This window comes from Actinomadura rifamycini DSM 43936, from assembly GCF_000425065.1.
GTDB classification, from domain to species: Bacteria; Actinomycetota; Actinomycetes; order Streptosporangiales; family Streptosporangiaceae; genus Spirillospora; species Spirillospora rifamycini.
Genome location: NZ_AULB01000044.1, coordinates 1 through 42,718, shown reverse-complemented (window position 1 = coordinate 42,718; position 42,718 = coordinate 1). Strand labels below are relative to the sequence as shown.

35 protein-coding genes and 1 pseudogene are annotated in these 42,718 nt (G+C 73.4%); 12 read left to right on the top strand and 24 right to left on the bottom strand.

The annotated features are described in order from the left end of the window. Window positions 1-217: transposase (locus H505_RS52830; RefSeq protein ID WP_064743746.1), on the bottom strand; the 217-nt coding region annotated here is incomplete at its 3' end. Between the two features lie 467 nt (window positions 218-684). Here H505_RS52830 and H505_RS52825 point away from each other — a divergent pair. Continuing rightward, a complete protein-coding gene (locus tag H505_RS52825; RefSeq protein ID WP_157433208.1) occupies window positions 685-1,254 on the top strand; it encodes a hypothetical protein in 570 nt (189 codons plus the stop codon). Window positions 1,255-1,757: 503 nt separating this feature from the next. Here H505_RS52825 and H505_RS50795 read toward each other — a convergent pair. Together H505_RS50795 and H505_RS0131660 are read right to left on the bottom strand one after the other, a co-directional pair. Further along, window positions 1,758-1,931, bottom strand: coding sequence for a hypothetical protein (locus H505_RS50795; RefSeq protein WP_165966667.1), 174 nt, complete (start codon window positions 1,929-1,931; stop codon window positions 1,758-1,760). Between the two features lie 733 nt (window positions 1,932-2,664). Next, entirely contained in the window at window positions 2,665-3,822 is a 1,158-nt protein-coding gene (locus tag H505_RS0131660; protein WP_026405173.1) for a steroid 3-ketoacyl-CoA thiolase, read from the bottom strand. A 592-nt stretch (window positions 3,823-4,414) separates the two neighbouring features. Between H505_RS0131660 and H505_RS0131655 the strand changes: the two genes are divergently transcribed. After that, entirely contained in the window at window positions 4,415-6,232 is a 1,818-nt protein-coding gene (locus H505_RS0131655) for a phosphoenolpyruvate carboxykinase (GTP) (protein WP_026405172.1), read from the top strand. A 341-nt stretch (window positions 6,233-6,573) separates the two neighbouring features. Here H505_RS0131655 and H505_RS0131650 read toward each other — a convergent pair whose 3' ends face one another. The 6 genes from H505_RS0131650 to H505_RS0131625 form a co-directional block, all read right to left on the bottom strand. Beyond that, complete coding sequence (locus H505_RS0131650; protein WP_026405171.1) at window positions 6,574-7,851, bottom strand: ABC transporter substrate-binding protein; 1,278 nt, start codon at window positions 7,849-7,851, stop codon at window positions 6,574-6,576. A 4-nt stretch (window positions 7,852-7,855) separates the two neighbouring features. Beyond that, window positions 7,856-8,890: a branched-chain amino acid ABC transporter permease gene (locus H505_RS0131645; RefSeq protein WP_026405170.1), complete on the bottom strand. Its 1,035-nt coding sequence runs from the start codon at window positions 8,888-8,890 to the stop codon at window positions 7,856-7,858. Next, window positions 8,887-9,768 carry a branched-chain amino acid ABC transporter permease gene (locus tag H505_RS0131640; protein WP_026405169.1) on the bottom strand — a complete coding sequence of 294 codons (882 nt, stop codon included), beginning with the start codon at window positions 9,766-9,768 and terminating at the stop codon, window positions 8,887-8,889. The genes H505_RS0131645 and H505_RS0131640 overlap by 4 nt, the downstream gene beginning before the upstream one ends. A 2-nt stretch (window positions 9,769-9,770) precedes the next feature. Beyond that, window positions 9,771-10,511, bottom strand: coding sequence for an ABC transporter ATP-binding protein (locus tag H505_RS0131635; protein ID WP_233617341.1), 741 nt, complete (start codon window positions 10,509-10,511; stop codon window positions 9,771-9,773). Continuing rightward, window positions 10,508-11,266, bottom strand: coding sequence for an ABC transporter ATP-binding protein (locus H505_RS0131630; protein ID WP_026405167.1), 759 nt, complete (start codon window positions 11,264-11,266; stop codon window positions 10,508-10,510). Before H505_RS0131630 ends, H505_RS0131635 begins: the two co-directional genes overlap by 4 nt. A 166-nt stretch (window positions 11,267-11,432) precedes the next feature. Beyond that, window positions 11,433-11,639 carry a tautomerase family protein gene (locus H505_RS0131625; protein ID WP_026405166.1) on the bottom strand — a complete coding sequence of 69 codons (207 nt, stop codon included), beginning with the start codon at window positions 11,637-11,639 and terminating at the stop codon, window positions 11,433-11,435. Window positions 11,640-11,902: 263 nt separating this feature from the next. Between H505_RS0131625 and H505_RS0131620 the strand changes: the two genes are divergently transcribed. Continuing rightward, on the top strand, window positions 11,903-12,607 hold the full coding sequence (locus H505_RS0131620; protein WP_026405165.1) for a TetR/AcrR family transcriptional regulator: 705 nt from the start codon (window positions 11,903-11,905) through the stop codon (window positions 12,605-12,607). A 22-nt stretch (window positions 12,608-12,629) separates the two neighbouring features. Here the strand turns inward: H505_RS0131620 and H505_RS49445 are convergent, their stop codons facing one another. Continuing rightward, window positions 12,630-13,058, bottom strand: coding sequence for an ATP-binding protein (locus H505_RS49445; RefSeq protein WP_125611152.1), 429 nt, complete (start codon window positions 13,056-13,058; stop codon window positions 12,630-12,632). After that, window positions 13,055-13,318, bottom strand: coding sequence for a hypothetical protein (locus H505_RS50285; RefSeq protein ID WP_051301394.1), 264 nt, complete (start codon window positions 13,316-13,318; stop codon window positions 13,055-13,057). The genes H505_RS49445 and H505_RS50285 overlap by 4 nt, the downstream gene beginning before the upstream one ends. A gap of 124 nt (window positions 13,319-13,442) precedes the next feature. On the opposite strand from H505_RS50285, the gene H505_RS45580 reads away from it, so the two are divergent. Continuing rightward, entirely contained in the window at window positions 13,443-14,018 is a 576-nt protein-coding gene (locus H505_RS45580) for a DUF5753 domain-containing protein (protein WP_051301393.1), read from the top strand. A 19-nt stretch (window positions 14,019-14,037) separates the two neighbouring features. Further along, window positions 14,038-14,244, top strand: coding sequence for a DUF397 domain-containing protein (locus H505_RS0131600; protein ID WP_026405163.1), 207 nt, complete (start codon window positions 14,038-14,040; stop codon window positions 14,242-14,244). 33 nt (window positions 14,245-14,277) lie between these two features. Here the strand turns inward: H505_RS0131600 and H505_RS0131595 are convergent, their stop codons facing one another. Beyond that, window positions 14,278-15,429, bottom strand: coding sequence for a methyltransferase domain-containing protein (locus H505_RS0131595; protein WP_026405162.1), 1,152 nt, complete (start codon window positions 15,427-15,429; stop codon window positions 14,278-14,280). Window positions 15,430-15,852: 423 nt separating this feature from the next. On the opposite strand from H505_RS0131595, the gene H505_RS45575 reads away from it, so the two are divergent. Beyond that, entirely contained in the window at window positions 15,853-17,205 is a 1,353-nt protein-coding gene (locus H505_RS45575) for a PucR family transcriptional regulator (RefSeq protein WP_026405161.1), read from the top strand. Further along, window positions 17,192-18,676: a long-chain-fatty-acid--CoA ligase gene (locus tag H505_RS0131580; RefSeq protein ID WP_026405160.1), complete on the top strand. Its 1,485-nt coding sequence runs from the start codon at window positions 17,192-17,194 to the stop codon at window positions 18,674-18,676. The genes H505_RS45575 and H505_RS0131580 overlap by 14 nt, the downstream gene beginning before the upstream one ends. Here the strand turns inward: H505_RS0131580 and H505_RS45570 are convergent. From H505_RS45570 to H505_RS52820, 4 genes and pseudogenes are all read right to left on the bottom strand, one after another. Then, the gene (locus H505_RS45570) at window positions 18,645-19,721 is read right to left on the bottom strand and encodes an AI-2E family transporter (protein WP_034520823.1); all 1,077 of its coding nucleotides are present in this window, start codon (window positions 19,719-19,721) and stop codon (window positions 18,645-18,647) included. The genes H505_RS0131580 and H505_RS45570 overlap by 32 nt on opposite strands. A 61-nt stretch (window positions 19,722-19,782) precedes the next feature. After that, window positions 19,783-20,553, bottom strand: a complete 771-nt coding sequence (locus H505_RS0131570) for an SDR family NAD(P)-dependent oxidoreductase (protein ID WP_026405159.1) — start codon at window positions 20,551-20,553, stop codon at window positions 19,783-19,785. A gap of 42 nt (window positions 20,554-20,595) precedes the next feature. Next, window positions 20,596-22,014 (bottom strand): FAD-binding oxidoreductase, encoded by a 1,419-nt coding sequence (locus tag H505_RS0131565; RefSeq protein WP_245592676.1) that lies wholly within the window; start codon window positions 22,012-22,014, stop codon window positions 20,596-20,598. A gap of 454 nt (window positions 22,015-22,468) precedes the next feature. After that, window positions 22,469-22,888: pseudogene (locus H505_RS52820) on the bottom strand (GAF domain-containing protein); the annotation flags it as partial. A 128-nt stretch (window positions 22,889-23,016) separates the two neighbouring features. Here H505_RS52820 and H505_RS0131555 point away from each other — a divergent pair. The 3 genes from H505_RS0131555 (at window position 23,017) to H505_RS52545 (ending at window position 27,545) form a co-directional block, all read left to right on the top strand. Then, window positions 23,017-23,733, top strand: coding sequence for a response regulator transcription factor (locus H505_RS0131555; RefSeq protein ID WP_026405156.1), 717 nt, complete (start codon window positions 23,017-23,019; stop codon window positions 23,731-23,733). Between the two features lie 78 nt (window positions 23,734-23,811). Further along, on the top strand, window positions 23,812-25,110 hold the full coding sequence (locus H505_RS45565) for a bifunctional glycosyltransferase family 2/GtrA family protein (protein ID WP_051301392.1): 1,299 nt from the start codon (window positions 23,812-23,814) through the stop codon (window positions 25,108-25,110). Then, a complete protein-coding gene (locus tag H505_RS52545; RefSeq protein ID WP_034520815.1) occupies window positions 25,107-27,545 on the top strand; it encodes a glycosyltransferase family 39 protein in 2,439 nt (812 codons plus the stop codon). Before H505_RS45565 ends, H505_RS52545 begins: the two co-directional genes overlap by 4 nt. Before the next feature lie 371 nt (window positions 27,546-27,916). On the opposite strand, the gene H505_RS0131535 is transcribed toward H505_RS52545, so the two are convergent. The 4 genes from H505_RS0131535 to H505_RS0131520 form a co-directional block, all read right to left on the bottom strand. Further along, window positions 27,917-28,720 (bottom strand): alpha/beta fold hydrolase, encoded by an 804-nt coding sequence (locus H505_RS0131535; RefSeq protein ID WP_026405154.1) that lies wholly within the window; start codon window positions 28,718-28,720, stop codon window positions 27,917-27,919. 79 nt (window positions 28,721-28,799) lie between these two features. Beyond that, entirely contained in the window at window positions 28,800-29,999 is a 1,200-nt protein-coding gene (locus tag H505_RS0131530; protein ID WP_026405153.1) for an ABC transporter permease, read from the bottom strand. Next, on the bottom strand, window positions 29,996-30,760 hold the full coding sequence (locus tag H505_RS0131525; RefSeq protein WP_084551042.1) for an ABC transporter ATP-binding protein: 765 nt from the start codon (window positions 30,758-30,760) through the stop codon (window positions 29,996-29,998). Before H505_RS0131525 ends, H505_RS0131530 begins: the two co-directional genes overlap by 4 nt. Next, complete coding sequence (locus H505_RS0131520) at window positions 30,757-31,890, bottom strand: RND family efflux transporter (protein ID WP_125611127.1); 1,134 nt, start codon at window positions 31,888-31,890, stop codon at window positions 30,757-30,759. The genes H505_RS0131525 and H505_RS0131520 overlap by 4 nt, the downstream gene beginning before the upstream one ends. Before the next feature lie 423 nt (window positions 31,891-32,313). On the opposite strand from H505_RS0131520, the gene H505_RS0131515 reads away from it, so the two are divergent. Beyond that, entirely contained in the window at window positions 32,314-32,967 is a 654-nt protein-coding gene (locus tag H505_RS0131515) for a response regulator transcription factor (RefSeq protein WP_026405150.1), read from the top strand. A gap of 9 nt (window positions 32,968-32,976) precedes the next feature. Next, window positions 32,977-34,260, top strand: coding sequence for a sensor histidine kinase (locus H505_RS45555; protein ID WP_034520810.1), 1,284 nt, complete (start codon window positions 32,977-32,979; stop codon window positions 34,258-34,260). Between the two features lie 47 nt (window positions 34,261-34,307). Here the strand turns inward: H505_RS45555 and H505_RS48250 are convergent, their stop codons facing one another. From H505_RS48250 to H505_RS45545, 4 genes are all read right to left on the bottom strand, one after another. Beyond that, on the bottom strand, window positions 34,308-34,904 hold the full coding sequence (locus H505_RS48250) for a hypothetical protein (RefSeq protein WP_051301390.1): 597 nt from the start codon (window positions 34,902-34,904) through the stop codon (window positions 34,308-34,310). A gap of 151 nt (window positions 34,905-35,055) precedes the next feature. After that, complete coding sequence (locus H505_RS0131500) at window positions 35,056-37,353, bottom strand: peroxidase family protein (protein ID WP_034520808.1); 2,298 nt, start codon at window positions 37,351-37,353, stop codon at window positions 35,056-35,058. 22 nt (window positions 37,354-37,375) lie between these two features. Next, the gene (locus tag H505_RS0131495) at window positions 37,376-38,488 is read right to left on the bottom strand and encodes a methyltransferase (protein WP_051301389.1); all 1,113 of its coding nucleotides are present in this window, start codon (window positions 38,486-38,488) and stop codon (window positions 37,376-37,378) included. Between the two features lie 14 nt (window positions 38,489-38,502). Next, a partial coding sequence (locus H505_RS45545; RefSeq protein WP_157433207.1) for a non-ribosomal peptide synthetase occupies window positions 38,503-42,718 on the bottom strand: 4,216 nt, incomplete at its 5' end.

Genomic DNA, 42,718 nt, shown 5'->3' with positions numbered 1-42,718 from the left:
CCGCGGCTTTTTTCAGGAACTCGTTCTCTTCGCGGAGTTTGCGGTTCTCGCGTTCGAGTTCGCGTTCCCGGAGGCTCTTCGGGGCGCCGGCCGGTGTGGTGGACGCGTCGTCGCCGTGGCGTCTGCGGTAGTCCTTGACCCAGTTGCCCAGGGTGGTGTCGTGGATGCCGCCCTCACGGGCCACATGGGCGATGGGGCGCGGGCCGTCCAGGACCATGCGGACGATCTCGTCCTTGTGCTCCTGGGTGAAATGCCGCCTCTGTCGTGCCAACGACCTTCCCTTCCGGTTCTCCCCAACTCTAGTTGGGGCCCTGTCCGGAAGATCCGTGGCACCTCACCCCGGATCTCGGTGACCCCGTCGACGCAGACCATCGCGGTTGCGGTGGTCATCGCGGGACCGCGGACGGTGCGAGCCAGCCCCGACACGCGGGCGTAGCTGCCCTGGAACAGGTCACACGCGCGCCCCAGGGGAACACTGAACCGCTGGGTGGGGCCGGCCTGACGCTCGACCGACATCAGGTAGGGGATCATGCCCAGGCGCAGTTGCCGGCGCCACATCGCCGTCCAGTCCTGCGCCGAGTCATTGACCGAAGCCAGCAGCGGCGCCCTGGTGCGCAGCACCGCCCCGGTGTCTGCGATCCGGCGGACGGCGTGGCGAACCGGCTCGGGCTCCAACTCCCGCGGATGACAGAACCGGGCCATGACGGCGAGATTCTTGCCCACGGTGGCCACGGTCTCGAACAACCGCAGGGTGTCGTCGGCGTCCGCGTCCGGCTGGGTGATCCACCGGTAGGGCCACCTGGCCAGTGCCGCGGTTTCGAGCTGGATGGTCTCGATCTGCTCAAGCGCCAGCAGCGGCCGCAGCCAGCGGCCGAGCACCGCAGCGCCCGCCGCCATCGGCTCCCCGCCGCTGAGCACGACGCTGGTGACGCGCGGGTGCTCCAGCACGTAGGCGGTGAGTTCACCCAACCCGCGGCCGGTGGCGGCCCACCGCGGCCGCCCGTCGGGCTGCGCCGGGCCCGCCTGATCGGTGCCGTAGGTGCCGGTGCCGGTCGCGTACTGGTGATCGGGCAGCGACAGGACGACCTCGTCGGCCACCGGTGCGCGGTCCGGCACCGGTGCCGGAACCTGCTCCCGGTCGCCGCGCATGGCCCGCTCGGCTGGTTCTGGCGCCAGTGCCCGCCGGGCTGCCGCGGCGACCTTCTCCACCTGCTCAGCGGGCGCCTGGCGGGCCAGGAGATCACACAGTTGTGATACCCGTTCGGCCGGGAGCATGTCCGGCTGGGGGAACGTGAGCCGATAGATGGGATCCTCGGCCCCCTTCTCCCACTCGATCAACTGCTCCACCACATAGCTGGTGATCGCGAACGGCACGACCGCCGCCACCGCACGGGCCGCGAGCCGCTGATCAGCCGACAACCTGGCGCGAGCAGCCAACTCCTCCAGATCATCGGCCGTGTAGAGGCGGAACTGGCGGCTGCCACCGCGGGGCGGGACCGGGCTGCGGCCCAGGTTGTCGGCCATGTCACTCCTCGTCCTTTCCGACAGATCATCACTCGCCGGACACCGCGGCAGCCCACCGGCTCCCGTGGCGGGTCGAGGCCGTGGGCGAGTACTCACCAGGCACACCGCCGTCCTGGTATTGCCCGGCCTCGGGCGCCGCTAGGAGTTCCCCGACAAGACCCGCGAGAGCGCCGACGCCAAGCCGGACGAAACCGCCCGCCCCACCGCACGCACCCAGCTCACACCCACCCAGCTCACACCCACCACAGCGCCGCCAACGCGATGACATGGGTGACCACCACCACGCCGATCCCGAAGAAGAACAAGAACCTCGCCGGCGCATGCGGGAAGTACTTGCCGGGTTTCATCGGGCCGAGTTCGCGCTGACGCGCGGCGATCCGTTCCTCGATGGGCGGGCGGTTGAACATGATGAGCTGCCTCCCAGAGTCGCTCCTGGCGACATGCGACGGTGATGTTCGGGCACAGGAGCCCGAGTGGTGGACCCGGCACGGGACGACCAGAGCCGCAAGGCGGGGACCGGGCGAGCTTCGCCCGCACGGTCGAGGCAGGACCACACGGGTCCTTGCCGACGTCGAACATGGGATGAGATCTCGACCCCGAGCACCGCCCGAGCAGACATCCTGATGACCGGACCCGGACTGCACCGGGGTGAACACCCTCCCCGGGCGCCAGGAGGGGGGCCTGGGCACGTCGGGGAGGGCATCGCCTCTGCGGTCGGCGACCTGATGCGAAGGAGATGCGAGCGGGCATCGGCGCCCGCCGATGACGGAGCCGCGCAGGCGCGATGTCCACCGGGAAACCCACCTCCAGCCGCTAGCCGCATCAGCAATTGCTAATATTAGCAAGTTGCCAGTCTCTGTGCCTGGGAGGGTGAACATGCCTCGAACGCCCCACCGGCCTCCCGGCCCTGCCGGTGCAGCGCCACTGCTGTGCCTGGAGTGCCGCACCTTGGGCCCGGCCTCCGGCCTGCGCGAAGGGGCCGCCTGCCCGGCATGCGGCAGCACGCGCTTCCTGCGGCACGCGCGAACCAGCTCGGCCTTCACCGTGATCGACCTGGCCGCACACCGGCCGGGCAGCCCGAGCCCGGGACGGCCCCAGGGGCGCGGCTGACCACGACCGGCGCCAGGACATGGGCCCGGTTCAGAGGCGTTCGAGGATGGTGGCCGTCGACAGCGCACCGCCGCAGCACATCGTGACCAGCGCCCTCTGGGCGTCCCGGCGCTCCAACTCGTGCAGCGCCGTGGTGATCAACCGCGCGCCCGTCGCGCCGACCGGGTGGCCGATCGCGATCGCACCGCCGTTGGGGTTGACGGTGTCCATGTCAGGCTCATGCACCGACGCCCACGACAGCACCACGGCGGCGAACGCCTCGTTGATCTCGGTGATGTCGATGTCGTTCATCGTCAGCCCGGACCGCTGCAGGACGCGCTCGGTCGCCTGCACCGGGCCGTCCAGGTGGTAGTACGGCTCGCCGCCGACGAGCGCCTGCGTCCTGATCCGGGCGCGGGGGCGCAGGCCGAGGGCCTTGGCCTTCTCCTCCGACATCAGCAGCACGGCGGCGGCGCCGTCGGAGATCTGGGACGAGGTGCCCGCGGTGTGCAGCGCGTCCGGCATGACGGGCCTGAGGTTCGCGAGGCCGCCGGCGGTGGTCTCGCGCAGTCCCTGGTCCCGGGTGACCTCGCGGCTCTCGCCGGTCGGGCTGCCGCCGGCGTCCAGGACGGGCGCGGTGACCGGCGCGACCTCGCGGTCGAAGCGGCCGTCCGCCCACGCCTTGGCGGCGAGCTGCTGCGAGCGGGCGCCGAACGCGTCCAGGTCGGCGCGGGTGATGCCGCGCCGGGCGGCGATCCGCTCCGCGGCCTCGAACTGGTTCGGCATGTCGATCGACCAGTCGTCCGGGCGCGGGTTCGCGGGCATCACATTGGTGCCGAGCGGGGCGCGGCTCATCACCTCGACGCCGCAGCCGATCGCGACGTCCACCACGCCGGCCGCGATCTGGGACGCGGCGAGGTGGATGCCCTGCTGGGAGGATCCGCACTGCACGTCGAGCGTGGTGACGCCGGTCTGCCAGGGCAGCCCCGCGTACAGCCAGGAGTAGCGGCCGATGTGCCCGCCCTGCTCGCCGGCCTGCGTGACGCAGCCGGCGAAGACCTGCTCCACCTCGGCGGCGTCGATGCCGGACCGCTCGACCAGCGCGTTCAGCGCGTGCGCGAGGACGGCCATCGGCTTCATGCCCGCCAGCCATCCGTTGCGCTTACCGAGCGGCGTGCGCACCGCCTCCACGATCACCGGATTCACCATGACGCTCCCATCGCCGACCCGACATGTGCAACAAGTTCTATGTACATGTGCTCGACCATAAATGAAAACCAGAACCTGTTCTAAAGGGGGTGCTCGCCGCCATAGGACAGTGAGTGCTACGCGAACACAGACCGCAACATTCGCCGGCGAACAGCGAGGCCGGTCGCGGGACGCCACATCGAATCCGCGCCTTCCTCCGCCAGCAGCCACCATCGCACCCGCGCCAGGCGAAGTTCTTGGCCGCGCGAGGCGATCGCTTCCGCCCATCGCGGGCGCCGGAGATGACGCCGCTCAACGATGAGGCTCCGGGCGACTGCGGGTTCGGATCCGGTAGCGGCCATACCCGTCGCCCAGGGCAGGGCAGGGAGCGGGGTGGCCGCGACCGGGCCGCGCCAGATCGGCTCCTCTCCGCTGCATCGTGCGCGCCGCGCAGCCAGGGCAACCGCACCGCCTCAACAAGGTATCCGCATTGGCAATTGCTAAGATTAGCAAGTCCTTGGGTCTCAGCGTGCGTGAGGAGTGAGCCGCCAGCCGATCAGGTCGACCGCTTCGCCTGCGCTGAGCCCGCGGCCAGCCACGCCCGAGGAGAGCCATGTCTCATTTGATCCCTTCCCGCGACCACGCCCCCACCAGCAACTTCGAGCTCGTCAAGTGGGTCCGCGAGATCGCCGAGCTGACCCAGCCCGACCGGGTCGAGTGGTGCGACGGCTCGGACGCCGAATGGGAGCGGCTGACGGGCCTCTTGGTCGACCAGGGCACGCTCACGCGGCTCGACCCGGCCAAACGGCCGAACAGCTTCCACGCCGCGTCCGACCCCACCGACGTCGCCCGCGTCGAGGACCGCACGTTCATCTGTTCCGAGAAGGAGTCCGGCGCCGGCCCCACCAACAACTGGGTCGCGCCCGCCGAGATGCGCCGCACCCTCGCCGACCTGTTCGCCGGCTGCATGCGCGGCCGCGTCCTGTACGTCGTCCCCTTCTCCATGGGACCGATCGGCAGCGCGATCGCCCAGCTCGGTGTCCAGCTCACCGACTCGGGCTACGTCGCCGCCTCCATGCGCATCATGACCCGCATGGGCAACGCCGCCCTACGCGAAATCGAACGACAGCGCACCTTCGTCAAGGCCGTCCACTCGGTCGGCGCCCCCCTGGAGCCCGGCCAGGCGGACGTCACGTGGCCGTGCAACTCCACCAAGTACATCACCCACTTCCCCGAGACCCGCGAGATCTGGTCGTACGGGTCCGGCTACGGCGGCAACGCCCTGCTGGGCAAGAAGTGCTACGCGCTGCGGATCGCGTCCACGATGGCGCGCGACGAGGGCTGGATGGCCGAGCACATGCTCGTCCTGAAGCTGACCCCGCCCACCGGCGAGACCCGCTACGTCACCGCCGCCTTCCCGTCGGCGTGCGGCAAGACCAACCTGGCGATGCTGGAGCCGACCATCCCGGGCTGGAAGGTCGAGACCATCGGCGACGACATCGCCTGGATGCGGTTCGGCGACGACGGCCGCCTCTACGCGATCAACCCCGAGGCCGGGTTCTTCGGCGTCGCGCCCGGCACCGGCGCGGCCACCAACGCCAACGCGGTGAAGACCTTCTGGGGCAACAGCATCTTCACCAACGTCGCGCTCACCGACGACGGCGACGTGTGGTGGGAGGGCCTCACCGACGAGCCGCCCGCGCACCTCACCGACTGGAAGGGCAACGACTGGACGCCGGAGTCGCCGACCCCGGCCGCCCACCCGAACGCCCGCTTCACCACCCCGGCCGGGCAGTGCCCGATCATCGCGCCCGAGTGGGAGGACCCGAAGGGCGTGCCGATCTCGGCGATCCTGTTCGGCGGCCGGCGCGCGTCCGCGGTCCCGCTGGTCACCGAGTCGTTCGACTGGCAGCAGGGCGTGTTCCTGGGCGCCAACATCGCGTCCGAGAAGACCGCCGCCGCCGAGGGCGCCGTCGGCGAGCTGCGCCGCGACCCGTTCGCGATGCTGCCGTTCTGCGGCTACAACATGGGCGACTACTTCGGCCACTGGCTCGACATCGGCAAGGCCACCGACGCCGAGAAGCTCCCGCGGATCTACTACGTCAACTGGTTCCGCAAGAACGCCGACGGCAAGTTCATCTGGCCCGGCTTCGGCGAGAACAGCCGCGTGCTCAAGTGGATCGTCGAGCGGTTGAACGGCCAGGCCGACGCCGCCAAGTCCCCGATCGGGCACCTCCCGACCCGGGAGGCGCTCGACACCGGCGGCCTGGACATCGGCGACGCCGACCTCGGCACCCTGCTGTCGGTCGACACCGAGGTGTGGAAGCAGGAGGCCGCCCTCGTGCCGGAGTTCTTCGACAAGTTCGGCGACCACATGCCGAAGGCGCTGTGGGACGAATACCACAGCCTGCTGCGCCGCCTCGACCACTGAGCCTTGGCCAAGCATCGTCCAACGAGGGCCGCTGTTTCCCCGATGCGGGCGCACCTATGTCGTTCTGTGCCCTGGCGGCTGGAACGGTCCAGGTGTCACCGGTCACCGGAAGCAGCCCCAGCGTGGCAAGCAATGCAGCGAGTCCCCACTCAGCGGCTAAGGGTTGGCCGCCACGCGCATCCGCCTCCCTTTCACCAACTCAGCCGCCGGGCCAGCTATCAACATCAGGGGCCAACTATCGGCGTCAGTCACAGCCGCCATCTCCATTTCTCAGAGGACTGAGGCCGGCGCGGCGGCCCGGCCGCCGGCGGGGGCGGCCGGGCCTGCCCGGGGGGCCGGGGTCACGGGTGGACGGGGCCGAACGCCTTCCGGGTGTCGATGGCGTCGCCGAACAGGTGCCAGCGCTCGCCCTCGAAGCGCATCATCTGCATCGACTCGATCGGGAACCCGTCGCCCTCGCCGGTCTGCATCGTCACGCCGGGCAGCAGCATCGGGACTTGGACGTTCGCGAGGTCGCGCATCGAGTCGCGCAGCCCCTCGCGGGTCTTGCACTCGGCCGCGTCCATCGTCCGGTGGAAGCTGCTCGCCACGGCCCACCCGAACGCGTGGTACGGGACGGCCGGGTCCGCGTTCGGCACGTACTGCTTCATCTTCGCCCGGTAGAGCCGCATCTCCGGGTCGTTCGCCCACTGCGGGTCGTTCGGGTCCTTGTAGTACGTGGCGGACACGACGCCCTGGACGTTCTCGAACCCGACCGGTTCGAGGACGGTGACGGACGCGGCGACGTTGTTGACGATGTGCAGCGGGTTCCAGTCGGCGATCTTCGCGTCGGCGGCGAGGGCCTGCGAGCCGAACTTCGGCGTCGTCACGTTGAGGAAGACGTCCGCGCCGGACCCGGCGAGGTCGCGCATCTGCGGCTCGACGCTCGGGTCGGAGACCTCGTAGCTCTCCTCCTGGACGATCGTGATGCCGCTGCCCTCGACGGCCTTCTTGAAGCCCCCGACGAGGTCCTCGCCGAAGTCGTCGTTCTGGAACAGGACGGCGACCTTCGCGTTCGGCTTCTCCTGCTTGAGGAACTGCGCGTACACGCGGGCCTCGGAGACGTAGTTGGGCTGCCACCCGATCGTCCACGGGTGCTCGCCGTCGGTCCCCCACTTCGACGCGCCGGTCGCCACGAACACCTGCGGCACCTTGCGCTGGTTCGCGTAGTCCCAGGTCGCGGTGGTCGACGGGGTGCCGAGGGTCTGGAACAGCGCGAACACCTGCTCCTGCTCGACGAGCCGGCGCGCCTCCTCGACGGCCTTCGGCGGCTGGTAGCCGTCGTCGCGGACGACGAACTCCACGGTGCGCCCGTCGATGCCGCCCTTCTCGGCGTTGACGTAGTCGAAGTAGGCTTCGATGCCCTTCGGGATGGCGCCGTACGCGGACGCCGGGCCCGACAGCGGGTAGATGCCGCCGAGCTTGATCGTCTCGTCGGTGATGCCGGTCGTCTGCTGCCCTTCGCAGCGCCCCTCGGCGGTGCTCCCGCCGCCGTCGTCCCGGCCGCCGCAGGCCGCCGCGGACGCCAGCAGCAGCACGGCCGCCGACGCCGCGGCCGTCCGTCCCATCGTTCGGCGCATTGCGTCACCTCTTCCGGAGGATCTTGTCGGTCGTCCACGGCGCGACGCGTCCCGGCAGTCCGGCCAGGCCGGTCGGGGCGAGGTACATCACCGCGATGATCAGCAGGCCGAAGATGACCCCCGGCGCCGCCTCGTTGATGTCCTGGGAGAGGCTCGGCACGAACATCATGAACAGCCCGCCGAGCAGCGGTCCCGCGGTCGACCCGAGGCCGCCCACCACGATCGCGGCGAGCAGCGTGATCGACAGGTTGACGGTGAACGAGTCGGGCGACACGAACCCGATCGTCCACGTGTAGAGGCAGCCCGCCGCCCCCGCGAACAGCGCGCTCCACGCGAACGCGAGCCGCTTGTACGCCGCCGGCCGCACGCCCATCACCTCGGCGGCCGTCTCGTTGTCGCGGACGGAGTGCAGCGCGCGGCCCACGCGGGAGCGGAGCAGGAACCGCACGACCGCGAACGCCAGGACCGTCCCGGCGAGCGCGAGGAAGTAGAGCCACTGGTCGGGGGCGAGGCCGGTCCAGGACGGCGGCGCGGGCTTCTCCAGCGTCAGCCCCATCGACCCGCCGGTCACCGACCCGAACCGCTTGAGCAGCGGCACCAGGAAGATCGCGATGGCGAGGGTGACGAGCGCCAGGTACAGGCCGCGCAGCCGGGTGGCGGGCACGCCCAGCGCCAGCCCGATCGCGAACGTCAGCGCCGCCGCGAGCGGGAACGTCAGCGGGTACGGGACGTCCCAGTGGAACATCATCGCGGCCGTCCCGTAGGCGCCGACGGCGAAGAACGCGCCGTGCCCGAGGGAGATCTGCCCGGCGTGCCCCACCAGCAGGTTCAGCCCGATCAGCGCGACCGCGTACACCATCACCATCGTCAGCTGGAACACCCGGAACGGGACCAGCTCGAACGGCGCCCGCAGCGCCGCCAGCAGCAGGACGCCCGCCAGGATCGCGCGCCAGTGCCGGACGGCGAACGCCGCCGCCCGGTCGCGGGCCGTCGGGTCGACGCGGGCCCCGACCGTCTTCGTCCCCATCTCGCTCCTCACGCGCGCTCCACCGCCGGACGTCCGAACAGGCCCTGCGGGCGCAGCAGCAGGACGCCCAGGATGATCGCCAGCGGGACGCCGATCTTCAGGTCGGAGCCGATCGCGTCGATGTACGCGCCCGCGAGGGTCTCGGCCGCGCCGACGACCAGGCCGCCGACGACGGCGCCGAGCGGGCTGTCGAAACCCCCGAGGGTCGCGGCGGCGAACGCGTAGATGAGGACGCCGCCCATCATGTTCGGCTCCAGGAACAGCAGCGGCGCGACGAGCACGCCCGACACCGCGCCGACCATCGCGGCGAGGCCCCAGCCGACCGCGAGGGTCCACCCGACCCGGATCCCGACCAGCCGCGCCGACTCGGGGTTCGCGGCGACGGCGCGCATCCCGAGGCCGATCTTGGTGTGCCGGAACAGCAGGTACAGCAGGCCCATCACCCCGCCGACGACGGCGAGGATCCCGAGCGTCGCGTAGCCGACGCTGACCCCGCCCGCCCGCAGCGCGCCGTCCGGGAACGGGTTCGGGAAGTCTTTGATCAAGAAGGACCAGATCCAGCCGGCGGCGGCGTTGACGAAGATGAACAGGCCGACCGTGACGATCACGATCGTCAGCTCGGGGGCGCCCTCGACCGGCCGGATGATCACCCGCTCGATCAGCATCCCGCCCGCGAACGAGATCGCGAGCGTGAGGAGCAGCGCGAGCCAGAACGGGAGCCCCGCGTCGATGAACGTCCACGCGATGTACGTCGCGAACATCGCCAGCTCGCCCTGCGCGAAGTTCACGATCCCGGTGAAGCGGTAGATCAGGACGAGCGCGAGCGCGAGGCTCGCGTAGATCGCGCCGGCGCTCAGCCCGGCCACGCACTGCTGCAGGAAGTCGGCCACGGCTAGATCCGGTATCCGAGGTAGGACTGCGCGACCTGCTCGTCCGCCCTGATGTCCGCCGCCGACCCCGACAGCGCGATGCGCCCGCTCTCCAGCACGTGCGCCTGATCGGCGATGCCCAGCGCGAGATGCGCGTTCTGCTCCACGACGACCACGGTGGTCCGCTCCTCCTCGTTGATCGACCGCACGATGCCGAACAGCTCCCGGGTGACCAGCGGCGCGAGGCCGAGGGACGGCTCGTCCAGCAGCAGCAGGCGCGGCCGGGACATCAGCGCGCGGCCGATCGCGAGCATCTGCTGCTCGCCGCCGCTGAGGCTCCCGGCGGCCTGCCGGGTCCGCTCCCGCAGCACCGGGAAGTGGCCGTACACCCGGTCCAGGTCGGCCTGGACGGCGGCGCGGTCGCGGCGCGCGAACGCCCCGAGCCGCAGGTTCTCCTCGACCGTCAGCGGGACGAACGTGCCGCGCCCCTCCGGCACGTGCGCGACGCCGCGCCGCGCGACGGCGTCCGGCGAGCGCCCGCCCAGCGGCGCCCCGTCCAGACGCACGTCGCCACGGCCCTTGACCATCCCGCAGAGCGCGCGCAGCAGCGTCGTCTTGCCTGCACCGTTCGGCCCGAGGATCGCGCAGATCTCGCCCTCGCCCACCCGCAGGCTCACCCCGTGCAGCACCCGCACGTCCCCGTAGCCCGCGCGGAGGTCGTCCACGGTGAGGAAGGCGCTCATGTCCTCGCTCCGCTCGGTCATGCCGCGGCTCCGAGGTACGCCTCGATGACCGCCGGGTCGCGCTGGACGTCCTCGGGCGGGCCTTCGGCGATCTTCTTGCCGAAGTCGAGGCACACGACGCGGTCGCAGGTGCCCATGACGAAGCCCATGTGGTGCTCGACGACGATGACCGTCACGTCGAAGTCGTCCCGGATCGTCTGGAGCAGGCCCGCGAACTCCCCCACCTCGCCGTGGCTGAGGCCGTTGACGGGCTCGTCCAGCAGGAGCAGCCGCGGCCGGGCGGCCAGCGCCCGCGCCAGCTCGACCCGCTTGAGCGTGCCGAACGGCAGCCCCGCCGCCGGATGGTCGGCGACGTCCGCGAGGTCCAGCCGCTCGAGCAGCCCGGCCGCCTCGCCCCGCAGCCGCACCTCCTCCCGCCGGACGGACGGCAGCCGCAGGCTCGCCCCCGTGAACCCGGCGCGGCCGCGGTGGTGCGCGCCGACGAGGACGTTGTCCCGGACGGACATGCGCGGGAACAGGCCGAGGTTCTGGAACGTGCGGGCGATGCCGAGCCCCACGATCGCGTGCGGCGCGACCCCGAGCAGGTCGCGCCCCTCGTAGGAGATCGCCCCCTCGTCGGCGTCGTACCGTCTGGTCAGGCAGTTGAACAGGGTGGTCTTGCCGGCGCCGTTCGGCCCGATCAGCCCGACCATCGCACCGCGGTCGACGGCGAACCCGACGCCTCCCAGCGCGGTGATCCCGCCGAAGCGGACGGTGAGCCCGCGCACCTCCAGCATCCGGCCTCCCGAACCGCTTTCCGTACAGGGGCCGTCAGCGTAAAATCCGCGCTCACCTCGCACATTGGGCGCGGGAACCCAACCTGTGAGCGGGGAGTTGTCCGCGGAGAACAGCGGGCGTCCCGGGCCGGACGGTCCCCCGCCCGGCCCGGTTCCCGGCGGAGTGTCAGCTGCGGCCGAGCATCTCGGCGGTGAGGACGTCGCCGCCGAGGCCCCAGCCGCCATCGGGGACTTCCTCGACGAGAACCAGCGTGGTCGCCCGGGCCCGCTCGCCATAGACGTCGACGTAGGCCGCGGTGACGGCGTCGATGAGCTTCTTCTTGGACTCGGGCTTCAGGGTGTCGGCGGGAACCTTGAGGTTGGCGAACGGCATGATGATGACCCCTTCGTGTGGTGATTTGGTTGGAGGCGTCCGGGGGCGGGAGGCCCTCGGCCACGCAGGTACGGCGGTGCGGCGCGGTCGGCCCGTCGGCCGTTCGACCGCGCAGCCGCGCGCCGCCGGCGCCACCGCGATTGCCTGCTCACTCATGGCGCCCCTCCCCCTTATCAGCGATACGACTGATCAATATCGCCGTTACGTCAAGACGGTAGCACGGCTTCCTATCGTCGATAGCGTTAGGCGGTATCGTTGATCGCATGACGGAGACGGACCCGCTTCGCGCGGCGATGATCGAGGCCGCGGAGCGGCAGCTGGCGTCGTCCTCGGACCACGAGATCGCGACGCGCGCGGTCTGCGAGGCGGTCGGCGTGAGCCAGCCCGTGCTGTACCGGCTGTTCGGTGACAAGCGCGGACTGCTCGACGCCGTCGCCGACCATGGGTACGAGCGGTACACCGTCCTCAAGGCCGCCCAGGAGCGGACCGGCGATCCGGTCGCCGACCTGCACGCCGGCTGGGACGGCCACATGGCGTTCGCGCAGGCGAACCCGGCCCTCTACCAGCTGATGTTCACCCCGCGGCCGTGGTCGCGCTCGACGGCGCGAGACCGCGTGATGGATCTGCTGGTGGCGACGCTCACGCGGTGCGCGGCGGCGGGCGCGCTGAAGCTCGCGCCGCGAACCGCCGCGCGGCTCATCCTGTCGGCGAACGTCGGAACCGCCTTGGACCACATCGCCGATCCGGCCCTGTTCGAGGACCCCGCGCCGTCCCACCGCATGCGCGACGCCGTGTTCGCGCACGTCCTGACCACAGCGACCGCCCGGGACGACGCCGACACGCTCCCCACCACCGCGCTGCACCTGCACGCGCAGCTCGATCTCGCCGGGACCGACGCCCTGGAGCCGGCAGAGATCGCCCTCCTACTGCGATGGCTCGAGCGCATCACGCAGCGCGGCGAGCGATGACAGCAGTGTCACGCGCCGCACGTCACCGCCGCGCGATCTCGAACCACACCGTGACCGGACGTCCCGTTTCCCGGCCGACGTCGAAGCCCCAGCAGTCCGACAGGCAGGAGACCATCGCCAGCCCCCTGCCGCACTCGGCCCAAGCGTCCGCCGCCGCCACCTTCACGACCGGCAGCGACACCGCCCCGCCGTCGTCGGTGATCTCGACCCGCACCCGGTCGACGGCCGTCAGGACGGCCGCCCGCACACCGCCGCCCGGACGCCTGCTGTCGGTGTACCGCAGCGCGTTCGTCGCGATCTCGTCCACCAGCAGGTCAAGGTCGGCGAGATCCACCCGGTCGGCGCCGAGCCGGACGACCTCGCGGCGCACCCAGCGCCGCACCGCCCGCACGTCCACGCCCCCGCCGCCGCCCGTGATCCGCCCGGCCCCGTGACCGTCCCAGCCCCTCATCGGACGCCCCTCACCAGCGCGGACGCCGCACGCCACGTCCCGTCCGCGCCCGCACCGGCCGGGAAGCGGGCCGAAAGGCCCCATACGTAGGCCCAGCAGCCGCGGGCGTCCTGCACCACGACCACCTGGGCGAACCCGCGGTCGCCCGGCACCGACAGCACGACCTGCCCGTTGCGCTCCAACAGCAAGCGCGACGACCGCCCCAGCTGGACGAGCGCGAGCCCCAGGTCGGCCAGCAGGCCCGCACGCCGCACCGTCACGTTCCAGCTCAGGCGCCTCCCACCGCCGTCGTCCGGAGAGGGCACCGACCTCGGCCCGCGAGAAGCGCTGCTCCAACTCGCCAAGGAGGCACGGAAACGTGGTTGGTGGTACTCCTATCGCGACGTGCTGCCCAGCAAGTACGAGTTCTACATCGGCATGGAATCGGAAGCATCGTCCATCCGAACGTTCGAACTCGCCGTCGTCCCTGGGTTGCTCCAGACCGAGAGCTACGCGCAGGCCCTCATCCGTGGTGGACCGCTGGAGCTTGAGGACGAGGAGATCCAGCGGCGCCTTGAGGTGCGTATCAATCGTCAACAGCTCCTCACCCGGCCGGATCGCCCCCAGCTTTGGGCGATCCTCGATGAGGCCGCGATCCGGCGGCGCATCGGCGGCCCGGAAGTGATGCGCACCCAGCTTCAGCACCTGGAGCGTTCAGCCCAAGGCAAGACCACCATTCAGATCGTCCCGTTCGGGGTGGGAGCGCACCCGGCTACAACGGGGCCATTCATCGTTCTGGGCTTTCCACGCCCCACCGACGTCGATGTCGCCTACATGGAAACCATCGGCGGCAACCTTTGGGTGGACAAGCCCGAGGAGGTCGAGCAGTACAGCACCGCCTTCGACCACCTCCGCGCGGTCGCTCTCAGCCCGGATGACACGCGGGATATGCTAAATACAGCCATAAAAGAGCTTTCGTAACCATCCGAGGAGACGCGGGATGACATCGACAGACCTGTCCCGTGCAGTCTGGCGCACCAGCAAGCGCAGCCAGCAAAACGGCGCGTGCGTCGAGATCGCCAACCTGGCCGCCCACATCGGGGTGCGCGACAGCAAGGCTCCGGACGCCGGGCACCTCACGCTCACCCCCGACGCGTGGGCCGCGTTCATGGCTGAGGCGCGAGGGGGTCGGTTCGACCTGGCCTGAGCCGGAACGCCCGGCTGGGTTCGCGCCGTGCCGTTACCGGCCGATCCGGTGGTCTTCGGTGTCGAGCCAGACGAACTGGCCTTGCGGAGTGACGGTCAGGCCCCAGCGGTCGGCGACCGGGCGGCCGAGGCCGTCCCACCAGCGAAACGCGTCCTCCGCCTCCTGCCACAGGTCGCGCTCACCCGACTGCCGGACCGGGAACTTCTCCGCGCCCGGCTCGTGCTCCAGGCAGGCCCACGAGCCCGACCACGGATCGACCAGCCACACCGTGTAGGCGCCTTCGCCGGTTCCATGGGTGACGATCAACTTGCAGTGCGGCACTCTCAAGCCGACTGCGAGGGAGGCGTCGTACTCGCCCAGCACGGAGTACGGGTGCGTCTCGGTGAAGGAGTGCCGGGCGTGGGTCATGCCGCTGACATGGCGATCCAGTGAGGCACGCATACCGCGCTGGGCGCGGAGCGGCATGAACGCCACGTTTCCCACGATGCGGCCACGCATGGTCCCGTCCTGCGACACCAGGAAAGACACCAGTGCGCCGTTGTGGAAGTCGGTCGTCCAGGGCACCAGCACCCGGCCTCCCGGACGGGCCTGGGCCGCCCACGCGGGCGGCACCCGCTGCGCCGCCGCCGTGGCGATCACCCGGTCGAACGGCGCGGAGTCTGGGTGGCCGTGCGCGCCGTCTCCGGCCGCGACCGTGACCTCGTACCCCTCGTTCCGCAACGTGCGGCGGGCACGGTCGGCCACGGCCGGGTCCACCTCCAGGCTGGTCACCCGGTCGTTGCCGAGCCGTTCGGCCAGCAGCGCGGCGTTCCATCCGGTGCCGGTGCCGATCTCCAGCACGTTCATGCCCGGCTCGGCTTCCAGCGCCGCCAGCATCATCGCCACGACGTCCGGGCGGCTGGCCGAACTCGTGATCTCGTGCCCGACGCGTCCGGGGCCCGCCGGGACGCCGTCGTCCACCTGCGTGATCACGAAATCGTTGGCGTAGCACGACGTCAGCCAGGCTTCCTCGTCGTCGGAGCGCCGGACCGGGACGAGCCGGTCGCCGTCCTCGACCCACACCTCGTCGGGGACGAACCGGTGCCGCAGCACCGTCTCGAACGGCCCGCGCCACTGCGGCGTCAGGTCACCGGCGTCGGCGAGCTCGGCCGCCAGCCGGGCCGCCAGCTCCTCCGGCTCGACCACCTACTTGCCACCCTTTTCGTGCTTGCCGCCGCCCTTGGGGTCGTCCTTCTCCGCCGGGGGAATCGGCCTGTCCCATTTGCCGTCCCCGCCCTTCTTCTCCTCGTGCTTCCCCACTCGACCTACCTTCCCGTCGTCCACGCGGCGCCCGCAGTGCGGCTCGTCCGCACCGGTTTCCCTTCGTCCTGGCCAGGCTGCCACGTTCACACCATCCGCAGCGTTGACCCGCCCGTTTCGACATCATCACTGATGGTGATGCACGCGTTACCGAGCACGACAGGTGAACGACGACCTGAAGGCTTTCACCTCGTGTATTAGGTGCAGCGACCCAAGGTCGGGGCGGGGAGTTGTCCGCCGAGAACAGCGCGCGTCTCGGAGTTGTCACAGGCCGTTGACGCTGTCGGGAACGGCAGGAATCATCCGGGCATGTCCGGTGGTCTCAGCACGGGAACGCTCACCGGTGCGGACACGGTCCGCACCGAACGCTCACGGATCCTCGCCGAACTCCTCACCATCGTCGACGAACTGGCGGACCGGGCCGTCGCCGCCATGCGGGCGGAGATCCCCGCGTACGCGGACCGGCCGGACGACTTCCTCGCGGACGTCCGCGAGCAGGTCGGCCGCCACTACCGCACCAAGCTCGCCGTGCTGCTGGAGGAGCGCACGGTCACCTTCGGGGACATCGCGTTCAGCCGCCGCGCGTCGATGCGGCGGGCGCGGGCCGGGTGCACGCTGGCCGACTACATCAACGCCTTCCGGGTGGGCCAGCAGGTCTTCTGGGAGGCGGTCGTGGCGCACGCGGGCCGCTCGGTCGCCGGGCAGGAGGCGGCGCTGACGCTGGCGTCGCCGCTGATGCGGTACTGCGACTTCGCCAGCACGCACGCCGCGAACGCGTACATGGAGTACCAGCGGTACGCGGCGGCGGAGAGCGTCCAGGCGAGCCGCGACCTGGTCGAGCTGCTGCTGGACGGCGAGGCGCCGACGCGGGGGCCGCAGCTGGCGACCGCGCACGCGCACGGGCTGGGCGCCGAGTCGCCGCTGGCCGTGGTCGCGGCCGTCGTGGTCGGCGGCGGGGCCGAGGCGGACGCCCGGCACGCGGCGTGCGCGGCGATCGCCCGCACCGTGGTCGGCCGGCACCGGACGCTGGCGGTCGTGCGGCGGTCGGAGATCGTGGCGCTGCCCGTGCTCGGCCCCGGCGGCGACCCCGGCGAGCTGTGCGACCGGCTCCAGGCCGTCCAGCGCGACCTGGCGGACGAGGGCGTCGTGCTCGCGATGGGCATCAGCACGGTCGTCGAGGGCGCGGCGGACGTCCCCCGCGCCTTCCAGGAGGCGCGCGCGGTGCTGGAGTTCCTCCCGGAGGACGGCGGCGTGGCGGCGCTGCCGCGCATCTCCCCGTTCGAGTACATGGCGCTGCGGGCGGACGACACCGCGCGCCACCTGGTGGACCCGCGCGTCCTGGACCTGCTCGAGGAGGACCGGATGCGCGGCGGGGTGCTGACCGCGACGATCCGGGCGTTCGCCGCCGCCGACCTCAACCTGCGCGCCGCCGCCGAACACCTCCAGATCCACCACAACACCGCGCAGTACCGCCTCCGCCGCATCCAGCAGCGGACCGGGCGGAACCTGCGGCACATCACCGATCTCGTCGACCTGCTCGTCGCGATCGCCCTCCAGGACGTGCTGCCCCCGGCCACCAATCCCGGGCGGGAAAGACTGGTCTCCGCGACCAATGAGGAGGACGAGACCGGCGGCGTACCGTCGGCGCATGAATCTCGCTGAGCGGCTCCGGGCCGCCGCCGAACGGCTCGGCGGGCGCACGGCCCTCACGCTCGACCGGGAGGGGCTCGGCTACCGCGAGCTGGAGCTGCGGAGCGCGCGGACGGGCGCGCTGCTGCGGCGGCGCGGGATCAGGCCGGGCGACCGGGTCGCGGTGATGCTCCCCAACGTGCCCGAGTTCGCCGTCGTCTACTACGGCATCCTGCGGATCGGGGCGGTGGCCGTCCCGCTCGATCCGCTGCTGAAGCGGCGGGAGGTCGCCGCGTACCTGGGCGACTGCGCGGCCCGGCTGGTGATCGCCTGGCACGCGTACGCGGAGACCGTCGAGGCGGGCACGGCCGGCACCCGCACCGACTACATGTTCGTCGTGCCGGGCGAGTGGGACCGGCTGCTGCGCGGCGTGCCGCCCGCGCCGGACATCGCCGCCGCGGCCGGCGGCGACACCGCGGTGCTCCTCTACAGCGCGGGGACGACCGGCCCGACGAAGGGCATCGAGCTGACGCACGCCAACCTCGGCGGCAACGCCGCGACGGTCGCGCGGATGCACGGGCTCGGCGTCGACGACGTCGTCCTCGGCGCGCTCCCGCTGTACCACGCGTTCGGGCAGACGTGCGCGCTGAACGCGACGGTCCACGCGGGCGCCCGGCTCGCCCTCCTCGAACGGTTCGACGCGGCCCGCGCGCTGGAGGCGGTCAGGCGGGACGGCGTGACGGTGTTCCACGGGGTCCCGGCGATGTTCATCGCGCTCCTCGACCATCCGGCCGTCTCCGACATGTCGCTCCTGCGGAGCTGCGTGTCCGGGGGCGCCGCCCTCCCGCTGGACGTCCTGCGCGCGTTCGACGCGCTCGGCTGCCGGATCATCGAGGGCTACGGGATGAGCGAGACGTCGCCGCTGGCGGCGTCCAACCGGGGCGGTGCGGGCCGCCGCCCCGGCTCGATCGGCCGGCCGGTCCACGGGGTGCGGATGCGGGTGGTCGGCGACGACGGGCGCGAGCTGCCGCCGGGCGAGATCGGCGAGATCGCCGTGCGCGGCCCGAACGTGATGAAGGGCTACTGGAACGACCCGGCGGCGACCGCGGCCGCGATCCGCGACGGCTGGTTCCACACCGGCGACCTGGGCCGCGTCGACGGCGACGGCGTCTTCTACCTCGTCGACCGCCGCCGCGACGTGATCATCCGGGCCGGGTACACGGTGTATCCCCGCGAGGTGGAGGAGGTCCTGTACGAGCATCCGGCCGTGCGGCAGGCCGCGGTCGTCGGCGTCCCGCACCCGGAGGTCGGCGAGGAGATCACCGCGGTCGTGGCGCTGCGCGCCCCGGCGAGCGCCGCGGAGCTGCGCGCCTGGGTGCGCGACCGCGTCGCCGCCTACAAGTACCCGCGGATGATCAAGTTCCTGGACGAGCTGCCGACGGGCCCCACCGGCAAGATCCTCAAGCGCGCGCTCACGCCTCCCGCGGCGACGCCGCTCCGGTAGGCCCGTCGCGGCCCGCCAGCACGGACGACACCCGGTACACCACCGCGACCGCCGGGACGGCGATCACCGCGCCCGCGATGCCCGCCAGCAGCGTCCCGGCCGTCACCGCCATGATGATCACGACCGGATGCAGGTGCAGCGTCCGTCCCATGATCAGCGGCTGGAGCAGGTGGCTCTCGGCCTGCTGCACCACGAGCACCGCCACGAGCACGAGCAGCGCGTCGGTGACGCCGCCGCCGACGAACGCGATGAGCACCGCCGCCGCGCCCGCGATGATCGCGCCCGCGATCGGGACGAACGCCGCGACGAACGTCAGCATCGTCAGCGGCAGCGCGAACGGCACCCCGATCAGCACCAGCGCGAGCCCGATGCCGACCGCGTCCACGAGGGCGATCACGACGATGCCGTGCACGTACGACACGAGCGCCCGCCACCCGGCCCGTCCGGCCGCGTCGATCCGCTCCCGCCGCCGCTCGGGCGCGAGGCCCACGATCCAGCACCACATCTTCCTGCCGTCCTTCAGCATGAAAAACAGCAGGAACAGGGCGATCAGCGCGGCGGCCAGCACCTCGGCGGCCATGCTGGCGCCCGCCACCGGGTCCGGGGACGACCGCTGCGCGGCTCGCGTGATCGCGTCGACGACGCTGTTCAGCTGCCGCTCGCTGATCGGCAGCGGCCCGTTGACGAGCTGGTCGCGGGCCCGGTCGAGCCCCTCGGTGAGCCCGCGCCGCATCTGCTCCCACTGGTCGGCGGCCTGCCCGGTGACCAGCGCGACCGGCCCGGCGATCGCGAGGAGCAGGGTGAGCAGCCCCGCGAGCGCCCCCGCCCACGCGGGGGCCCGCAGCCGCCGCGTCCACCGCGCGACCGGCGTCATCAGCGCGGACAGCAGCAGCGCGGCGATGACCGCCATGGTCAGCGGCGCCAGCAGGACGAGGAAGTAGACGAGCAGCCCGATGGCCGCGGCGATCACCAGGAAGCACGCCGCGACCGCCGCCGCCTTCCGCAGCACGTCCGGAACGGCGCCGAACCCCTTGCCGTTGGTCACGCCGCCGCTACTACCCCGGCCCCCGGCGCGAAACCACGACGGCGGACGACGTGCGGCGGGGTCAGTGGGGGACGAGGCCGCCGTCGGCGAGGAGGACCTGGCCGGTGACGAAGCTGGCGGCGTCGGAGGCGAGGAAGAGCGCGGGGCCGACCATCTCGTCGGGGTCGGCCATGCGGTTCTGCAGGGCGGCGGTCGCCATCGCCTGCTGCACCTCGGGCGGGTTGTTGCGGACCATGAGGGTGTCGACGGTGCCGGGCGCGAGGGCGTTGACGCGGATGCCGCGGGGGGCGAACTCGGCGGCCATCGAGCGGGTGTAGGAGGCCATCGCGGCCTTCGCGGCGGCGTACATGGCGACGCCCGGCGACCACATGAACGCGCCGGCGGAGATCACGTTGAGGACGGCCGCGCCGGGGCTCTCGGTGAGGTGGTCGAGGGCGCGCTGGACGAGGAAGACGGGGCCGCGGACGTTGACGTCCTGCGACTTCGCGAACGCCTCGGGGGTGAGGCCGCCGATGGGCTGGGCGAGCGGGTTCGCGGCGTTGTTGACGACGATGTCGAGGCGGCCGAACGTGTCGACGGTGCGGTCGACGAGGGCGTCCAGGGAGGCGAGGTCGCCGAGGTGGGTCGGGACGCCGAGGGCCGCGCCGCCCATCGCCTTCAGGTGCGCCTCGGTCTCCGCGCAGGGCTCGGGCTTGCGGCTGGCGACCACGACGCTCGCACCGGCGGCGACGAAGCCCTCGGCGATGGCGCGGCCGATGCCGCGGGTGCCGCCGGTGATGATCGCGACGCGTCCGGTCAGGTCGAACAGGGTCCGCAGCTTCTCGGCGTCCACGGTGGCCTCCCGGGCACTCTGCGACGATTTGCGACCTTTGTATCAGAAGTCGGGATCATCGCCGATGACCTTCCCCGGGTTGAAGAGGTCCAGCGGGTCGAGGGCCCGCTTGACCGCGTGCTGCATCGCGCGGACGCCGAGGGGCAGTTCGCGCTGCATGCCGCCGCGCTTCAGGAGGCCGACGCCGTGCTCGCCGGTGACGGTGCCGCGCAGGTCGATCGCGGCCCGGAGCAGCTCCTCGAACGCGGCCTGCGCGGCGGCGCGGGCGGCGTCGTCGCCGGGCGGGGTGATCAGCAGCGGGTGCAGGTTGCCGTCGCCGGCGTGCGCGATGGTGGCGATGCGGACGCCGTGCCGGCGGCCGATCTCCCCGGTGCGGGCCAGCATCGCCGGGACGGACGAGCGGGGCACGCAGACGTCCTCGGTCAGGACGGGCCCGAGCCGTTCGAGCGCGGGGTAGGCGAGCCGGCGGGCCTCGAACAGGGCGTCGGCCTCGACGGGGTCGGTGGACTGCTCGGCCCACGCGGTGCCCGCGTCCCGGAAGATCGCCGCGAGGGCGGCGGCCTCGTCGTCGCCGGACGGGCCGGGCGTGTCGACGCTCGCGAGCAGGAGGGCCTCGGCGCCCGGGTGGATGCCGAGGTGCTTCCACTCCTCGACGGCCTCCAGGCAGGCGCGGTCGAGGAGTTCGAGGGCGGCGGGGACGAGCCCGCGGGAGGTGGCGGCGGCGACGGCGCGGCCCGCGGCGACGATGTCGTCGAAGGCGCCGACGACGGTGCGGGGCGCGTCGCGGCGGGCGGGCCGGAGCCGGAGGGTGACCTCGGTGACGACGCCGAGGGTGCCCTCGGAGCCGACGAACAGGCCGGTGAGGTCGTACCCGGCGACGCCCTTGGTGGTGCGGCGGCCGAGGTCGACGCGGGTGCCGTAGGCGCCGGCGGGCCCGCCCACGACGGCCTGGAGGCCGAGGACGTAGTCGCGGGTCACGCCGTACTTGAGGCAGCACAGGCCGCCCGCGTTGGTGGCGACGTTGCCGCCGATGGTGGACCAGGGCGCGCTGGCGGGGTCCGGCGGGTACCAGAGGCCGTGCTCGGCGACGGCCTTCTTCAGGTCGTCGTTGACGACGCCGGGCTGGACGACCGCGACCATGTTCTCGGCGTCGATCTCGACGACGGCGTCCATCGCGGACAGGTCGAGGACGAGGCAGCCGTCGACGGCGTTGGCGCCGCCGGACAGCCCGGTCCCGGCGCCGCGCGGCACGACGGGGATCCGCAGCTCGGCGCAGGCGGCGACGGCGCGGGCGACCTCGTCGGACGAGCGCGCCCGCAGCGCCGCGACCGGCGCGCCGGCCGGCGCCCACTCGGCCTCGTCGTGGCCGAGGCCCGCGAGGACGTCGGCGTCGGTGATGAGGCGCGCGCCGGGCAGTGCCGCGGCGAGCACGTCGACCTGCGTGGAAGAAATGGGGCACACCTCGCTTTCCGGGAGCCGATGCTATGCGGTGGCCGCGCGCGTCGGCCATGCAGGTTCTCCCCACCCGCTCAGGGGTTCGGTGGAGGGTCTCCACCCAGGTCGGCGGCGAGGCGGTGCAGCCGCAGGGCGAGCTGGACGTCGAGGGCGCGGCGGTGGCGGTGTGGCGGCGGCCGCCGCCGAGGAACGCGTCCGCCGTGCGCACGAGGTCGCCGCCGCGCCGCTCGTCGTGGTCGGGCAGCGGCCCCAGCGTCGCGCGGACGAACCGGTCGGCGTCCGCGCGCCCGGAGCGGCTCAGCAGGTACCGGTAGGGGCCGAGGTCGGCGGGCGCGGCGCCGGCCCCCTCCCGGGCGAGGCTCCGCAGGACGGTCGCGCACGCGGCCGCGTCGGCGAACGCGGCGAACGAGGCGAACGAGGCGAGCGACGTCAGGAACGCCATCTCCCGCCCGGTGAAGTCCCGGACGCTCCGCTGCGCGATCATCAGCACGCCGTCGACGCGCCCGCGCAGCCGCAGCGGGACGCCGACGATCGTCCGCAGCCCCTCCTCGCGGACGACCCGGTCGACGGCGTCGCTGCGCAGGAGGTCGCGGTCGGCGAGGTAGTCGGCGCTGCGCACCGGCTCGCCCCGGTCGGCGACGCGCCCGGCGACGCCCACCCGGGGCGCGAGCCGGACGCCGCGCAGCCGCGGCCCGAGCGACCCGTCGGTCACCTCGATGGTGAGGGCGCCGTCGTCGCCGGGCAGCGCGAGGTAGGCGATGTCGACGTCGAGCAGCCGCCGCGCCTGCGCGACGACGTCCTGCAGCAGCGCGTCCAGGTCGTGGACGCCCGACAGCCGCAGCGCCAGGTCGTACAGCGCCTGGAGCTCACGGGTGTCCACCGGGGGGAAGGCTACCGCCGGGGCGGCCGGGGCCTTCGGTGAGAGAGCGTTGAGCGTTGCCTGAGAGAACGGTGAGAAAGGCCCGTACCCGGCGCCGGCAGGGGACACGGGGTGATTACTGTGAGTGCATGGAATCTGGCACGCGGGAGGCCGCGCGGATCCTGATCGTGGACGACGAGCCGGCCGTGCGGGAGGCCCTGGCCGGGAGCCTGGAGTTCGAGGGCTACCGGACCGCGGAGGCCGCCGACGGCGCCGCGGCGCTCGACGCGGTGGCGCGCGAGCATCCCGACCTGGTCGTCCTCGACGTGCTGATGCCGCGGATGGACGGCCTGACGGCGTGCCGGCGGCTGCGGGCGCTCGGCGAGGCCGTCCCGGTCCTGATGCTGACCGCCCGGGACATGGTCGGCGACCGGGTGACGGGCCTGGACGCGGGCGCGGACGACTACCTGGCGAAGCCGTTCGAGCTCGACGAGCTGCTCGCGCGGGTGCGGGCGCTGCTGCGGCGCAGCCGGATGGCCGCGGCCGCGGGCCCCGCGCGCGACGGCGTCCTCGCGTTCGACGACCTGCGGATGGACACCGCGACCCGGGAGGTGACGCGCGCCGGGCGCCCCCTGGAGCTGACGCGCACCGAGTACATGCTGCTGGAGACGCTCCTGGCGCACCCCAGGCAGGTGCTGACGCGCGAGCAGATCCTGAAGGCGGTGTGGGGGTTCGACTTCGAGCCCGCGTCGAACTCCCTGGACGTGTACGTGATGTACCTGCGCCGCAAGACGGAGGCGGGCGGGATGCCGCGGCTGGTGCACACCGTCCGGGGCGTCGGGTACGTGCTGCGGACGGCCCGATGAGGACCGCGCCGGGAATCCTCATGCGGGCTTAACCGGCGCCTCAGGGCGTTCCCACACGGGCCGGTGAACGTGGCCGGCATGAGTCACCTAGTCACCGAACGGGGCACGCCCGCCGCGCCTCCCCCGTCCCCCCGGGACGGCGGGGGCCGGGGCCGGCTGGTGGAAGTGGTCGTGCCCGTGCACAACGAGGAGCACGTGCTCGCCGCCGCCATCGGGCGGCTGCACGCTTACCTCGCCGAGACCTTCCCGTACGCGTTCCGCGTCACGGTCGTCGACAACGCCAGCACGGACGGCACCTGGACGGTCGCGCGGCGGCTGGCGTCCGAGCACGAGCGGGTCCGCGCGGTCCGGCTCGACCTCAAGGGGCGCGGCCGCGCGCTGCGGCACGCGTGGAGCACCAGCGACGCCGACGTCGTCGCGTACATGGACGTCGACCTGTCCACCGGCCTGGACGCCTTCCTGCCGCTGGTCGCGCCGCTCATCTCCGGGCACAGCGACCTGGCGATCGGCAGCCGGCTCACCCGGGGCTCGGCGGTGGTGCGCGGGCCGCGCCGGGAGGCGATCTCCCGCTGCTACAACCTGCTGCTGCGCGCCGCGCTCGCCGCCGGGTTCAGCGACGCGCAGTGCGGCTTCAAGGCCGCCCGCACCGAGATCGTCCAGGCGCTGCTGCCGCGGGTCGAGGACGAGGAGTGGTTCTTCGACACCGAGCTGCTGCTGCTCGCCGAGCGCAACGGGCTGCGCATCCACGAGGTCCCGGTGGACTGGGTGGACGACCCCGACAGCCGCGTCGACGTGCTGCGCACCGCCCGGGACGACCTGCGCGGCATGGCGCGGGTGGGCCGCCGCATGCTGACGGGCGCGTTCCGCGCGCCCGTCGAGGGGAGGGGCACGGACGGGCGGGCCGCGCCCCGGCTGCCCGCCGGGATGGCGCACCAGCTCCCGATGTTCGCGGTCGTCGGGATCGTCTCGACGATCACCCAGCTCGTCCTGTTCGTCCTGTTCCGCCTGGTGATGGGGCCGCTGTGGGCGAACGCCCTGTCGCTCGCCCTCACCGCGGTCGGCAACACGGCCGCGAACCGGCGCTTCACCTTCGGCGTCACCGGGCCCGGGCGGGCGCTCCGCCACCAGCTCGAAGGGGGCCTGGCCTTCCTGACCGGGCTGGCGCTCGGCACGGGCGGGCTCGCCCTGCTGCACGCCGCCGCGCCCGGCGCGTCCCGCACCGTGGAGATCGCCGCGCTCGTCGCCGCGAACGGCACGGCGACGCTGGTGCGCTTCCTGCTGATGCGCGCCTGGATCTTCCACCCGCGCCGCCTGGCCCGGGGCTCCGGGGCGCGGGGCGCCCACGCCGCCGAGGAGACCGGGGGGCCGGTGTCATGACCGCGACCACGCTCCCCCCGGCGCCCGCGCGGGCACCGGCCGCGCGCGGACGCGTCCGGCGGCTGCTCCTCGGCGCGCCGGACGACCCGCGCTGGGCGCGGCCCGCGCTGTGGGCCGTCCTCGCCGTCGCCGCCGCCCTCTACACGTGGAGGCTGACGGAGGCGGGGCACGCGAACGCGTACTACTCGGCCGCCGTCATGAGCGGCACGCAGAGCTGGAAGGCGTTCTTCTTCGGCTCCCTGGACGCCGGCTCCTTCATCACCGTCGACAAGCCGCCGATGGCGCTGTGGGCGATGGGCCTGCTCGCCCGCGTCATCGGCGTCGGCTCCTGGAGCCTGCTGCTGCCGCAGGCCGCCGCGGGCGTCGCCGCCGTCGCCGTCCTGTACGCGGCGGTGCGGCGGCCCTTCGGGCACCCGGCGGCGCTCGTCGCGGCGTCCGTCCTGGCCCTCACCCCGATCACCGTCGCGATCAACCGCGACAACAACCCGGACACGCTGCTGCTCCTGTTCCTGGCCGGCGCCGTCTGGGCGACCCGGCGCGCCATCGAGACCGGACGGCTCCGCCCGCTGCTGCTCGCGGCGCTCCTCGTCGGCTGCGGGTTCAACACCAAGATGCTGCAGGCGTTCATCATCGTGCCCGCGCTCGCGCTCGCGTACCTGGTCGCGGCGCGCCCCGGGCTCGCGCGGCGCGCGCTGCACCTGCTCGCGGCCGGGGCGGTCCTCGCCGTGTCGAGCTTCTGGTGGATCGCGATCGTGGACCTCGTCCCGGCGGACCGCCGCCCCTTCATCGGCGGCAGCACGGACGGGACCGCCCGGGACCTCGTCCTCGGCTACAACGGCCTCGGCCGCGTCTTCGGTCAGGGCGGCCCCGGCGGCGGGCCGGGCGGCGGTGCCGGGTTCGGCGGCGCGCCCGGTGCCGGGCGCCTGTTCAACGACACGATCGGCGGCCAGATCTCCTGGCTGCTCCCGCTCGCGGCGATCTTCCTGGCCGCCGGCCTCGCCCTCACCCTGCGCCGCCCGCGCACGGACGCGACCCGCGCGTCGCTGCTGCTGTGGGGCGGCTCCCTGGCCCTGCACTACGCCGTGTTCAGCTTCGCGCAGGGCACCTTCCACCCCTACTACACGACCGCGATGGCCCCCGCGATCGCCGCGCTCACCGGCGGCGGCGCCGTCCTCCTGCTGGACGCCTCGCGCCGCTCGGCCGCGTGGGCGTGGATCCTCCCGGCGGGCATCGCCGTCACCGGCTGGTGGGCGGTCACCCTGCTCGGCCGCACCCCCGGCTGGAACCCGTGGCTGCGCTGGGCCGTCGCCGGGACCGCCGTCCTCGCCGTCGCCGCCCTCGCGGCCGCCCGGCTCCCGCGCGCCGCCCGCCCGGGACGTCCCGTCCTGCGGGCCGGGCTGGTGTGCGCGCTCGCCGCGGCGCTGGCCGGACCGGGCGCCTACGCGGTGTCGGCCGCCGCGACGACCCCGAACGCCGTGAACCCGCTCGCGGGCCCGTCCGCGGGCGGCGGCCCGGGAGGCGGTCGCGGCATGCCACCGGGCATGGACGGCTCCGCACAGGGCGGCCCCCCGCCCGACGGCACGCCATCTGGGGGCACCGCGCCCAGCGGCACCGCGCCCGGGGGCGCTGGGACCGGGGGCGCTGGGACCGGGGGCGCTGGGACCGACGGAACCGCGCAAAGCGGGGCCGCGCCCGGCGGCACTGCGCCCGGCGGCGCTGGGACCGGCGGCGCCACGCCCGGCGGCACTGCGCCCGGCGGCACCGCGCCCGGGGGCGCTGGGACCGGCGGCACCGCGCCCGGCGGCACCGCGCCCGGGGGCGCTGGGACCGGCGGCACCGCGCCCGGCGGCGCTGCGCCCGGCGGCACCGCGCCCGGGGGCGCTGGGACCGGCGGCACCGCGCCCGGCGGCGCTGGGACCGGCGGCGCCCCCCAGGACGGCGCCACCCAGGACGGCGCCGCGCCTGGGCGCTATCCCCCGGACGGTAGGTGGTTCGGTGGGCGGGGGCGTGGGCCGGGTGGGCGGTCGGCGTTCGGCGGCGGGCCCGGCATGGGCGGCGTGAACGCGCGGATGATCGACTACCTGGAGCGGAACCAGGGCGACGCGACGTGGCTCGTGGCGGTGCCGAGTGCGCAGGAGGCGTCGCAGATCATCCTGCGGACCGGACGGGCGGCCATCGCCATGGGCGGCTTCACCGGAAGCGATCCCGCGATGACCGTCGAGAAGCTCCGGCGGCTCGTCGCGGACGGCGAGCTGCGGTACATCGTCGTCGGCGGCGGCATGGGCGGTCCCGGCGGACGCGGCGACGCGGACGTCACCGCGTGGGTGCAGGAGAACGGGACGCTCGTCCAGCCGAGCGAGTACGGCGGCACCGCGTCGACCTCTTCCGACTCGTCGTCCGCGTCGTCCGGCGCCGGGCTCTACCGGCTCGGCTGACGGGAGGACCACCATGACCTCGACACTTCCGAGGCGCTGACGCCGGTGGCGGCGCTCATGTTCCGGTTCAACAACCCGGACGCGCCGCTGGTGTTCGCCGCGGCCTGCGTGGGGACGGGTTTCCTGGCCAAGATGCTGCAGGCGTTCCTGGTGGTGCCGGTGTTCGCGCTCGTGTACCCGGTGACCGCGCCGGCGGCGGCTGTGGCGGCTCGTCCTGCCGGCGGCCGGGCCGTGGGCGGATCACCGCGCGGGTCGGGTCCGCCTTCCCGGCGACGCAGGTCGGCGGCGCCACGCTGTACGACCTGTCGAAGGGCTGACGGCCGGGGAGCCGGTGCGCGCGTCCGTGCGGGGCGCGCGCACCGGCTCGCCGGTCAGCCGGACCCGAAGAACTCGATGATCGCCGCGTTGACCGCGACGGGGTCCTCCAGGTGGCCGTGGTGCCCGCAGCCGGGGATCTCCCGGTAGGTGCCGCGCGGGATCCGGTCGGCGACCTCGCGGCCCAGGTGCGGGGGCGTCACCAGGTCGTCGGCGAACCCGAGGACGAGGCACTCGGCGTCGATGCGGCGGTACGCGTCCAGCCGGTCCGGCAGCCGGTCGACCGCGAGCTGCGACCGGCTGAGGGACGCGCTGAGCGGGGACAGCTCGAACAGGTCGAGCCAGTCGCGGACGGTGTGCTCGTCGCGCAGGGTGCGGCGGGAGAAGCCGCGCAGCACCTGGAACACCGCCTCGTAGCGGGGCGGCAGCTTGATCCCGGAGTCGAACAGTTCGAGCTCGGCGGTGGCGACCGCCGCGCCGAGCGCGTCGGTGCGCCCCCGGGTGGCCATCAGCACCGCCTGCGCGACGAGGTCGGGACGGGCGAGGGCGAGCTCCTGCGCGATGATCGCCCCCATCGAGGCCCCGACGACGCGGCACGGCGCGGCGCCGAGGTGCTCGACGAGCCCGGCGACGTCCGCGACCATGTCGGCCAGGGTGAAGCCCTCCGGGCAGACGTCCGACGGCGGCACGCCCCGGTTGTCCAGGGTGATCGCGCGGAACCCGGCCCGGTTGAGGGCGGGCACCTGGTGGGCGCGCCAGACCCGGCCGAGGGCGCCGGTGCCGGCGATGAGCACGACGGGGTCGCCCGTCCCGTGCTCCTCGTAACTGAGGTGGACGCCGTTCACGACGCTGATGGGCATTGGCCGTCCCTTCGCCTCGCGCGGGGTGCGCGGCGGATCTGACTGGGTCACGCGGCCCCCGCCGGCGGCGGGGGCCGGGTCATGAGGTGCGCAGGGCCTCGGTGGGCTGCATGCGGGCGGCGCGGATCGCGGGGAGCAGCCCGGCGATCGCGCCGATCGCGACCGCGGCGCCGACACCGCCCGCCCACGCCTCGGGCGGCAGCACCACCGCCCACCCCTTGATGGACGCGTACACGACGGTGGCCATGACGCCGCAGAACACGCCCACGGCCCCGCCGAGCCCGGCGAGCAGCACCGCCTCCGAGAAGAACTGGACGCGGATGTGGCCGCGGGTCGCGCCGAGGGCGCGGCGCAGCCCGATCTCGGACCTCCGCTCCAGCACTGAAATGATCATGGTGTTGGCGACGCCGACGCCGCCGACCAGCAGCGCGACCGCGCCGAGGCCGAGGAACAGGCCGTTCAGCGCCGACTCGGCGGCGGCGCGGGCGACGAGCGCGTCCGACGGGTTGCTGACCGTGACGTCCCCGGGGTTCATCGGGTTGACGGTCCTGGCCAGCACCGAGTGGACGGCGTTCACCTGCTCGGTGTCGGACCGGACGTAGATGGTGGTGGGGTGCCCGTCGTGGCGCAGGAACTTCTGGGCGGCCGGGTACCCGATCAGGACCGAGGCGTCGATCTCCGGGGCGAGGTCGGCCTTCGCGAGGATCCCGGCGACGTAGAACCACTGCTCGTCGAGCCAGATCCGCTGCCCGGGGCGGATGCGGTCGAAGCCGAGCCGCCGGGCCGCGTCGTAGCCGAGCACCGCGGTCGGCTGCGTCGCGGTGGCCTCGTTGAGGAACACCCCCTCGGCGACCCGGGTGCGGACGGTCTCGGGCAGGTCCAGGCTGGCCGCCTGGACGGTGAGGCCGTTGGAGTTGATCGCCGGGACGAGCGGGCTGCGGTACACCTTCGCGTCGGTCTTGCCGGTCGTCTGGACCCGCTGGACGGGCCCGATCCGGCCGACCATCGCGGGCGCGGACTTCGGCAGCTTCACCTCGTTGCCCTCGATGTCGACGCCGGGACTGACCGTCAGCATGTTGGTGCCGAGCCGGTCGATCTCGGCGAGCAGCCCGGCCTGCGACGACGCCGACAGGCCGAGGACGGCGACGATCGACGCGACGCCGATCGCGATGCCGAGGGCGGACAGCGCGGCGCGCAGCCGCCGGGTGCGGAGCCCGACGCTGGCGGTGCGCGCCAGGTCGGCGGGCGCCAGCCGCCCGGGCGTGGTGGTCGTGGTCATCGCCGCCGCGCCTCCCCCGGTGCGCCGGTGTCCGCGACGATCCTGCCGTCCAGCACCTCGATCCGGCGGGGCAGCCGCGCGGCCATCTCCCGGTCGTGGGTGATCACCATGATGGTGGCGCCCTGCTGGTGCAGCTCGGTGAGCAGCGACAGGATCGCGGCGCCGTTGACGCTGTCGAGGTTGCCGGTGGGCTCGTCGGCGAGCACGATCGCGGGGCCGCCGATGAGCGCGCGGGCGATCGCGACGCGCTGCCGCTCGCCGCCCGACATCTTGGACGGCAGGAACCCGGCGCGGTGCGCGAGCCCGACCCGGTCGAGGGCCTCCGCCGCGGCCTTGCGGCGCGCCGCGCGGCCGACGCCCGCGTACAGCAGCCCGTCGGCGACGTTCTCCAGAGCGGTGGTGTGGTCGGCGAGGAAGAACTGCTGGAACACGAACCCGATCTGGGTGGCGCGCAGCGCCGCGAGGTCCCGGTCGCTCATCCGCGCGACGTCCGTGCCGGTGATGCGCATGACGCCGGACGTGGGGCGGTCGAGCGTCCCCATCACGTTCAGCAGCGTGGACTTGCCGGACCCGGACGGCCCGACGATCGCGACGAGCTCGCCGCGGTTCACGGTGAAGCTGACCCCGGCCAGCGCCGCGACGGGCGACGCGCCCGGGTACAGCCGGGTGACGCCGTCGAGTTCGAGGACGGGCGTCTCGCCGCCGGAGCGGGGCCCGGTCAGCAGCGCGGTGTCGCCCGCGCCGGCGTGCGGCCCGCTCATGACGCCGGCACCACGACGCGCTGGCCGGCCTGGAGGCCCTGGCCGGTGACCTCGACCGTCCCGCTGTTCTGGTCGAACATGCCGAGCTCGACCTGGACGAGCCGGCGGGCGCCGTCGGGCGCGACGACCTCGACGCCGTAGCCGCCGTCCAGCAGCGCCAGCAGGGCCGTCACGGGGACGAACAGCACGCCGTCGGCGCTGTCGGTGACGATCGACACCTGCACCGGGGCCCGGTCCAGGCTGCCGGTGGCCTCGGGGTCGTCCGGCCGGATCCCCACCTTGATCTTGGCGCCGCCCTCCTCGTCGTCGGAGGTGGCGACCTTGCCGACGGACACGACCTCGCCGCCGGTCGTCTTCAGGTTCGGCAGCGTGATGGTGACCTTGTCGCCCTCCTTCACCTGCGACTGGTAGGCGGCGTCGAGCTCCACCGAGACGTGCCGGCGCAGCGAGCTGGCCTCCAGCACGGCGGTGCCGCCGCCGGCCCGGTCGCCGACCCCGACGTTCAGCTTGGTGACGCGGATCTGGTCGGCGGGCAGGTAGACGATCTCTCCCTTGGACAGTTTCCCGTCCTCCTTCAGGCCGCGGGCGTCCTCCAGGCGCAGGAGGGCGAGGTAGGTGGCGTAGCCGAAGTACTTGGAGTCGGCGTCGAGGCCGCTGCCGTGGCCGAGGGAGACGAGCGCGGCGTTGAGCTGCCGGACGTCCCGGCCCTGGTCGCCCCACTCCAGGTCGCGGTAGACGGGGATGGACCCCTTGAGGAACACGACCGGCGCGGTGTTCACCCGGTACAGGGTGTGGCCCGCCTTGTAGACCTTGCCGGTGCTCGGCAGGTCGGTGAAGACGCCGCTCGCCTGGTTCACGGCCTCGTAGCCGCCGTCGTAGGTGAGGGTGCCGCTGACCGAGATGCGGGCGGACACCTGGCCCTGGCGGACGGCCGCGGTGCCGGTCGGCGCCGCGTTGCGGGTGGTGGCGGGGGCCTCGTCGCCGAACGGGTCGACCAGCACGACGCCGGCGACCGCGCCGGCGGCGCCCAGCACCAGGACCGACAGCAGCGTGCGGCGCCGGCGGCGGCGCTGCGGCGGGGCGTCCCGGCCGCCCGCGGCGTCCTCGCCGGGCACGGTTTCGGAGGTCACGCTCATGCCTCCTCCCCGTCCCGGGCCGGGCCGCTGCGGACGGCGGCGCGGCCGGACCCGTCCGGCCGCGTTCGATATTCGGTGCCGCGCATTGCTTCTCCTTCGGCGGATGCCTTTTCCGATGTCAATGTGGTTCTACTCGGGCGGCGGTTTCGGGACGGTATCGGCGGCGGCGCATTTCCTCGGGCGGCGGACCGGTGCGCCCGCCCCTTCCGGCGAGCCGACAAAAGCGCACCTTTCGGTCGGCGGGCGGTGCCGTGAGCCGCCGGGAAGCAGCGTCCGCCTTCGGCATTCCGGCGCTGAAACCCTGCCGAAACCGGGCCTCGGTTAGCATGGCGATTCGCGCGGCGTGCGGACGCCGCGCGCCCGGCCCGAATGGACCGGGCGGTCGGAGCTCAATGATCTTTCCGGGGGTGCGGGGCGGTGCGGATACTGGTCATCGAGGACGACGAGGAAATGGCGGAGACGGTCGCGGTGGGGCTGCGCCGGGCGTGGATGGCCGTCGACGTCGCGCTCGACGGGTCGTCCGGGCTGGAACGCGCGATGGTCAACGACTACGACGTCATCGTCCTCGACCGCGACCTGCCCGGCCTGCACGGCGACGAGGTCTGCGCGCAGCTCGTGTCGGCCGGGCGCGGCAGCCGGGTGCTGATGCTCACCGCGGCCGCGACCAGCGACGACCTGGTCGACGGGCTCAACCTGGGCGCGGACGACTACCTACCGAAACCGTTCGACTTCCCCGTCCTCATGGCGCGGATCGGCGCGCTGGCGCGGCGGGCGCATCCGGCGGTGCCGCCGGTGCTGCGGCACGGCGACATCGAGCTGGACGTGGCGCAGCGGCGGGCGCGGCGGGCCGGGCGGACCCTCGACCTCGCCCCGAAGGAGTTCGGCGTCCTGGAACTGCTGCTCGCCGCGAACGGGCGGGCGGTGTCCGCGGAGGAACTCCTGGAACGGGTCTGGGACGAGTCCGCCGACCCGTTCACCAAAACCGTCAAGGTGACGATCAGCAGGCTGCGCGCCAAGCTCGGCGACCCGCCGGTCATCGAAACCGTGGCCAAATCCGGCTACCGAATCTGAAGGACGCCCATGCGGTTCCGACTCCCCCGCAACACCGTCCGGCTCCGGCTCACGCTGCTCTACGGCGCGCTTTTCCTGCTGTCGGGCGCGGTCACGCTCGGCATCACCTTCTTTCTCGTGGACCGCGCCACCCAGGGCGTGTACTTCTACCAGGGCGAGGACGGCATCACGACGTCGATCAAGGAAATGCGGGACCCGCCGCGCAAGCGGGGCCCGGCACAGCGGGACGACAGCGACACCGGCAACCGCGGGCTGACCCCGCCGGACGACATCGACGACCGGCAGATCGCCGCGCTGGCCCGGCACCAGAAGGAGCGGCAGCGGCGGACGCAGCTCGTCCAGTCCGGCATCGCGCTGGGGATCATGTCGCTGGCGTCGATCGGGCTGGGCTGGGCCGTCGCCGGCCGCATCCTGCGGCGGCTGCGCGTCATCACGGCCGCGACCCGCGAGATCTCGGCCACCAACCTGCACGAGCGGCTGGCGCTGCCCGGCCCCACCGACGAGCTGAAGGACCTGGGCGACACCATCGACGGGCTGCTCGCCCGGCTGGAGGCCGCGTTCGAGGCCCAGCGCCGGTTCGTCGCCAACGCGTCGCACGAGCTGCGCACCCCGATGGCGCGGCAGCGGACGCTGTCGCAGGTGGCGCTCGCCGACCCCGACGCGACCGTGGAGTCGCTGCGGGACGCGCACCTGCGGGTCATCGCCGCGGGCCGGCACCAGGAGCGGCTGGTCGCCGCGCTGCTCACGCTGGCCCGCGGGCAGGCGGGCATCGAGCGCCGGGTGCCGGTCGCGCTCGACCGGCTGACCGGGCAGGTCGTCGCGGCCCGCCGCGCGGAGGCCGAGCGGCGCGGCGTCACTCTGGACGCCGCCCTCGGCGAGGCGGTCGCGGCGGGCGACCCGGGCCTCGCGGAACGCCTGGTGATCAACCTGGTCGACAACGCGCTGCGGCACAACGTCCCGGACGGCGGGGTGACGGTCGCCACCGGCATGGACGGGGACCGGCCCGTCCTGACGGTGGAGAACACCGGCCCGGTCGTGCCGCCGGACGCGCTGGAGCGGCTGTTCATGCCGTTCCAGCGGCTCGGGACCGAACGCACCGGGCGCAGCGAGGGGCTCGGCCTCGGCCTGTCCATCGTGCAGGCCATCGCCACCGCCCACGACGCGGACCTGCGCGCGGAGCCGCGCCCCGGCGGCGGGCTGACGGTCACGCTCCGCTTCCTGCCCGCCCCGGCCGCGGCGGCCGGCGGCGCGCGCACGCCCGCGGACGCGTCCGCCCCGGCGGCCGCCGGCTGACCCCGGCGCGCCGTCGCGCGCGCCGGGGTCCCGCACGGTGCCGGTGGTCACCCACCGCCTCCGACCTTCTTGCCGCCGTGCACCAGGACCTTCTTGCACTCCTCGTCGGCCTTCTTGTAGGCCGCGCCGTCGAGGTCGATGCCGGTGCTCGCGTCGATGTCGGTCTTGCCCTGGGCGTCCGGGTCCGGGAAGTTGGGGATGCCGTTCTCGCGCATGCACTTGGCGTATTCGAGCGCCGCCTTGCGGTCCGCCGCGGGCTCCGGCGGGGGCGGCGGGTCGAACTCCTTGCACTTCTCCTGGGCCGCCTTGAACGCCGGCGAGTCCATGTCGACCTTGCTGCCGTCGATGGCCAGCCGGCCGTCCGAGTCGGGGTCGGGGAAGTCCGCGACGCCGTTGTCGCGCATGCACTTGGCGTAGGCGAGGGGGTCGCCCCCGCCGCCGCCGGCGCCGCCGGTCTTCGGCTGGCCCGCGGCCCCGGGGGTGGCGGCGGCGACACCGGTGCCGCCCTCGCCGCCGTCGTCGCCGCAGGCGCCCGCCAGCAGCCCGACGGCCGCGACCGCCGCCGCCATCGTCACGAGCGGCCGGAGGCGGCGCGGCCGCCGCGCGGCGGCGCGCCCCTCGCCGCGGTCGGTATCCGTCTGCATGTCGTCGCACCTCTCGTCGAGATCGCTGAATCGGTTCTGACTTTCGTTCTATCGGGCGTGCGGTTGCGGGAAGGTATCAGCGAGAAAACCTCGCATTCCCCCCAATTTCCGGCGCCCGCACCGTTCTTTCGATTTCCTTGATCGCCGCCCGTCAGGAACGGCACGGCGTGGTGTTGAGAGAGAAGGCCGACGGGTCGGTATTGCGATCCCGCCACTTTCCGGATATCTCGATCACGCGACTTCGTCCGGGCGCGATCGCACCGCCTCCCGGCGGGGTGGAAATGGGCACGTCGGCGCCGTTCTGCGCGGCCGTCCCGCCCGTCACGCCGGTGATCTCCTGCCCGTCCCCGTACCGGAACCGGACGGCCCAGGCGTCGAGCGGCCGCCGCGACAGGTTGGTGACGCGCAGCTCCGCCGCGAAGGTCCCCGAGCCGGTGCCGGTCCGCTCCGTCGTCCGGTACCGCACCATGCAGCGCTCCGGCGGCACCTGGCCCTTGGCGAAGAACACGTTCCCCGCCAGGTCCGACCGCGCGACGTCGGTGTTGTTCGCGACGAGGTCCCCGAGGTTCTCCCGGAAGTCGACGCCGTAGCGCTTCCTGATCTGCTCGAGCACCGGCGCCTGGTTGCCGTAGAAGAACCGGTCGCCGTCGCGGAGCCGCCGGAACTCCCGGCTCCACATCGCCCGCTGCAGCTCCCCGAACTCCGGGCCGGCGTGCTTCTCGGCGAGCATCCCCATGTAGGCGTCGAGCCGGTCCACCGACCCGTACAGGGCCTTCAACCGCGCGGCGAGCGTGGTGCGCCGCGCGAACGACACGGCGCCGGTATCCTCGAAATGGTTCTCCGGCCCGACCCGGCTGCCGAACAGGTTGGTGATGCGGACGAAGTCGATCGCGTCCGGGTCGTTGATCTCGTCCCCGGCCGTGAGCAGCGGATCGGCGGGGAACTCCGCGGTCGTCTCCCCGGTGATCTCGGTGAACGCCCGCTTCGGCGGGAGCCCGTAGGCGCGCCGCATCGCGTTGTAGGACGGCATGCCGTGGTCGCGGCCCCGCTCCAGGTCGAGCGCGCCCAGGTCGAAGACGCAGCGCGGCTCGGCGTCGGGCGCCGAACACAGGACGTCCCGCAGCTCCCGCTCGATCTGCTCCTCGTTGTGGTACTGCGCCTTGGACCCGAGCCCCTGCAGGAACGGCCCGAGCCCGATCACCGGAATGATCATCGGGTTGTCCCGGGACTGCGCCAGCGTGAACTGGATCTTCACCTTGGCGGGGTCGTCGCTCGGGTCGATGTTGAAGCCCATCTCGCGGAACTTCTCGAGCTGCTCCTCCGTGTACCGGGACCGCTCCGTCTCCATCGGGAACCCGCTGTGGATCATGCTGTGGATGCGGTACCCGACGGTGGCGAACTCGTTGCCGAGCGTCGCGTCCACCGACGGGTCGTACCCCCGGTACCGGGGCAGGTCGATCCCGTGCGCGGGCAGGAACTCGGTGTAGGTGATGTACTGCACCTTCGCGATGACCACCCGCCGGGCGATCTGGAACTTCTCCTCCTCGCTCAGCGCGTCCGGCAGCCGGTCCACGATCCGGTTGTGCTCCCGCGCGATCAGCGTCTCCACCGCCGTGACGGCCGTGTTGTTGTTGGCGCGCGGGTCCCCGGTGACGACCGCCTTCCCCGGGTCGGCGAGCAGTTCCCCGCCGAGCTCCACCTCGGGCGCGGCCGCGACGTCGCCGCGCGCGTCCCGGCGCGGCAGGTGACCGCCCGGCAGCAGCAGCCGGGCCCCGTTGTCGGCGAGGTTCCCGTCGACCGGGCCCTCCCGCATCCACTCCAGCCGCTCCGCGGTGGTGGCGTAGACGGCCGACCCGTCGAGGTAGGAGCTGACGTTGTTGATCTGCTGCCGAGGGTTCTCCGGCCCCGTCCCGGTGCCCGGGGCGGGCGTCGACCGGGTGAACTTCACGACCGCGGGATCCTGCTTCGTCTCCAGCGGGTCGGCGCCGTCCACGGGCACGTCCGCCCGCTCCCCCTGCGGGTCGCCGCGCAGCACTCCGCTGCGCAGCCCGATCTCGTGGTCGACGAACTGGCCCCACGCCCACGCCCACTGGCTGAGCTGCTGCTCGGAGAAGATGTTCACCGAGAAGCCGGCGCCGTTCTCGTCGAAGAACTCGTCGTTGAACACGCGGTTGCTGACGGTCCTGGCGTTCGGCCCGGTCACGGGCTCGCCCCGCCCGTCCGCGTACCGCGCCGGCGCGACCCGCGCGTAATTCGTCCCGGCGCGGCCCCAGTCGGGGTGCCGCGGGTTGTTGCCGCGGCCGTCCAGGCTCTGCCGCCCCGGGTCGAAGGCGCCCAGCGCGGCGGGCGTGCCCGCGACGGCCACCAGGCCGCCGCCGAGCACCAGGGCGAGCGGCGCCGCCAGCGCCCGCCGCACGCGCCGCCGGCCGGCGGCGTACGTCGGTCTCATCCGCACTCCTCAACCGGTCGGGTCACTCGGGCCGGGCGTCGACCAGGCTGAGCGCGTTGGGCAGCTCGACGACCCGCTCGGTGCGCAGCCCCGCCTTGCCGAGCAGCGCCAGGTACTCCTGCTCGCCCCGCTCCCGGCCGCCGTCGTAGAGCGCCAGCAGCCGCATGTCCATCTCCTTGCCGAGATGCGGCCGGTCGTCCTCGGGCAGCAGCATGTCCAGCAGCAGGACGCGCCCGTCCGCCGGCAGCTCCCGGCGGATGTTGCCGAGGATGCGCAGCGCGTCGTCGTCGTCCCAGTTGTGGACGATGTTGGACAGCAGGTACGCGTCGGCGCGCGGCACGGCGCGGAAGAAGTCCCCGACGACCAGCTCGCACCGGTCCGCGACCCCCTCGGCCGCCAGGAACGCGCGGGCGCCCGCCATCACCGGCTCCAGGTCCAGCAGCATTCCGCGCATGCCGGGCGTCGCCCGCAGCGCCGTCGCGAGCACCGTCCCCTTGCCGCCGCCGATGTCGGCGAGCGTCCCGATCCCGGCGAAGTCGTAGGCGGCCACGGCCGCGTCGGCGATCGCGCGGGACCGCGTCGTCATGAAGACGTCGAAGTGCCGCCGCGCGTCGGCGTCGGTGGCGAGCCACCCGTAGAACGACCCGAACCGCGCCGCGAAGGACGAGCGCCCCTGCCGCACGGCGTCCGCGAGCGACTCCATCGCGTCCAGCAGGACGGGCGCTCCCTGCAGCAGCGACACCGACCGCATCGAGCCGGGCGCGTCCGCGCGCAGCGAGTCCCCCGCCGCGGTGAGCGCGTACCGGGGCGTCTCCGGCCCGCCCACCGACCGCGCGACGCCCAGCGCCGCGACCGTCCGCAGCAGCCGCCCCACCGCGACCCGGTCCACCCCCAGCCGCTCGGCCAGCTCCCCGGCGGTCAGCGGCCCGTCGCCGAGCGCGCCCGCCACGTCGAGTTCCACGAACGCGTACAGCGCGGAGAACCGCCACTGGCCGCGCAGCAGATCCCAGATCAGCGCCCGCGGGTCCGCGTCGTCGACGACGTCGCGCTCCCGCCCGGCCCCCTTCGCTCCGCCCGACCCCGATCCCGATCTGTCCGGTTCCGCTTTGTTCGATAAGGACGTGTTCTGTGACACTCCGTCTCCTGACGTTAGATGGGTCGCTCGTCGTTCCCGGCGGGTTCCCGGGCGAGATCGTCGGTGCGGTCGTCGGCGGGGTCGGCGGCGCCGTCCTCGGTGAGCTTCGAGGCCAGCAGCCGCCCGATCGGCGCGGCGGGCTCCGGCGCGAGCAGGCCGTGGTGGTCGGCGTCCACCGGATGCGTCTCCACGGCACCGGTCACGTAGGGCCGCCACACCTCCGCCGCGCGGTCCGCGGGCAGGTGCCGGGGCCGCGCGCGCGTCGCCACCGCGAGCACGACGTCCCCCCGGAACACCCCGGGCTCGTGCTCGGCCGCGAGCCGCACGTTGTTGTCGGCGATCCGCTGCACGGCCGCCAGCGCCGGCACCTCGCCGCCCGGCGGGCCGGCGGGCGGGCCCCCGGCGGGTCGCTCGGCTCCGGCGGCGGGGCCGTCGTGCGGGTAGCCGTCGAGGATCGCCAGCAGCCCGACCCGCTCCCCGAGCTCCTGCAGCCGCGTCGCCACCGCGTGGGCGACCACCCCGCCGAACGACCAGCCGGCGAGATGGTACGGACCCGCGGGCTGCACGGCGCGGACGAGCTCCGCGTACTCGGCCGCCATCTCCGCGATGCTCGCGGGCGGCTCCGCCGTCCCGTCGAGCCCCCGCGCCTGGATCCCGTAGACCGGGCGTCCCGGCGGCAGATGCCGGGCGGGCTCCGCGTAGTTCCAGGCGAGCCCGCCGCCCGAATGGACGAAGAACAGCGGAGGTGCGTCACCGTCCGGGCGCAGCGGCAGCAGCGGATCGAAGTCGCCCGCCGAGCCGCCGCCCGCCGCGACGGCCTCGGCCGCACCCGCGGGCGTGGGCGCCGCGAACAACCCCCGGATCCCCACCTCGGCGCCGAGGACCGCCCGGATCCGGGCGATGAGCCGCATCGCGAGCAGCGAGTCGCCGCCGAGGCCGAAGAACGAGTCGTCCGGCCCGACCCGGTCCATACCGAGCGCTTCCGCGAACAGGGCGCAGAGGATCTCCTCCACCCGGTCGGCGGGCTCCCGCCCGGCCCCGGCACCGGCGAGGGCGGGCACCGGCAGGGCGGCCCGATCGACCTTGCCGTTCCGGGTGACCGGGAGGGCGTCGAGCGGGACGAACGCGGCCGGGACCATGTACTCGGGGAGTCGGTCGGCGACGAACTCGCGAAGGCCGGAGCCGTCGCCGCCGGGGTTTCCGATGATGTAGGCGACGAGCCGCTTGGTGCCGGGGATGTCCTCTCGGGCGATGACGACGGCCTGGCGGACGTCGGGGTGGCTGGTCAGGACGGCTTCGATCTCGGCGGGCTCGATCCGGAATCCCCGGATCTTCACCTGCTCGTCGGCGCGCCCCGCGAATGCCAACCGGCCGTCGGACGTCCAGCGGGCGAGGTCGCCGGTGCGGTACATGCGGGCGGTGGTGTCGAAGGGGTTGGCGACGAACCGTTCCGCCGTCAGGGCCGGGCGGGACGCGTACCCGCGCGCCAGGCCGTACCCGGCGAGGTACAGCTCACCGGCCACACCCGGCGGAACCGGGCGTAACGACTCGTCCAGGACGTAGGCGCGGGTGTTGTCCATCGGCGTCCCGATCGGCACCGTGGACGGGACGTCGTCGGGAGACGTGAAGGCCAGGTGAGTCGCGAACGCCGTCGTCTCGGTCGGCCCGTAGGTCGTCCGGACGACGAGGTCCGGGTGCGCTTCCAGCAAGGCGCGGACCGCTGCGGACGACACGACGTCGCCGCCGGTCGACACCTCGCGGACACCGGCGAAGATCTCCGGGGACTGCTCGGCCAGCACCCGGAACAGGCCAGCGGTCGCGTGCACGTTCGTGACGCCGTGCTCGGCGATCAGCCGTCCGCGTTCGGCGGCGCCCAGATCGCCATCCGGCGCCACCACCAGACGACCGCCCCGCAGAAGCGGCGTCCAGATCTCGTACGTCGACGCATCGAACGCATGGTTCGCCTGCACCAGCACGCACTGGACGACGTCCTCGCGCCAAGCGGCGTCCAGTGCGAACGCCACCACGTTCGCATGCGTGACCGCCACACCCTTCGGCACACCCGTCGACCCGGACGTGTACATCACGTACGCGAGGCACCCGGGTGCGATGCGGACGTTCGGGTTCTCTTCGACGGGCTCGAACTCGTCGGCGTCGGTGATGACGACCGACACCCCGGCCTCCGCCATCACCGCCGCGATCCGCTCCTCCGGATGCGAAACGTCCAGCGGGACGTACGCCGCACCCGCCTTGAGGACGCCGAGCAGCACCGGGAGCAGGTCGGCCGACCGCCGCATGCGGACGCCGACCAGCGAACCGCCTCGACCCGCGAGCGTCTTCGCGACGCCGTTCGCGCGGGCGTTCAGCTCCGCGTACGTCCACGACACGCCGCCGTCCCCCGACACGACCGCCACCGCGCCCGGCGTCCGCGCCGCCTGCGCCTCGAACAGCTCCACCAGCGAGCCGCCCGGCACGGGACGTGCGGTGGCGTTCCACTGCTCAACCACCCGCCGGCGCTCGGACGGCGCCAGCACGTCGATATCGGAGACGGGCGCGTCCGGGGTGGCGGCGCCCTGCTCGAGGACGCGTTCGAGGCGTGCGGCGAGCGCGCGGGCGGTGGCGTCGTCGAACAGGTCGGCCGCGTACTGGATGCCGCCTTCGATCCCAACCGGGGACCCGTCCGCGTCGCGCTGCTCGGTGAGGCTGAACGACAGGTCGAACTTGGCCGCCTGCTCGCCCGGCTCGTCCCCGGCGAACGGACGTGCGCGCACGCCCGCGAGGTCGAGGTCGCCGTCGCCCTGCGGCAGGTTCTGAAGCGTCAGCATCACCTGGAAGAGCGGGTGCCGGGCGAGGGAGCGCGGCGGGTTGAGGTCTTCCACGAGCCGCTCGAACGGGACGTCCTGGTGCGCGTAGGCGGCGAGGTCGGTGTCGCGGACGCGGTCGAGGAGTTCGGCGAACGACGGGTCGCCGCTCACGTCCGTCCGCAGCACGAGCGTGTTGACGAAGAAACCGGCCAGGTCCTCCAGCGCCGCGTCGCCGCGTCCCGCGACGGCCGTGCCGATCGGGACGTCGTCGCCCGCACCGACCTTCGACAGCAGCACCGCGACCGCGGCTTGCGCCACCATGAACATCGTCACGCCGTGCCGCCGCGCCAACTCGGTGAGGCGGCGGTGCACCTCGGCGTCCGTCCCGACCGGGACGATCGCGCCGCGGAACGTCGCCGCCGACGGCCGGGGCCGGTCGACGGGCAGCGCCAGTTCCTCGGGGAGGCCGGCGAGCGCTTCGCGCCAGTGCCCGATGTGCTCGGCGAGAAGACTCTTGGGATCGTCGGGGTCGCCCAGGACGTCCCGCTGCCAGAGGGCGTAGTCGGCGTACTGGACGGGCAGCGGCTCCCACCCGGGCGCCTCGCCCCGGACACGGGCCGCGTACGCGGCCCCCAGGTCGCGGGTGACGACGCCCATCGACCAGCCGTCCACCGCGATGTGGTGCGCCGTGATCACCAGGACGGATTCGCCGGACGACGGCACCAGCAGCCGCGCCCGCCACGGCGGCTCTCGGGTGAGGTCGAACCCGCGTTCCATCTCGACGGTCGCGGCGTCCGCCAGGTCGCCCTCCGCGACCTCGTCCACCCGCAGGACGGGACGGCCGTCCCCGCCGTCCAGGATCTCCTGCCGCGGAACGCCCGCGCTCTCGGGGAAGACAGTGCGGAGCGTCTCGTGGCGGTCGGCGACGTCCCCGAGGGCCGCCTCCAGCGCCGCGACGTCGAGGTCGCCCGTCAGGCGCAGCGCGAGCGGCACGTTGTACCCCGCACCCGCACCGGCCTCCTCCAGCCGGTTCAGGAACCACATCCGCTGCTGCGCATACGACAGCGGCACGACCTCCGGACGCTCCCGAGCCACGAGCGCCGGACGCACGCCCGCCCCACGCGCCTCATCAGCGAGCCGCGCCAACCCCGCGACCGTCGGCGACCCGAACAGCTCACGAATGCCGATCTCCGCACCCAGCACCGCCTGCACACGAGAGATCAACCGCATCGCCAGGAGCGAGTCACCACCGAGCTCGAAGAACGAGACGTCCACCCCGACCCGGTCCAAGCCGAGGACGTCGGCGAACAGTCCCGACAGGACCTCCTCGGTCGGGGTCGCCGGTGCCCGATCACCGGCCAGACCCGCGAAGTCCGGGGCGGGAAGGGCGGCCCGATCGACCTTGCCGTTGCGGGTGACGGGAAGC

Bases quoted from the DNA above. Each gene is read 5' to 3' on its own strand.
- H505_RS52825 (WP_157433208.1), top strand. From the start codon at position 685: ATGACAGAACCGGGCCATGACGGCGAGATTCTTGCCCACGGTGGCCAC.
- H505_RS50795 (WP_165966667.1), bottom strand. From the start codon at position 1,931: ATGTTCAACCGCCCGCCCATCGAGGAACGGATCGCCGCGCGTCAGCGC.
- H505_RS0131660 (WP_026405173.1), bottom strand. From the start codon at position 3,822: ATGGTGAATCCGGTGATCGTGGAGGCGGTGCGCACGCCGCTCGGTAAG.
- H505_RS0131655 (WP_026405172.1), top strand. From the start codon at position 4,415: ATGTCTCATTTGATCCCTTCCCGCGACCACGCCCCCACCAGCAACTTC.
- H505_RS0131650 (WP_026405171.1), bottom strand. From the start codon at position 7,851: ATGCGCCGAACGATGGGACGGACGGCCGCGGCGTCGGCGGCCGTGCTG.
- H505_RS0131635 (WP_233617341.1), bottom strand. From the start codon at position 10,511: ATGACCGAGCGGAGCGAGGACATGAGCGCCTTCCTCACCGTGGACGAC.
- H505_RS0131630 (WP_026405167.1), bottom strand. From the start codon at position 11,266: ATGCTGGAGGTGCGCGGGCTCACCGTCCGCTTCGGCGGGATCACCGCG.
- H505_RS0131625 (WP_026405166.1), bottom strand. From the start codon at position 11,639: ATGCCGTTCGCCAACCTCAAGGTTCCCGCCGACACCCTGAAGCCCGAG.
- H505_RS0131620 (WP_026405165.1), top strand. From the start codon at position 11,903: ATGACGGAGACGGACCCGCTTCGCGCGGCGATGATCGAGGCCGCGGAG.
- H505_RS49445 (WP_125611152.1), bottom strand. From the start codon at position 13,058: ATGAGGGGCTGGGACGGTCACGGGGCCGGGCGGATCACGGGCGGCGGC.
- H505_RS0131600 (WP_026405163.1), top strand. From the start codon at position 14,038: ATGACATCGACAGACCTGTCCCGTGCAGTCTGGCGCACCAGCAAGCGC.
- H505_RS45575 (WP_026405161.1), top strand. From the start codon at position 15,853: ATGTCCGGTGGTCTCAGCACGGGAACGCTCACCGGTGCGGACACGGTC.
- H505_RS0131580 (WP_026405160.1), top strand. From the start codon at position 17,192: ATGAATCTCGCTGAGCGGCTCCGGGCCGCCGCCGAACGGCTCGGCGGG.
- H505_RS0131555 (WP_026405156.1), top strand. From the start codon at position 23,017: ATGGAATCTGGCACGCGGGAGGCCGCGCGGATCCTGATCGTGGACGAC.
- H505_RS45565 (WP_051301392.1), top strand. From the start codon at position 23,812: ATGAGTCACCTAGTCACCGAACGGGGCACGCCCGCCGCGCCTCCCCCG.
- H505_RS52545 (WP_034520815.1), top strand. From the start codon at position 25,107: ATGACCGCGACCACGCTCCCCCCGGCGCCCGCGCGGGCACCGGCCGCG.
- H505_RS0131535 (WP_026405154.1), bottom strand. From the start codon at position 28,720: ATGCCCATCAGCGTCGTGAACGGCGTCCACCTCAGTTACGAGGAGCAC.
- H505_RS0131530 (WP_026405153.1), bottom strand. From the start codon at position 29,999: ATGACCACGACCACCACGCCCGGGCGGCTGGCGCCCGCCGACCTGGCG.
- H505_RS0131525 (WP_084551042.1), bottom strand. From the start codon at position 30,760: ATGAGCGGGCCGCACGCCGGCGCGGGCGACACCGCGCTGCTGACCGGG.
- H505_RS45555 (WP_034520810.1), top strand. From the start codon at position 32,977: ATGCGGTTCCGACTCCCCCGCAACACCGTCCGGCTCCGGCTCACGCTG.
- H505_RS48250 (WP_051301390.1), bottom strand. From the start codon at position 34,904: ATGCAGACGGATACCGACCGCGGCGAGGGGCGCGCCGCCGCGCGGCGG.
- H505_RS0131500 (WP_034520808.1), bottom strand. From the start codon at position 37,353: ATGAGACCGACGTACGCCGCCGGCCGGCGGCGCGTGCGGCGGGCGCTG.